The 55,839-nt window shown below is 69.1% G+C and carries 56 protein-coding genes (1 of these 56 cut by a window edge); 17 read left to right on the top strand and 39 right to left on the bottom strand.

All coding sequences use genetic code 11. The features are described 5' to 3' along the window. Positions 1-61: 61 nt before the first annotated feature. The 7 genes from AB0B82_RS07630 to AB0B82_RS07660 are packed head-to-tail and all read right to left on the bottom strand — an operon-like array spanning position 62 to position 8,359. On the bottom strand, positions 62-469 hold the full coding sequence (locus tag AB0B82_RS07630; protein ID WP_360163771.1) for a TIGR03668 family PPOX class F420-dependent oxidoreductase: 408 nt from the start codon (positions 467-469) through the stop codon (positions 62-64). A gap of 36 nt (positions 470-505) precedes the next feature. After that, on the bottom strand, positions 506-2,098 hold the full coding sequence (locus tag AB0B82_RS07635) for an NAD(P)/FAD-dependent oxidoreductase (protein WP_360163773.1): 1,593 nt from the start codon (positions 2,096-2,098) through the stop codon (positions 506-508). Between the two features lie 9 nt (positions 2,099-2,107). Next, entirely contained in the window at positions 2,108-2,935 is an 828-nt protein-coding gene (locus tag AB0B82_RS07640) for a CoA ester lyase (protein ID WP_360163775.1), read from the bottom strand. 1 nt (position 2,936) lies between these two features. Continuing rightward, entirely contained in the window at positions 2,937-4,124 is a 1,188-nt protein-coding gene (locus AB0B82_RS07645) for a CoA transferase (protein WP_360163776.1), read from the bottom strand. After that, positions 4,121-6,109 carry an SUMF1/EgtB/PvdO family nonheme iron enzyme gene (locus AB0B82_RS07650; RefSeq protein ID WP_360163778.1) on the bottom strand — a complete coding sequence of 663 codons (1,989 nt, stop codon included), beginning with the start codon at positions 6,107-6,109 and terminating at the stop codon, positions 4,121-4,123. Before AB0B82_RS07650 ends, AB0B82_RS07645 begins: the two co-directional genes overlap by 4 nt. Beyond that, on the bottom strand, positions 6,106-7,059 hold the full coding sequence (locus tag AB0B82_RS07655; RefSeq protein ID WP_360163780.1) for a ribokinase: 954 nt from the start codon (positions 7,057-7,059) through the stop codon (positions 6,106-6,108). The genes AB0B82_RS07650 and AB0B82_RS07655 overlap by 4 nt, the downstream gene beginning before the upstream one ends. Further along, a complete protein-coding gene (locus tag AB0B82_RS07660) occupies positions 7,049-8,359 on the bottom strand; it encodes an ADP-ribosylglycohydrolase family protein (protein WP_360163782.1) in 1,311 nt (436 codons plus the stop codon). Before AB0B82_RS07660 ends, AB0B82_RS07655 begins: the two co-directional genes overlap by 11 nt. Positions 8,360-8,439: 80 nt before the next feature. On the opposite strand from AB0B82_RS07660, the gene AB0B82_RS07665 reads away from it, so the two are divergent. Together AB0B82_RS07665 and AB0B82_RS07670 are read left to right on the top strand one after the other, a co-directional pair. After that, positions 8,440-10,008, top strand: coding sequence for an alkaline phosphatase D family protein (locus tag AB0B82_RS07665; protein WP_360163784.1), 1,569 nt, complete (start codon positions 8,440-8,442; stop codon positions 10,006-10,008). 21 nt (positions 10,009-10,029) lie between these two features. Next, complete coding sequence (locus AB0B82_RS07670) at positions 10,030-10,872, top strand: discoidin domain-containing protein (RefSeq protein ID WP_360163786.1); 843 nt, start codon at positions 10,030-10,032, stop codon at positions 10,870-10,872. Positions 10,873-10,887: 15 nt separating this feature from the next. Here the strand turns inward: AB0B82_RS07670 and AB0B82_RS07675 are convergent, their stop codons facing one another. The 9 genes from AB0B82_RS07675 to AB0B82_RS07715 all read right to left on the bottom strand — a co-directional run bounded on the left by AB0B82_RS07675 (position 10,888) and on the right by AB0B82_RS07715 (position 20,738). Further along, positions 10,888-12,036: an ADP-ribosylglycohydrolase family protein gene (locus AB0B82_RS07675; RefSeq protein ID WP_360163788.1), complete on the bottom strand. Its 1,149-nt coding sequence runs from the start codon at positions 12,034-12,036 to the stop codon at positions 10,888-10,890. Then, positions 12,036-13,316, bottom strand: coding sequence for a sugar ABC transporter substrate-binding protein (locus AB0B82_RS07680; RefSeq protein ID WP_360163790.1), 1,281 nt, complete (start codon positions 13,314-13,316; stop codon positions 12,036-12,038). Before AB0B82_RS07680 ends, AB0B82_RS07675 begins: the two co-directional genes overlap by 1 nt. A gap of 8 nt (positions 13,317-13,324) precedes the next feature. Further along, positions 13,325-14,158: a carbohydrate ABC transporter permease gene (locus tag AB0B82_RS07685; protein WP_360163792.1), complete on the bottom strand. Its 834-nt coding sequence runs from the start codon at positions 14,156-14,158 to the stop codon at positions 13,325-13,327. Continuing rightward, positions 14,155-15,081 (bottom strand): sugar ABC transporter permease, encoded by a 927-nt coding sequence (locus tag AB0B82_RS07690; protein ID WP_360163794.1) that lies wholly within the window; start codon positions 15,079-15,081, stop codon positions 14,155-14,157. The genes AB0B82_RS07685 and AB0B82_RS07690 overlap by 4 nt, the downstream gene beginning before the upstream one ends. Continuing rightward, a complete protein-coding gene (locus AB0B82_RS07695) occupies positions 15,078-16,067 on the bottom strand; it encodes a LacI family DNA-binding transcriptional regulator (protein WP_360163796.1) in 990 nt (329 codons plus the stop codon). Before AB0B82_RS07695 ends, AB0B82_RS07690 begins: the two co-directional genes overlap by 4 nt. 1,195 nt (positions 16,068-17,262) lie before the next feature. Next, positions 17,263-18,159: a zinc metalloprotease gene (locus AB0B82_RS07700; protein WP_360163798.1), complete on the bottom strand. Its 897-nt coding sequence runs from the start codon at positions 18,157-18,159 to the stop codon at positions 17,263-17,265. A gap of 71 nt (positions 18,160-18,230) precedes the next feature. Beyond that, positions 18,231-19,181 (bottom strand): potassium channel family protein, encoded by a 951-nt coding sequence (locus tag AB0B82_RS07705; RefSeq protein ID WP_360163890.1) that lies wholly within the window; start codon positions 19,179-19,181, stop codon positions 18,231-18,233. Next, entirely contained in the window at positions 19,153-20,262 is a 1,110-nt protein-coding gene (locus AB0B82_RS07710) for a GNAT family N-acetyltransferase (protein WP_360163800.1), read from the bottom strand. The genes AB0B82_RS07705 and AB0B82_RS07710 overlap by 29 nt, the downstream gene beginning before the upstream one ends. A gap of 83 nt (positions 20,263-20,345) precedes the next feature. Beyond that, positions 20,346-20,738 (bottom strand): hypothetical protein, encoded by a 393-nt coding sequence (locus AB0B82_RS07715; RefSeq protein ID WP_360163802.1) that lies wholly within the window; start codon positions 20,736-20,738, stop codon positions 20,346-20,348. A gap of 123 nt (positions 20,739-20,861) precedes the next feature. Between AB0B82_RS07715 and AB0B82_RS07720 the strand changes: the two genes are divergently transcribed. The 4 genes from AB0B82_RS07720 (at position 20,862) to AB0B82_RS07735 (ending at position 25,981) form a co-directional block, all read left to right on the top strand. Then, entirely contained in the window at positions 20,862-21,476 is a 615-nt protein-coding gene (locus AB0B82_RS07720) for a hypothetical protein (RefSeq protein WP_360163804.1), read from the top strand. Between the two features lie 378 nt (positions 21,477-21,854). Beyond that, positions 21,855-22,598: an ABC transporter ATP-binding protein gene (locus tag AB0B82_RS07725; protein WP_360163805.1), complete on the top strand. Its 744-nt coding sequence runs from the start codon at positions 21,855-21,857 to the stop codon at positions 22,596-22,598. After that, positions 22,595-25,255, top strand: a complete 2,661-nt coding sequence (locus AB0B82_RS07730; protein ID WP_360163807.1) for an FtsX-like permease family protein — start codon at positions 22,595-22,597, stop codon at positions 25,253-25,255. The genes AB0B82_RS07725 and AB0B82_RS07730 overlap by 4 nt, the downstream gene beginning before the upstream one ends. Positions 25,256-25,387: 132 nt before the next feature. Beyond that, positions 25,388-25,981, top strand: a complete 594-nt coding sequence (locus AB0B82_RS07735; protein ID WP_360163809.1) for a hypothetical protein — start codon at positions 25,388-25,390, stop codon at positions 25,979-25,981. Between the two features lie 1,406 nt (positions 25,982-27,387). On the opposite strand, the gene AB0B82_RS07740 is transcribed toward AB0B82_RS07735, so the two are convergent. Beyond that, positions 27,388-27,672: a hypothetical protein gene (locus AB0B82_RS07740; protein ID WP_360163811.1), complete on the bottom strand. Its 285-nt coding sequence runs from the start codon at positions 27,670-27,672 to the stop codon at positions 27,388-27,390. A 399-nt stretch (positions 27,673-28,071) separates the two neighbouring features. Then, entirely contained in the window at positions 28,072-28,503 is a 432-nt protein-coding gene (locus AB0B82_RS07745) for a hypothetical protein (protein ID WP_360163813.1), read from the bottom strand. A gap of 618 nt (positions 28,504-29,121) precedes the next feature. Here AB0B82_RS07745 and AB0B82_RS07750 point away from each other — a divergent pair. Next, positions 29,122-30,900: a glycerophosphodiester phosphodiesterase family protein gene (locus tag AB0B82_RS07750; protein WP_360163815.1), complete on the top strand. Its 1,779-nt coding sequence runs from the start codon at positions 29,122-29,124 to the stop codon at positions 30,898-30,900. Here AB0B82_RS07750 and AB0B82_RS07755 read toward each other — a convergent pair. After that, a complete protein-coding gene (locus AB0B82_RS07755) occupies positions 30,897-31,955 on the bottom strand; it encodes a glutamate--cysteine ligase (RefSeq protein ID WP_360163817.1) in 1,059 nt (352 codons plus the stop codon). The genes AB0B82_RS07750 and AB0B82_RS07755 overlap by 4 nt on opposite strands. 42 nt (positions 31,956-31,997) lie before the next feature. On the opposite strand from AB0B82_RS07755, the gene AB0B82_RS07760 reads away from it, so the two are divergent. Together AB0B82_RS07760 and AB0B82_RS07765 are read left to right on the top strand one after the other, a co-directional pair. Beyond that, entirely contained in the window at positions 31,998-32,735 is a 738-nt protein-coding gene (locus tag AB0B82_RS07760; RefSeq protein ID WP_360163819.1) for a HipA family kinase, read from the top strand. Then, positions 32,732-33,106 (top strand): DUF3037 domain-containing protein, encoded by a 375-nt coding sequence (locus AB0B82_RS07765; protein WP_360163821.1) that lies wholly within the window; start codon positions 32,732-32,734, stop codon positions 33,104-33,106. Before AB0B82_RS07760 ends, AB0B82_RS07765 begins: the two co-directional genes overlap by 4 nt. Here the strand turns inward: AB0B82_RS07765 and pgm are convergent. The 6 genes from pgm to AB0B82_RS07795 are packed head-to-tail and all read right to left on the bottom strand — an operon-like array spanning position 33,103 to position 39,005. Further along, a complete protein-coding gene (gene pgm / locus AB0B82_RS07770) occupies positions 33,103-34,725 on the bottom strand; it encodes a phosphoglucomutase (alpha-D-glucose-1,6-bisphosphate-dependent) (protein WP_360163823.1) in 1,623 nt (540 codons plus the stop codon). The genes AB0B82_RS07765 and pgm overlap by 4 nt on opposite strands. 23 nt (positions 34,726-34,748) lie before the next feature. Further along, positions 34,749-36,212: a fused MFS/spermidine synthase gene (locus tag AB0B82_RS07775; protein WP_360163892.1), complete on the bottom strand. Its 1,464-nt coding sequence runs from the start codon at positions 36,210-36,212 to the stop codon at positions 34,749-34,751. A 32-nt stretch (positions 36,213-36,244) separates the two neighbouring features. Then, entirely contained in the window at positions 36,245-36,616 is a 372-nt protein-coding gene (locus AB0B82_RS07780; RefSeq protein ID WP_360163825.1) for an MmcQ/YjbR family DNA-binding protein, read from the bottom strand. A gap of 4 nt (positions 36,617-36,620) precedes the next feature. After that, on the bottom strand, positions 36,621-37,283 hold the full coding sequence (locus AB0B82_RS07785) for a response regulator transcription factor (RefSeq protein ID WP_360163827.1): 663 nt from the start codon (positions 37,281-37,283) through the stop codon (positions 36,621-36,623). Further along, positions 37,280-38,443: a sensor histidine kinase gene (locus AB0B82_RS07790; RefSeq protein WP_360163829.1), complete on the bottom strand. Its 1,164-nt coding sequence runs from the start codon at positions 38,441-38,443 to the stop codon at positions 37,280-37,282. Before AB0B82_RS07790 ends, AB0B82_RS07785 begins: the two co-directional genes overlap by 4 nt. 13 nt (positions 38,444-38,456) lie before the next feature. Continuing rightward, positions 38,457-39,005 (bottom strand): hypothetical protein, encoded by a 549-nt coding sequence (locus tag AB0B82_RS07795; RefSeq protein WP_360163831.1) that lies wholly within the window; start codon positions 39,003-39,005, stop codon positions 38,457-38,459. 234 nt (positions 39,006-39,239) lie between these two features. Here AB0B82_RS07795 and AB0B82_RS07800 point away from each other — a divergent pair, with 234 nt between their 5' ends. After that, complete coding sequence (locus tag AB0B82_RS07800; RefSeq protein WP_360163833.1) at positions 39,240-39,773, top strand: hypothetical protein; 534 nt, start codon at positions 39,240-39,242, stop codon at positions 39,771-39,773. A gap of 110 nt (positions 39,774-39,883) precedes the next feature. Then, positions 39,884-40,366, top strand: coding sequence for a hypothetical protein (locus AB0B82_RS07805; RefSeq protein ID WP_360163835.1), 483 nt, complete (start codon positions 39,884-39,886; stop codon positions 40,364-40,366). An 87-nt stretch (positions 40,367-40,453) separates the two neighbouring features. On the opposite strand, the gene AB0B82_RS07810 is transcribed toward AB0B82_RS07805, so the two are convergent. Next, positions 40,454-41,005, bottom strand: a complete 552-nt coding sequence (locus tag AB0B82_RS07810; protein WP_360163837.1) for a YceI family protein — start codon at positions 41,003-41,005, stop codon at positions 40,454-40,456. A 754-nt stretch (positions 41,006-41,759) separates the two neighbouring features. On the opposite strand from AB0B82_RS07810, the gene AB0B82_RS07815 reads away from it, so the two are divergent. Together AB0B82_RS07815 and AB0B82_RS07820 are read left to right on the top strand one after the other, a co-directional pair. Then, positions 41,760-42,248 (top strand): FBP domain-containing protein, encoded by a 489-nt coding sequence (locus tag AB0B82_RS07815; protein ID WP_360163839.1) that lies wholly within the window; start codon positions 41,760-41,762, stop codon positions 42,246-42,248. A 49-nt stretch (positions 42,249-42,297) separates the two neighbouring features. Beyond that, positions 42,298-42,552 (top strand): hypothetical protein, encoded by a 255-nt coding sequence (locus AB0B82_RS07820; protein ID WP_360163841.1) that lies wholly within the window; start codon positions 42,298-42,300, stop codon positions 42,550-42,552. 18 nt (positions 42,553-42,570) lie between these two features. Here AB0B82_RS07820 and AB0B82_RS07825 read toward each other — a convergent pair whose 3' ends face one another. Both AB0B82_RS07825 and AB0B82_RS07830 read right to left on the bottom strand, forming a co-directional pair. After that, positions 42,571-43,347 carry an MBL fold metallo-hydrolase gene (locus AB0B82_RS07825; protein WP_360163843.1) on the bottom strand — a complete coding sequence of 259 codons (777 nt, stop codon included), beginning with the start codon at positions 43,345-43,347 and terminating at the stop codon, positions 42,571-42,573. Next, on the bottom strand, positions 43,344-44,030 hold the full coding sequence (locus AB0B82_RS07830; RefSeq protein WP_360163845.1) for an alpha/beta hydrolase: 687 nt from the start codon (positions 44,028-44,030) through the stop codon (positions 43,344-43,346). The genes AB0B82_RS07825 and AB0B82_RS07830 overlap by 4 nt, the downstream gene beginning before the upstream one ends. Here AB0B82_RS07830 and AB0B82_RS07835 point away from each other — a divergent pair. Together AB0B82_RS07835 and AB0B82_RS07840 are read left to right on the top strand one after the other, a co-directional pair. Then, the gene (locus tag AB0B82_RS07835) at positions 44,005-44,352 is read left to right on the top strand and encodes a helix-turn-helix transcriptional regulator (protein ID WP_360163847.1); all 348 of its coding nucleotides are present in this window, start codon (positions 44,005-44,007) and stop codon (positions 44,350-44,352) included. The two genes, AB0B82_RS07830 and AB0B82_RS07835, sit on opposite strands and share 26 nt — an antisense overlap. Positions 44,353-44,361: 9 nt before the next feature. Then, positions 44,362-44,880 carry a phosphoribosyltransferase family protein gene (locus AB0B82_RS07840; protein ID WP_360163849.1) on the top strand — a complete coding sequence of 173 codons (519 nt, stop codon included), beginning with the start codon at positions 44,362-44,364 and terminating at the stop codon, positions 44,878-44,880. 139 nt (positions 44,881-45,019) lie between these two features. On the opposite strand, the gene AB0B82_RS07845 is transcribed toward AB0B82_RS07840, so the two are convergent. Next, positions 45,020-46,249: an exonuclease domain-containing protein gene (locus tag AB0B82_RS07845; protein WP_360163851.1), complete on the bottom strand. Its 1,230-nt coding sequence runs from the start codon at positions 46,247-46,249 to the stop codon at positions 45,020-45,022. Between the two features lie 69 nt (positions 46,250-46,318). After that, on the bottom strand, positions 46,319-46,867 hold the full coding sequence (locus AB0B82_RS07850) for a hypothetical protein (protein ID WP_360163853.1): 549 nt from the start codon (positions 46,865-46,867) through the stop codon (positions 46,319-46,321). Positions 46,868-46,963: 96 nt separating this feature from the next. On the opposite strand from AB0B82_RS07850, the gene AB0B82_RS07855 reads away from it, so the two are divergent. Beyond that, complete coding sequence (locus AB0B82_RS07855; protein ID WP_165546543.1) at positions 46,964-47,119, top strand: hypothetical protein; 156 nt, start codon at positions 46,964-46,966, stop codon at positions 47,117-47,119. Positions 47,120-47,343: 224 nt separating this feature from the next. Here AB0B82_RS07855 and AB0B82_RS07860 read toward each other — a convergent pair whose 3' ends face one another. Both AB0B82_RS07860 and AB0B82_RS07865 read right to left on the bottom strand, forming a co-directional pair. Next, positions 47,344-47,835 (bottom strand): metallophosphoesterase, encoded by a 492-nt coding sequence (locus tag AB0B82_RS07860; RefSeq protein ID WP_360163855.1) that lies wholly within the window; start codon positions 47,833-47,835, stop codon positions 47,344-47,346. A 12-nt stretch (positions 47,836-47,847) separates the two neighbouring features. After that, positions 47,848-48,837 carry an oxidoreductase gene (locus AB0B82_RS07865; protein WP_360163857.1) on the bottom strand — a complete coding sequence of 330 codons (990 nt, stop codon included), beginning with the start codon at positions 48,835-48,837 and terminating at the stop codon, positions 47,848-47,850. 188 nt (positions 48,838-49,025) lie between these two features. Between AB0B82_RS07865 and AB0B82_RS07870 the strand changes: the two genes are divergently transcribed. Further along, entirely contained in the window at positions 49,026-49,337 is a 312-nt protein-coding gene (locus AB0B82_RS07870) for a hypothetical protein (RefSeq protein ID WP_360163859.1), read from the top strand. Between the two features lie 94 nt (positions 49,338-49,431). Here the strand turns inward: AB0B82_RS07870 and AB0B82_RS07875 are convergent, their stop codons facing one another. From AB0B82_RS07875 to AB0B82_RS07905, 7 genes are all read right to left on the bottom strand, one after another. Beyond that, on the bottom strand, positions 49,432-49,830 hold the full coding sequence (locus AB0B82_RS07875; protein ID WP_360163861.1) for a hypothetical protein: 399 nt from the start codon (positions 49,828-49,830) through the stop codon (positions 49,432-49,434). Continuing rightward, a complete protein-coding gene (locus AB0B82_RS07880) occupies positions 49,827-50,072 on the bottom strand; it encodes a hypothetical protein (protein ID WP_360163863.1) in 246 nt (81 codons plus the stop codon). Before AB0B82_RS07880 ends, AB0B82_RS07875 begins: the two co-directional genes overlap by 4 nt. A 559-nt stretch (positions 50,073-50,631) precedes the next feature. After that, positions 50,632-51,093 (bottom strand): hypothetical protein, encoded by a 462-nt coding sequence (locus AB0B82_RS07885; protein ID WP_360163865.1) that lies wholly within the window; start codon positions 51,091-51,093, stop codon positions 50,632-50,634. Next, the gene (locus AB0B82_RS07890; protein ID WP_360163867.1) at positions 51,093-52,439 is read right to left on the bottom strand and encodes a hypothetical protein; all 1,347 of its coding nucleotides are present in this window, start codon (positions 52,437-52,439) and stop codon (positions 51,093-51,095) included. Before AB0B82_RS07890 ends, AB0B82_RS07885 begins: the two co-directional genes overlap by 1 nt. Before the next feature lie 15 nt (positions 52,440-52,454). Next, on the bottom strand, positions 52,455-52,715 hold the full coding sequence (locus AB0B82_RS07895) for a hypothetical protein (protein ID WP_360163869.1): 261 nt from the start codon (positions 52,713-52,715) through the stop codon (positions 52,455-52,457). Between the two features lie 17 nt (positions 52,716-52,732). After that, complete coding sequence (locus AB0B82_RS07900) at positions 52,733-53,407, bottom strand: hypothetical protein (RefSeq protein WP_360163871.1); 675 nt, start codon at positions 53,405-53,407, stop codon at positions 52,733-52,735. Further along, positions 53,404-55,839, bottom strand: partial view of an FtsK/SpoIIIE domain-containing protein gene (locus tag AB0B82_RS07905; RefSeq protein WP_360163873.1) — the 3' portion only. 297 nt of this gene lie beyond the right edge of the window; 2,436 of the gene's 2,733 nt are visible here — the last part of the coding sequence; its start codon lies off the right edge, out of view; its stop codon occupies positions 53,404-53,406. The genes AB0B82_RS07900 and AB0B82_RS07905 overlap by 4 nt, the downstream gene beginning before the upstream one ends.

A 55,839-nucleotide genomic window follows, 5' to 3' on the forward strand; every position in this document is an offset into this window, starting at 1 on the left:
GGTCGCGCGGCAGTCTGAGCGTGCCATCGCGACGGTCAGCCGGACACGTCCTGACAAGCTGTCACGCAAACGCCCACCCGGACCACTTGCTGACCTGGATGACGATGACCGGGCCGCCCGGTGGAGCAGTCTCGTACTGCGGGTACTTGGCGGTCAGCAACTCGATCGCCGCCGGGTGCTCGGGTAGCACACTGGCTGTCCCGTCCACCCGGACCCACCACAGGTGGGTCCAGTCCTCGTCGTACTCGTCCACCAGCACAGCGACCTGCTCGTGCGCGGCGATGTTCCGCAGACGCTTCAGGGCGGTCGTGGTTTTCGGCTTCTGATCGACGGCGATGTAGAGCTCGTCCCCGTGTACGGCGTACGTCACCGGGACCAGATGCGGTCGCACGTCCTCCCCCACGGTCCCCAACCGCCCCACCCGAGCAGCCGCCACCCGCCCCCGGCACCCCGCCTCGTCCAACCGCACCTCCTGACCCTAACCTGCGAACCGCCGCCGGGTGGGTCAGCGTTGGAGGTGCTTGAGGGTCAGGGCGGGAAGCTTGCGGGTCAGCGGACCGATCAGTGAGGCGTCGCGGAGGGCGGTGCGGGCAGCCAGGTGGCCGCAGGCGCCGTGGACGCCGCCGCCGGGGTGGATCGCGGAGCTGCCGAGGTAGAGGCCGTCGACGAAGGTGCGGGGGCTGCCGAGACCGATCGTCGGGCGGAAGATCAGCTGCTGGTGGAGCTGCATCGTGCCGCCGCCGACCGCGCCGAGCCCGAGCGCGGCGTTACCGGCTTCGAGCGCGGACGGCCGCTGCAGGTCGCGGGAGATGATCAGGTCACCGAATCCGGGCGCGTACCGCTCGATCGCCCGCTCCATCCGGCCGGCCAGCTTCTCCGCGGAACCGTCGTCCGCGACCCCGCGCGGTAGGTGCGCGTACGCCCACACGGCCTCAGTACCTTCCGGTGAGCGCGACGGGTCGGACTTCGTGGTCTGACCGATCAGCAGGAACGGCTGCGCCGGCACCCGCCCGGTGTCCAGATCGGCCGACACATGCACCAGCTCGTCGGCCGTCCCGCCCAGGTGGACGACCCCGGCCGATCGCGCCTCGGCCGAGAGCCACGGGATCGGCCCGGTCAGCCGGAAGTTCAGCTTGACCGTCGGGTAGTCCCATTCGAACCGCTCTTCCAGGTCGCGCCGCAAGCCGCCCGGAAGCATTGCCTCAGGCAACAACTCCCGATAGAGCATCGGAGCCGACGTATCCGCCACCACGGCCCGCTCGACGGCGACCGTCTGCCCGGCAGCCGTCCGTACGGCGGTCACCCGGCCGCCGGACACGTCAAGGCCCGACACCGGCGTGTCCGCGACGAGCAACGCGCCCGCCCGCTCGGCCCGCTGAACCAGCGCACCGGAGAACGCCGACGAGCCACCGGCAGCGACCGGGAAACCGACGTCCTGGGCCAGCATCGCGAGCAGCCAGCCCATCGTCCCGCTCACGGCACCGGACAGCGACGCGTCGGCGTGCATGGCGTTCCCGGCGATCACTGCGGGACCGTGCCGCCCGTCGAACAGCTCCTGGCCCATCCGGTGCATCGGCATCGCCATGAACCGCGCGAACCGCAGCAACTCCCCCGCCGACCCGAGCTTCCGCGCCAGCTGAACACCCGGCACGACCGGCGGCCAGGTGGTGAGCAGCGCCTTCAGCAGCGGCTCGCGGATCGAGATGTACTGCTGGTACAGCCGCAACCACGCGTCACCGTCGCCGGGATGCTCCGCACCGAGCGACTTCGCGGTGTCCTCCGGGTCCGGATGGACGGCGGCCGCCGTACCGTCGGTGTCCAGGAGATGGACGAGCGGCAGCGGCGCATGCGCCCACTTGAGCCCGAACTTCTCCAGCTCCAGCGCCCGGATCACCGGAGACGCGACCCCGAGTGGGTAGTTCGAACTGAAACGATCACTGATCCAGCCGCCGTCCTCGGTCGACCGGACAGCGCCGCCGAACGTGTCGGCGGCCTCCAGCACCAGCACGTCCCAGCCGGCGTCGGCGAGCGTGATCGCGCTCACCAACCCGTTCGGTCCCGAACCGATCACGACGGCGTCAACACTGCGCGGGAGCATGGTTCGAGCCTAACGCGACCTGGATCGGATCTCCCGCAGGAGGGCGGTGACCTCGCGGGCGCGCCCGATCATCGCCGGATCGACCATCCGTCCGTCGGGCAGCACGACCACGCCGCCGTCCGCAACCTCGGCCTTCTCGGCGGCCGCGAGCAACGCCTCCGCCGCCTCCACCTGGGCCGAGGTGGGGGTGAACGCCGCGACGATCGGAGCGAGCTGTCGCGGATGGATGGCGGTCCGCCCCACGAAGCCGAGCGCCCGCCCCTCCTCCGACGTACGGCGCAGTCCGTCGAGATCGTGCACATGCGGATAGACCGACATCATCGGTGCGCCCAGACCGGCCGCCCGCGACGCCGACACCAGCCGGCCACGCGCCCACACCAAACCTTCCGGACCGTCGACGCCCAAAGCACTCGACAGATCGGCCTCGCCGAGCGCGACCGCAACCACCCGCGGATCGGCGGTCGCGATCTCGAACGCGCGCTCCAGCCCCAGCGGCGACTCGATCAGTGCGGTGATCCTTGCCGAGGGCACCTTTTCCAGGACCGCGTGGACATCGGCCGCGCTCTCCACCTTCGGTATCCGCAGCCGGACCTCGGGTACGGCGCGGATCGCGGCCAGGTCGTCCTCGATCCACGGCGAGGTCAGTGCGTTGACCCGAATCTCGACCCGGTCCCGAGCATTCGCCGCGACCCAGGCCACCGCCCAGCCACGCGCGTCCGCCTTGTCGGCGACCGGTACGGCGTCCTCGAGGTCGAACACCACGAGGTCGGGGCCCGCGGCAACAGCTTTCGCGAACCGGTCCGGGCGGTTGGCCGGCACATACAGCGCGGTCAGCACCTCACACCACTCCGGCCTCGCGCAACGCCGCCAGCTGCTCGGGCGTGACGCCGATCTCGGCCAGCACCTCGTCGGTGTTCGCGCCGTGCGGACGGCCCGCCCACTTGATCGACCCCGGCGTCTCGGACAGCCGGAACAGGACGTTCTGCATCTGCACCGGCCCACCGAGCTCATCGTCGTCCACGCTGGTGATCGTCCCGAGCGCGGCGTACTGCGGGTCGGTCATGATGCCGCGGATGTCATGCACCGGCCCGACTGCGGCCTCGGCCTTCTCGAACTCGGCCATCACCTCGTCGAGCGGCCGCTGCGCGATCCACGATCCGACCGCATCGTCGAGCTCGTCGGCGTGCTGCGCACGCTCCCGCCCGGTCGCGAACCACGGCTGCGCGACCAGATCCGGCCGCCCGACCAACGTCACGACCCGCTCGGCGATGCTCTGCGAGCTCGTCGACACCGCGACCCAGCGGCCGTCGAGCGTTCTGTAGACGTTCCGCGGGGCGTTGTTCGACGAGCGGTTCCCCAGCCGCGGCTGCACGTACCCGGTCTGCTGGTACGCCGTGATGCCGCCGCCGAGCATCATCAGGATCGGCTCGATGATCGCCATGTCGATCACCTGCCCGGATCCGGACCGCTCACGCTCGTGCAGCGCGACCAGCACCGCGTAGGCCGTGGCGAGCGCGGTGATCCCGTCCGCGAGGCCGAACGGCGGCAGCGTCGGTGGACCGTCCGGCTCACCGGTGACCGCGGCGAACCCGCTCATCGCCTCGGCCAGCGACCCGAACCCGGGCCGCCGGGACCACGGACCGACCTGGCCGAATGCCGTCACCCGCGCGATCACCAGCCGCGGGTTCGCCTCCAGCAGCACGTCCGGACCGAGACCCCAGCGCTCCAGCGTGCCGGGCCGGAAGTTCTCGACCAGGACGTCGTTCTCCCGGACCAGCGCGAGGAACACGTCGCGCCCCCGGGACAGGTCCAGCGTGGCGAGCCGCTTGTTCCGGCCGAGGGTCTTGAACCAGAGCCCGACGCCGTCCTTCGAGGCGCCGTGCGTGCGCGCCGCGTCCGGCCGGGCCGGGTGCTCGATCTTCGTGACGTCGGCGCCGAAGTCGCCCAGGAAGGTCGCTGCCAGCGGTCCCGCGAACAGCGTCGCCGCCTCCAGCACCTTCACCCCGTCGAGAGGAGCAGGTCTCATTCCGCGCACCTGAACCCGATGTTCGGCGAGCGGTCCAGGCCGCCGCCGGTCAGCACCAGCTTGAAGCTGACGTCCGGCTCCTGCGGCCCGCCGTCGGCGTACCAGTCGGAGCCCTCCGCCCGGTAGTGCGAGCCGCCCTTGAGGATGCAGAACCGGCTGCGGCCGTCGCGATGTTCGCTCTCGGTCAGGTTCCACACCAGGGGCTCCCGGCGCACGAACTCGTCGGCGAGCGCGGCGACCTGCCACTCGTCCTCACTCGGCAGCCGGCCGCCCCGCCACGCGGCGTAGGCCCGCGCGTCCGGGAGGTCGACGTACGTCACCGGCTCGTCCTCGGTGCCCGGAACCGGCGCGCCGTCGACCCAGTGCTTCAGGAAACGGTTCGCGACGAGTGGCCGGTAGCCGGTCGCCACCAGGAACTCGGCGTACTGCGCATTCGTCACCTCGCTGACCGCGACCTTGCCGCCGGGCAGCGACACCTCACGCTGCACCGTCTGCATGTCGTGCAGTCGTGGAGGCAGCGGCTTCCACTCCTCCACGTACGGCGCGGTGTCGTACAGCCCGGTCTCCCGGCGCCGGTGCCGCACGGTCAGCGTCCGCTCCCCCGCCGGTACGTCGACCGTCGGGCCGAGGTCCGCGGGACCCGGCGCCGGCGGCGGCACGACCCGCTCCGCCGGGCGCATCGGGAACGCGGACTCGTTGACGTGCGGCCGCGGCATCGTCCCGAGCCGGCGGGCGGTGGCGCGGCACGAGGCGCCGGCGGTCGCGCCGACGCGGACGATCCCGGTGACGCCACGCCCCGGCACGGTCAGGTGGACGCCCTCGTCGTCCGCGGTGATCGGCACGCCCGACGTCACGTCGTACCAGTCGCCGACCTGGTCCTCGGAGCGCAGCACGATGCCGTCGAAGTCCTCGTCGTGCCGGTTGATCAGCGTCCAGAACGTGATGTCGGCCAGGTCGAACCGGGATCCGTAGACACCGTGGTCGCGGGCCTTCTCCGGGATCTCCGGGGTCAGCTGGATCCAGTCGCCGTTGATCAGCACCGGCGCGAACGCGCGTTGCGCGGCGACCATCCGGCGCAGCGTGGCGCGATCGCGGGCGTTCCATCCGACCCACGCCGAGAACACCGACTCCCAGACCAGCATGCCGACGCCGTTCACCCACGCGGACTGCAACTCGTCGCTGTGGTCACGGTTCCACCGGCGGGTGTGGTGCATCATGTGCCGGCGCTCGAACAGGTGCGCGCGCAGCACACCGGGCGCCTCGGTGTCGGCGAACCACTGCGCCCAGGACAGCGCGTGGTCGCCGATCCTTGCCATCGGCAACCGTGACTCGCCTTCCAGCGCGATCGACGGATTCGCCTGCTGGAGCGCGCGGGTGAACTTCGGGTCGCCCTCCTTCAAGGTGTCCAGGAACGCGCCGTCGACCGCGTAGTCGCGGACCAGGGCCGCGAACTCCTCGGCGTCCGAACGCTCCGCGCGCCGGGTGCCGACGTCCCACGGGTTGTAGTCGAAGAACACCTTCAGTCCGAGCCGGTGCAGGTCGTCGACCAGCTCCCGCAGCCCGGGGACGTCGCGGTAGAAGTCGAACTGGTTGCGGTCGTCGATCCCGATCACCGGGTAGGCGTGCCAGAGCACGATCGCGTCGTACCCGCCGAACTCGGCGACGCCGTGTTCGACGAACTTCTCCGGTGTGAACCGGCCCGTGTCGACGTCGTACAGCAGGTCGTCCCAGAGCCAGACCAGCGCCACCGAGTACGCCGTCTGGGTCCACGCGCGACCGGGGTCGTCGTAGTGCGAGCCGTCGTACCGGGTCCGTTCGAAGGCGCCGAACCGCCACTCGGCGAGCTTCGCGCGCCAGCGCGGCAGGTCGGACGGGTCGTCCGGCGCGCCGATGATCTTGGCGTCGTCCAGGGACGACAGGTCGGCCCGGGGTCCGAGGTCGACCGTCGCCGGAAGGTCGATAGGCCTCGGTTCGAGCGGATTCACGAGTACACCTCCGCATAACGCGCGTCGATCGCAGCCCCGTGCGGCACCGAAGCGATTGCCCCCGCGACCTGAACACTCAAGGAAGCAGCAACGTTAGCGCGTCGGACCGCGTTCGTCAGGTCGCTTGCTGTGATCGAGTCGTCGACTGAACCGGAAACCAGCCGTTCCGCAAGCGACGCCGCCAGGACCCCGCAGAACGTGTCGCCCGCGGCGGTCGTGTCGACCACGTCGACCCGCACCCCTGGAACGGCGATCTCGCCCGCCTGATCCCGAGTAAGGATGACCGCGCCCGCGCCGCCGAGCGTGACGACCGCGGCCGGCACCTTCTTCAGCAGCGCGGATCGGTCCGCGCCGGCGATCGCCTCGGCCTCGGTCTCGTTCACCACGAGCAGATCCACCGCTGCCAGCAGCTCGTCCGGCAACTCGGCGGCCGGGGCCGCGTTCAGAACGAAGTACGGCGCCGCCTCGGCCGCCGCCTGCACTGTCTGGAACGGGATCTCCAATTGGGAAAGTACGATTTTCGCCTGGCCGATCGCCGCCCGCGCGGCCGCCGACAGCGTCAGCTCGCCGTTCGCGCCCGGAGCCACGACGATCGAGTTCTCCCCGGTCTCGTCGACCGTGATGAGCGCCGTCCCGGTCGGCGTCCGGCTCGTGGTCGCGAGCGACAGGTCGACGTCCGCGAGCGCGTCGCGGAGCAGTGCGCCGCCGTCGTCGTCGCCGAGCGCGACGACCATCGCCGTCCGCGCACCGGCCCGCGCCGACGCGACCGCCTGGTTCGCCCCCTTGCCCCCTGGGCCGCGCGTCAGGGCACCGGCGAGCACCGTCTCGCCGGGCCGCGGAAGCCGCTGGACCGGCAACACCAGATCCACATTCGCGCTCCCCACCACCACGACATCAGGCGCCGTGTCCGCAGGCACTCCGTCCTCAGGCACTCTGTCCTCAGGCCCCATGTCCACCCCCACCCGGTGCCACCTCCACAGTCCTCCGCGCCAGCTCGTCGATCGCGATCTGGTTCATCCCCGGCAGGCTCGTGGCCACCCGGTTGTCCAAAGGTGCCGACCACTCTGCCGGAACCCCGCGCGTGGCACCAAAAACCGCGCCGACGGTCGCCCCGGCCGAGTCGGTGTCCCAGCCGCCCATCACCGCGCGGCCGATCGCCGTGGTGAAATCCGGCGCGGTCAGCGCGTAGGCGGTCAGTGCGGTGTTGTTCACCGCGTGCACCCAGTGGAGGTCGCCGTACTCGGCGTGCAACGCGTCGAGCGCGTCGTCCAGCTCGGCGTCGGCGAGGCTGAGCCCGAAGCGGACCGCACGGGCGATCGCGCCCTGGCCGTCGACCGCCTCGAGGCCGGCGACGACGGCTTTCACCGGGTCGTCGAGGACCAGCGCGGCGGCGGACGTCGCCGCGACCCAGAGGGCGCCGTCGACACCGGCGCCGGTGTGGCTGAGACGGGCGTCGACGAGCGCGAGCCGGGCGGCCGCGGTGCGGTCGCCGGGATGCGCCCAGCCGTAGGCGTCGGTCCGGATCTGCGCGCCGATCCACTCGCGGAACGGATTCCCGACCAGGGCCGCGCGGGCCGGCTCGACACCTTCCAGAAGGTTGCGGTAGGCAACACGCTCGGCGGTGAAGACGCGACCGGCGGGCAGGTCGTTCAGCCAGCTCTGCGCGACGTCGTCGGTGGTCAGCCCGGGCCCGAACCGCTCCATCATCAGCAGCGCCAGGATCGCGAAGTTGATGTCGTCGTCCTCGGGCATGCCGTCGATGACCTCGCGCAGACTGTTCACCTTCGAGCGCCGGTTCCACGGCCAGCGCTGCTGCACCTCGTCCGGTACGCCGACCGCGGTGATGTACTGCGTCAACGGCCACTGACCCGAGCTGGTCAGGATCTCCCGGATACCCTCGCGCGGAATCTTCTCCACCGGCTTGCCGAGCAGGTTGCCGGCCATCCGCCCGAGCCAGGCGTTCAGCGTGCGGGTCTGCAGGTCGACCGGCTCACCCAACGACGGCAGCTCGGGGATCACCGGCTCACGCCACGGCACGGTCCGGCTGTCGAGGACGTCGAGCAACTCCCGTGCAAGTGCGCGTAACGACGGTGGCGCGGGCTCGTCGGAGGCGCCGGACACGGGCGCGTCCGTCGTACCGCCGGCGGCCAGCCAGCGGGCCTGCACGTCGGTGACGTCGACGCCCTCCGACCGCGCCTGGACCAGCTGGTGCGGGAGGAGATCCTCCGGCTGCACCCAGGTCAATCTCATCGAGCCTCTTCCTTCCCTTGTTGCGCCAGGCGAAACACACACCTGGATCGTCGCGTCGGCACGGTCCGATACTTCGGGCCATGGTCACCCGCCGCAGCTTTCTGACCGGAGCCGCCGCCGCGCTCGCCGTGAGCGGAAACCTCCCGGATCTCGTCGACATCGTTGGTACGACAGGGATATCGCACGGCACCGACAAACGACCGCTGTTCACTCTCGGCGTCGCGTCGGGCGACCCGTTGCCGGACGCCGTGGTGATCTGGACGCGCCTGGCACCGGGTCCGCTGGAGCCGTTCGGCGGCATGGACGACCGGGCGGTGAACGTCGACTGGGAGGTCGCCGAGGACGACGCGTTCCGCCGGGTCGTACGGCGTGGCACGGCGCATGCCCGCCCGGAGTACGCGCACACGGTGCACGTCGACGTCCGCGGCCTGCGTCCGTGGCGGCACTACTTCTACCGCTTCCGCGCCGCCGGTCAGATCAGCCCGGTCGGCCGCACGCGCACCGCGCCCGCGCCGAACGACGAACCGGCCGTGAAGCTGGCGGTCGCGTCCTGTCAGGCGTACTACGACGGCTTCTACACCGCGTACCAGGACGTGGTCAGCCGGGAGCACGACGTCGTCCTGTTCCTCGGCGACTACATCTACGAGGTCGGCGTCGGCCCGACCGCGGGCGTCCGCAACCAGCCTGTGCCGGTGGACTTCGCCGGCGAGATCTTCACGCTCGACGAGTACCGGGCGCGCTACGCGCTGCACCGGTCCGACCCCGATCTGCAGGCCGCGCACGCGGCGGCGCCCTGGATCGTCACGCTCGACGACCACGAGGTCGAAGGCAACTGGGCCGGCTACATCTCCGAGGACGGCATCCCGCACGACGACTTCGTGGTACGGCGCGCCAACGGATTCCGCGCGTACTGGGAACACATGCCACTGCGGCTCGATCAACACCCCGAGGGCCCGTCGGTCCGCCTGCACCGCCATCTCCGGTACGGCCGCACCGCCGATCTGAGCATTTTGGACACCCGGCAGTTCCGCGACGACCAGACGAGTACGGGCGGGTGGCTGCCACCGGACGAGGTGTCGACGGACCCGGCCCGGACGATCACCGGCGAGGCGCAGGAACGCTGGCTGCTCAACACGCTCGGCAAGTCCACCAGCCGCTGGAACGTCGTCGCTCAGCAGGTCGCCATGGCGCAGCTCGACCGTAAGACCGGCCCCGAGTTCGAGCTCCCGATGGACACCTGGAACGGGTACGCCGCCTCCCGCGACCGCGTACTGTCCGGCGTGCGCGACCAGGACGTCCGCAACTTCGTCGTACTCACCGGGGACCTGCACCGCAGCGTCGCGTCCGATCTGCGAGTGGACTTTGCGGACCCGTCGACGCCGGCGGTCGGCACCGAGTTCGTCACCACGTCGATCTCGTCCGGAAAGGACGGCGTCGACACCGACGCCACCGGTCGCGCGCTGCTCGCCGAGAACCTGCACATCAAGTACCAGAACGTCCAGCGCGGGTACCTCAGCTGCCGGCTCGACCGCAACCAGTGGACGTCGGAGTTCCGGATCGTCGACCGCGTCGTCACGCCCGGCGGTACGGCGTCCACCCGCGCCACCCTGGTCGTCGAGGACGGCCGCCCCGGAACCCACCTCGCCTGAAGAGACTGAACGGATCCAGCCATGCTCCGACGCCTGACCCGCACCCGGGCCGCCGTTCTGGTCGCCCTGCCACTCACCCTCGCCGCCCCGCTCGTTGCCGTTGCTGCCAGCAACGACCAGGTCGAGATCAGCGCGACACCGCAGCCCGTCCAGGTGGTGCCGCTGCCGTGCTTCCCGGCCGGCAAGGTCAGCGTTGGCATGACCAACACCGGCCGCAAACCCAGGTTCGCGGACATGCGCATCTCCGGCGACGACGCGCTGACGCTGTCGCGCCACCAGTTCTCCAGCTACCTGCCCGTCGGCCAGCTGGTGAAGGCTCCGCTCGAGCTCACCGTCCCGCGGGGCAGCGCACCCGCGACCCATCACGTCGAGCTGACCGTCGGCAAGGACAGTCTGCGGGTGCCGGTCGAGATCAAGCCGATCCCCGCCCGCGAGAACGTCCTGCTCGGTGAGCAGGCGGTCGCCTCCTCCACGCACGGCAACATGCGGTTGTGCGGTGGCGTCGACGGCAACGCCGACACCGAGCAGTGGGGTGCCAGCGGCTGGCACGACGCGGACAAGGGCGTGTTCCCCGACGCGTACGGCGTCGACTTCGTGCAGCCGACCACGATCGGCCGGATCGTCCTGCAGACCCTCGACTCGCAGCGCTACCCCGCAGCGGTGATGGGCATCCGGGACTTCGACGTCCAGGTCCGCACCGGCGCCTCCGAGTGGACGACGCTGCACGAGATCCGCGCCAACACGACCGGACGGGTGACCGTCACGTTCGGGCCGCGCGCGGTCGACGCCGTCCGGGTGGTCGTCCACGACTCCAACGACCACGGATACTCCCGGATCGTCGAACTCGAGGCCTACGCCAGCTGACATCTCAGATCCAGCTCAGGCCAGCGCGTCCAGCGCGGCTGTCCGGCGCGCCCAGCGCTCGGCGTCCGCGGCCTGGATGTCCCGCACGACCGACGCCATCACCCGGCCGGGCTCGACCAGATCGGTCTTGCTCGCCGCCGCGATGTCGGCCGCCCAGTCGGCCGGCACACCGGCCTGTCCCTGCAGCGCCCCGGTGATCGCGCCGGCCATCGAGGCGATCGAGTCCGCGTCGCGACCGTAGTTCGTGCCGCCCAGGACGGCACGCCGTACGTCGCCCTCAGCCACCAGCACGAAGCCGAGCGCGACCGGGAGTTCCTCGATCGCCTTGGTGCGGCTCGGGCGCCGGGCGTCCATCGACAGCTCACGGTAGTTCGGGCCGACGGTGTCGTACGGCTCGATCGCGCGCCGCAGTACCGGAATCGCCGCTTCCCAATCGGTGATCCCGGTCGCGGCCTCGGCGACGGCCTCGACGGCCCTCCGAGTGCCGTCCTTGGCCAGCGCCGCGGCCGCCTCGACCGCCGAGGCGGCCGTCGCCCCGGGGGTCATCGCGGCGGCGACGGCGGCCGCGAACACGCCGGCCGCCTCCCGCCCGTAACTCGACTGATGCGCACCGGCGACGTCGAGCGCCTCGGCGTACGCGCCCTCGGGATCGCCCGAGTTGGCGATCCCGACGGGCGCCATGTACATCGCGGCACCGCAGTTGACGATGTTGCCGACGCCGGCCTCGCGCGGGTCGACGTGCCCGTAGTGCAGGCGGGCGACCAGCCACTTCTCGGCCAGGAACACCCGCTGCAGCAGCAACGCCTCCGTCTCGAGCTCGGGGACCCAGCGGGTCCCGTTGAGCATCTTCGGCACCAGCGACTCGGCCACCGCGTACGCGTCCAGGTGCGACCGGCGCTCGTCGTACACCTCGACCAGCGCGTGCGTCATCAAGGTGTCGTCGGTGATGTGCCCGTCACCCTTGTGGTACGGCGCGATCGGGCGCGCGGTGCGCCAGTCGTCGTACCACGGGCCGACGATGCCGGTCACCCAGCCGCCGTGCCGCTCCCGGATCGCCTCCGGGGTCCAGCCCTCGACGGCGCCGCCGATCGCGTCACCGACCGCGGAGCCGACGAGCGCGCCGACCGCCTTGTCCTCGAGCGCAGTCCTGGTTGTGTCCGGCATCAGTTGTTGACCTGGCCCCATCCGTCACTCAGCTTCTTGCCCAGTTCCGCGGCGTCCAGCTTGTTCGCCAGGTACTGCTGGAACGCGGGCGTCGCGATCTGGTCCTTCCACTGCGGGTAGTTCTCGACGCTCTGGAACGGCGCCTTGGTCAGCTCGGCGCCACCGGCGAGGATCTGTTCCCAGCCGTTCTTGCCGCCGGTCGCCTGCTGCACCGCGTCCCGGGCCGCCTGCGTGGTCGGAATCAGCCAGTCACCCTGACCGACCGCGGCCAAGTTGTCGGCCTTCATGAAGTAGTCGATGAACTTCGCCGCCTGCTCGATGTGCTTACCCTCGGCCGGTACCGACAGGGTCTGCGGGTTCGCGGCCTGCTTGGTGCTGGTGCCCTTCAGCGGCGGCAGCACCTGCCACTGGAAGGTCTTCGGCGCCTCGGCGAGGATCTGCTGCGCAACGTAGTTGCCGGCCACAACCATCGCGTACTTGCCGGCGTAGAAGCCGGGCAGCACGTCGGTGCCGCTCTGGGTCAGCGAGGTCGGGTCGATCGACTTGTCGTCGTACGCCATCGCGTGGATCCGCTTCGGCACCTCGAGCTCGGCGTCGCCGATGGTCGCCTTGGCATCCCGGCCGGACCCGTCGAAGTACTTCGCGTCGAAGTTCAGCCCGAGATTCAGCATCGTCGCGGTCGGGCTCTTCAGGCCCCAGCCCAGACCGAACTTGCCGCCGGCGGTCAGCTTCTTCGCGTTCGCGGCCAGGTCGTCCCAGCTCAGCGAATCACCGGACACCGTGATCCCGGCCTGTTTCAGCGCCGCCGAGTTCGCGAACACGGCGTACGACTGCAGCAGGGTTGGGGCGGCGAAGATCTTGCCGTCCTGCGAGACCGTGTCCCAGACGCCCTGCGAGACGGCGTCCTTGGTCTCCTGGCTCAGGTACGGCGACAGGTCCGCGAGGTACCCCTGGTTCGCGAAACCGGTGATGTCGGCGGACTCGTCGTGGATGATGTCCGGCGCGGTCCCGCCCTGGAACTGGGTGACCAACTGGTCGTGCACCGAGTCCCAGCTGCCCTGCACGTACTCGACCTGGATGTTCGGGTTCGCCGCGTTCCAGTCCGCGACGATCTTCTTCGTCGCCGCCACCGTGGACTTCTGGAAGGCGAGGCTCTGGAACTTGAGCGTCACCTTCTCGTTCGGGTCACCCGACCCCGAACTGTCGTCGCTGTTGCCCCCGCACGCGGCGAGCGTCACCAGCGCACCCGCCGCGAGCAACGCGGTCAACACCTTCTTCATGACCTCTCCTAACCTTTGACTGCGCCGCTCAGCAGGCCGGATGTCAACCGGCGCTGGAGGAAGGCGAAAAAGACCAAACTGGGGACGGTGGCCAGCACGGAGGCGGCTGCGAGCGGGCCGAACTGCACCTGACCCTCGGCGCCGACGAAGCGGGCCAGCACCAGGGGCAGCGTCTTGAGTTGCGGGTCCTGCAACAGAACCAGCGCGAAGAAGAACTCGTTCCACGCCGAGATGAACGTGAACATCGCGGTCGCGATCAGCCCCGGCCGGAGCAACGGCATCACGATCGACACAATGGTCCGGATCCGGCCGGCGCCGTCGACGGACGCCGCTTCTTCCAGTTCGCGCGGCACCGCGGCGACGTACCCCTGCAGCATCCAGAGCGCGAACGGCAGCGACCAGACCATGTACACGATCACCACGCCGGGGATCGTGTTGGTCAGGTGCAGCGGGCGCAGGATCATGAACAGCGGGATCACGATCAGGATCACCGGGAACACCTGGCTGACCAGGATCCACCCGTTCGTCAATGGCCGCAGCCGGGTCCGGAACCGGGCCAGCGCGTACGACACCGGCAGCGCGACGATCAGCACCAGGATCGTGGTGTAGATCGAGATCTGCAGACTGTTGCCGAGACCGCGGATCAGGCCCTGCTCGCTCAGCGCGTCGGTGTAGTTGGACAGGTCGAAATGCTTCGGCAGCAGGCTCGGGGTGATCGACGCGAACTCCTGCGGTGACTTCAGCGAGCTCGAGATCAGCCAGAGCAGCGGGAAGCCGAGGAAAATCAGGTACACCACCACGGCGGCGTACTGCAGGGTGCGGGCGAGCGGATGGGTTCTCATGCTTCACTCCGCAGCCGGTTGCGCAGGTAGAAGAACAGGAACGCGATGATGATCACGACCATCACGTCACCCATCGCCGCGGCCATCCCGAAGTTGCCGTAGCGGAACGCCTCGTTGTACGCGAACAGCATCGGCAGCATCGTCCGGCCGCCCGGACCGCCCGCGGTCAGCACGTACACCAGACCGAACGAGTTGAAGTTCCAGATCATGTCCAGGCTGGTGATCGCGATGATCACGGTCTTGAGCTGCGGGAGCGTGATGTTCCAGAACTGGCTCCACGTCCCGGCGCCGTCGACCGCCGCGGCCTCGTACAGCGTCCGGTCGATGCCTTGCAGGCCGGCCAGCAGCGTGATCGTGGTCATCGGCATCCCGACCCAGATCCCGACCACGATCACCGCCGGGAGCGCGGTGTTGAAGTCGCCGAGGAAGTTGATCGGGTGGTCGGTGAGATGCAGCGTCTGCAGGATCTCGTTGACCGGACCGTTCGTCGGGTGCAGCAGCAGCCGCCACATGATCGCGACGACCACCGGCGGCATCGCCCACGGGATCAGCGCGAGCGTCCGCGCCACGCCGCGGAACTTCAGGTCGGCGTTCAGCAGCAGCGCCAAGCCGAGCGCGGCGACGAACTGCAGGATCGTGACCGACAGCGTCCAGATCACACCGATCCGGAACGAGTCCCAGAACAGGTCGTTCTGCAACAACTTCGCGAAGTTGTCGAAGCCGACGAAGTTCGTCTCGACGCGGAGGCCGGCGCGCGCGTTCGTGAAGCCCAGCGCGATGCCGCGGATCAGCGGGTAAACACTCAGGATCAAGACCGGCAGCAGCGCCGGCAGGAACAGCAGAATCGCCTCCCGATTCTGCTTCGGCTTCCCGCTCTTCTTCTTTCCTACCGGCGCAGGGGGCGCGGCCAGCGTAGCCGTCACGGCGTGGACCTCCGGATGCTCAAGGAGGGCTGTACGACGATGCGCCGGGGGGTGCGGTCGTTGTCGTCGATTCTTGCCAGCAGCAACTCGGCGGCGCGGCGGCCGCGCTCGGCCGAGCCGAGGTTGACGCTGGTCAGCGGCGGGAAGCTCTGCTCGGCCAGCTCGCTGTCGTCCATGCCGACCACCGCAACGTCACCCGGTACGTCGAGACCTGCCGCGGCCAACTCGTGCATCAGCCCGACCGCCAGCAGATCGTTCGCGCAGATCACGGCGTCGAAGCCCGCCTGCTTGACCAACTCGGGCGCGGCGGCGCGACCGGCCGCGAACGTGAAGTCCGCGGCCTCGGTGACAGCTACCGCCTCGAGACCATGGGTCTTCAGCGCATCGCCGAAACCCTTAGCGCGGGCAGCACCCGGAACCGTGTCGGCCGGGCCGTTCACGAAGGCGATCCGGGTGCGACCGCAGTACGCCAAGTGGTCGACGGCGAGCAGCATGCCCTTCGGGGAATTCGCCCGTACGGTATCGACGCCCGCCTTCGCCGGGACGTTACCGGCGACGACCACAGGCACCTCGCACTCGCGGATCGACTTGACCAGGTCCTCGTCCACACGCAGCGGGCTGATCAGCAGACCGTCGGCGTACCCGCGCGCCATCCCCCGCACCAGCGCAACCTCGTCCACCACGTCCGGCCCGGTCGCCGTCACCACCAGGCGGTACCCGGCCGCGGACACGACCTCCTCGACCGCGCGCATCATCGTCACGTACACCGGGTTACCGACATCGGCGACCGCGAGTGTCAGCTGGAACGTCCGCCCCACCTTGAGCGACCGCGCCCGCGCGTCCGGCACATACCCGAGCTGCTCGACCGCGCGCTGCACCCGCTCGACCATCTCCTCGGTGGCCGGCAACCCGTTCAGCACCCGCGACACCGACGCCACCGAGACCCCGGCCGCACGGGCCACCCCCGCGATCGTCGGACGACTCACGCCGGCCTCCTGTAATCGTTCTTGTAATCGTTTACAGGCGAGACATTAAGGCCACTCCCCCACCGAGGTCAACACCCCACCACACCGGCAACCCCAGCGCCCCCGCGCGGCGCCTCCACCCGGCCCGACCAAACACCCCACAAACCACCCCCAAAGGCGCACTGTGTGCACCAGATCCGCACGTTCGCACCCGAAAAGCACGCATCTCGTGCACAAAGTCGCCTCCCTGAGTCGTCGAGCGAAGCCCCGACGACAAAGCAGCAGCTCTCGCCCGCGGAGAACGGTCAGCCCTATACGACAGCCGGTGCGGGCCCGCCGGCTACCGCAGACACGGTCACGCGGCGCAGCGGCGACGGCGCGCGCCGCGGGCGCAGCGCGGGCGCGAGCACGCGGGGCGAGCACGCGGCGCGGGCACGAGCGCGGGGGGAACGGACGAGGCACGGGCACGAGCACACGGCGCGGGCACGAGCGCGCAGGGGAAACGACGAGGCGCGGAGACGACGACAACTCGCGCCCGGGCGCGCGGCACCACCGGCTCGACGCCGCCCGCGGACCACCCACGATCGGCCCACTTTGTGCACCAGATCCGTACCTTCACCGCCGAAAAATACGGATCTGGTGCACAAAGTCAGCCCGAAGCGGGCGCCGATCAACGAGACGGGTCCGAGCGACGCGGTACGCCGACTGCGCGGTGCGCGAGGGCCCGCTCGGTACGCGGCGCGAGTACGGCGCAACGCGGGGACAGGGCGCAGCGCGGGGACAGGGCGCATGGGCAAGGCGACCGGGCGCACGGGCGGGCGCGACCCGCGCCGTACGACGGCCCGCCCGGCAGACGCCGCCCGCGAACGAGCCACGATCGGCCGACTTTGTGCACCAGATCCGTACATCCACCCCCGAAAAACACGGATCCCATGCACAAAGTCGACCCCGAGACCGCCGCCGATCACCGAGACGAGTCCGAGCGACGCCGTACGCCGACTGCGAAGCGCACGGGCACCGCCCAGCACGACGCCGCTGCACGACACCGCCCGCAAACCACCCACGATCGGGCCACTCTGTGCACCAGATCCGTACATTCGCCGCCGAAAAATACGGATCCCATGCACAAAGTCGACCCTGGGCGCGCCCCGCGCCAGCCGCCCGCGCCACCCGGCCCGGAGCGCGGAGGCCCCGGGGCGGGTTGTGGTGGGTGAGGTCAGTCGGTGGTGGCTCGGTAGTGGAGCCAGGCGTCGGCCATGCGTTGGGCCTGCCCCGGCGTGAACTCGGTGTAGCAGGAGTCGAAGGAGTAGTCCATGTAGTTGTGGATCGGGTCGAGGCCCGGCGCCGGGCAGGTGTCCTTGCCTGCCGGGCAGCCGGACGTCGGGGTCTTCTCGGCCGGGGTGTCGTCGACGAAGTCGCCCTTGGGGCCGCAGCCGCCGAAGAAGGTGTGTTCGAGGTTGAGCCAGTGGCCGACTTCGTGCGTCGTGGTTTCGCCCTGGTCGAAGGCGCCTTCGTACGTGGTCGACGCACCGAGGAACGACTCCCAGTCGATGACGACACCGTCGAGGTATGCCTGTCCGGGCTTGGTCACGATGTCCGGGAGATATGCCCAGCCGAGCAGTCCCTCGCCGGCCGTGGTCGAGTACAGGTTGAGGTCGCCGGGGCCACCGGTGTGCAGTGCCCGTTTCATGTCGTGTTCGGGCTTGCCGCCCGCGCCCGCGTAGAACCAGGTCGGGTTGTCGGTCCGCGTCACCCCGGCCAGCGTGAACCGGAATCCGGTCCGGGCGCCGCCCTCACCACCTGCGAAGGTGTTGTTCAGGACGCCGATCTGCGCCCTGATCTGGGACCTGGTCAGCGCACCGATCGAACCGTCCGTCACCACGTGGAAATAGACCGGGACCGTGACCCGGAAGTCCGCGCTCGCCCGGCCTTTCGCGGTCGCCGGGAGGTCCTTGGCGACCTGACCGAGCTCGGGTTCGCGACCGCCACGGGCCTGGACGACGCTCTCTTCGGTGACGCAGTCCTCAGCCACGGCCTGCGTCTGCGCCGCATTCAAACCGGTGATCAACAAAGCCGCCACCGCAGCCGTTCGTGCTGCTTTGGTGAAGTTCATGTCCGCCCCCTGCCGGATCTGAGTCCCCCAGGCAGTTCGACTGAATCACAGCGGGCGGTACGGCGGAAGGGCTACTCGTCGTCCTCTTGGGTACCGGGGCGCTCGGCCCACGGGGTCTCCTTGGCGGGACGTACGACGATCAGCTTGTCGCCGGCGGCGAGGACCGAGACGTTCGAGTCGTAGTACCGGTGGACCTTGCCGTCGCGGACCACCGACACGACCCGGTCCGGAACGGCGGACGGCGGTTTGCCGACCTCGCGGCCGAGCACCGGCCGCTCGGCGACCTCGAGTCCTTCACCGTAGGTGAGCAGGTCCTCCATCACCTCGCCGAGGTTCGGGCTGACGGCGGACAGCCCGAGCAGCCGGCCGACCGCCTCCGAGGAGGTGACGACAGCGTCCGCGCCGCTTTGCCGGAGGAGCGGGACGTTGTCCTCTTCGCGGACCGCGACGACGATGTGCGCGTCCGGGTTCAGCTGGCGGACCGCGAGCGTGACCAGGACGGCCGAGTCGTCACGGTCGGTCGTCACGATCACTTCGCGCGCGGACATCACCTCGGCGCGCCGCAGTACGGTCCGGTTCGTCGCGTCGCCGTGGAAGGCGGCCATCTGGTCGTTGCCCGCGTCCCCGATCGCCTGCGCGCGCGGATCGATCACGACGATCTCTTCGCGCTTCACGCCGTTGCTGATCAGGGTCTGCACCGCGGACCGGCCCTTGGTGCCGTAGCCGATGACGATGGTGTGGTCCTTCATCCGTTTCCTCCAGCGGGTGTCGCGCATGATCCGGCGACCTTCGTTGGCCAGTACCTCCAGTGTCGTACCGACCAGGACGACCAGGAACGCGATCCGCAGCGGCGTCACGAGGAAGGCGTTCACCAGCCGGGCGGCCGGCGTCACCGGCGTGATGTCGCCGTACCCGGTGGTGGTGAGCGTGACGGTGGCGTAGTAGATGCTGTCGATCAGGTCGACGGAGCCGTCGTAGCTGTCCTTGTACCCGTCACGGTCGATCACCACGATCAGCACCATCACGGTCAGCAGTCCCAGCGCGACCAGCAACCGGGTGAAGAGCTGAAAGAGCGGCGAGCGCGTGCTCGCGGGAAGGTTGACCAGCAGCCCGTAGGGGTTGCGACCGGTGGGTAGGGGTGGCACTCTCCTGACGATATGGCACCGGCGGCCGATCCACCGCATGCGACAGGCTCCGGTCCGACAGTGCGACACTCACCATCAAGTTGTCGCCGTCCCGGATCACCCGCGACCGCATCCGCAGCCGCTCGAGGGTGCGGAGCATCGCGTGGTTCTCCGGCTGCACCATGCACACGACCCGGTCGGCGCCGAGCGCGCGGGCCTCCGCCACCACCTGGCGCAGCAGGCGCAGACCGAGTCCCTGGCCTTGCCAGCCGTCCTCGACCAGTACGGCGACCTCCATCGTCGTACTGCCCAACTCCTCCCACGGCGCGGCCGTCGCCATCCCGATCACGGCGTCGTCGACGCACGCGACGATCGACACGCCGCCGGCCGGCGCGGACAGGTGCCGCGCGGTCCGGGCGGTCAGCTTCGGCATCGGTACGTGGTACCGGCGGGTGCGGCTCTCGTACGAGCACCGGTCGTGCATCGCGACCACGGCGTCCGCGTCCTCGACGGTCGCGATCCGCAACTCGGGTACGCCGCTGCCGGGCCGCGGACCCGCGGGCGTCTCGAACCGTCCGGCCAGTCGGCCCGCGATCTCGACCAGGACGTCGGCGCGCGCCCATTCGGCGGGCGTGTACTCGTCGAAACCCTGCAGGTTGCCCAGTTCCTCGTCGACGGACAGCGGGTCGTCGATCAGCCGCAGGACGGCCCGCAGGTACCGGGTCGGGCCGTCGCTGAGTACGTCGGCCTGGCACGGGCGGACCGTCGTACGGACGCAGCCCGCCTCGGCCGCCAGCGCGCTCAGGTCGTCGGCCGTCCAGCCGACTCCGGTGGAGACCACCAGCTCGTCGACGGCACCGGTCTCGGCGGTGAACACCTCGAGGCTGAGGATGTTGATGTCGTCCGCACCACACCGTGCAGCGAGTTCGGCCAGGGCACCGGGCCGGTCGGCGAGTTCGGTCCTGATCTTCCAGAGCATGCGGACGCCCTCCCTCGTGGAAACGTGCTTTCCACGATGCGCGCCGCCTGTTGCCCAGCCGGGTCCGGAATGTTACGCGCGCGTCAACGTTTCCGCCGGGTCTTCGGCAGGAACGCCGGCTTGCGCGGCACCAGCGCGGCGGCCGGCACCCGGTTGTCGAGATCCGCGTGCCGCAGCAGCTCGGGATAGCTGTTCTGCGGTACGGCGGGGTACGTCGTGACGATCGCGTCGCCGGAGAACACGAAGAAGATCGCCTGACCGTCCTTGATCACCTTCAGCAAAGAGCCGTCGCGAACCGTCAGCACATGCTCGACCGCCTTGCGCCGGGCGACCCGCTTCGCCCACGCGGCCTGGACCGCCTGCTGCGCGGGCTCGCGCCCGTGCCGGACCGCCTCGACGACGAGCGGTCCGTAGCGCACGCCGTACTTGACCAGGTTCTTGGCCAGCTTCCCGTTGGTCTTCCCCGTACCCGCCATGAGTCGAGCGTACTGACCCCGCGGGGGCCTCAGCCGTGGATCGCCGGGCCTAGCTGGCTAGCTGGGGGGCCCGCAGTAGGCGTGCGCCGCGTCGGCGTGCGGCGGGTCGCGGTGTCAGGCACCATGGAAGCCGTGACCACCCCCAATCCGCGTCGGCCGATCATGCCCGGCAACCAGCTGTTCGAGTCGCTGCCCGGTGCCGCCGACCCGGCCAGCGTGACCGAGGCCGCGCACCGCACCGCCGAGCTCCTGGTCCGCGGCGTGCGGGAGTCCGAGGACGCCGAGGTGCACGCGCGGGTGGTCAAACTGGCCGACGAGTACGGCCTCGACGAGCTGGCTGAGCTGTGGTCCGACTCCCCCGCCGACTCGCTCCCCGGGGCGCTGTGGCGGCTGTACGTACTGCGCTCCTGGGTGTACTCGAGCGCCGAGGAAGTGTCCCGCGAGTTCCTCATCGGCCGTGAGTACGCCGAGGTGCACGCGGTGGTCGCCGGTGTCGCCGAGCCACCCGGTCCGGCCGAGGTCCGCGACATGGTCGACGCCGTACTGCGAGGTGTCGCAACCGGTGACTTCGCGACCACGCTGGATCGCGCCGCCGCGTTCGCGCGCATCGTCGCCACCGGACGGGCCCATCTCGCCGACGACGGGCACGACCAGGTGCTGTCCGCGTCGAAACTGGTCGAGACCGCAGATCAGTTGCAGACCGCGGCCCGCGCGGAGCGTGCCGGAAGTCTCTGGTAGCCACGGCCTGTCGTAGTTGCGCGGCGGGCCGGCCGGTGTTATAGCGTCTCGCAGCCTGGAAACCCAACAGGACAAGGGGTTTGCGCAGCCGCTACACTGTTCGAGGTGTCGGGCCGGTGCAAGCCCCGGGTCCCAAAATAAGCCGCTACGAGCGGCCACGCGCCGTGAGGCGCTTCCCGGTCCGGCATCCTCAATCTTTCCCGCGTCGTTGCCTGCAGCAACAACGAGCACGCGCGAGGTCGGCCGCCCGGCGTGCCCGGAGTCAGGGCCGGGTCCGGGGAAACCCCCTGTCATGACGCGCCGTTTGGGTTCAGACTCGAATGAGAGCTAACCGAATCGGCTGGGGGCCACGGATCGCCGGGAGGGGCGATGGCCGGCATGGTGGGGACCGTAATCAGGGAGGTCGTGCAGGCGGAGGACGTCGTCCGTGTGTACGGCGAGGGGGACACGGCGGTGCAGGCGCTGCGGGGAGTGAGCGTCCACATCGAACCGGGACAGCTCACTGCGGTGATGGGGCCGTCCGGATCGGGCAAGTCGACACTGATGCACATCCTGGCCGGGCTGGATCGTCCGACCTCCGGATCGGTGCGTATCGACGGTACGGAGATCACGACACTCGGTGACGACGCACTGACCAGACTGCGGCGTCAGCACATCGGGTTCATCTTCCAGTTCTTCAACCTGCTGCCGATGCTGACGGCTCGCGACAACATCCTGCTGCCGCTCACGATCGCCGGCGCGAAACCGGACCATCGGTTCTTCGAGGACCTGGTCGAGCGGATCGGCCTCACCGACCGCCTCGGGCACCGGCCGGCCGAGCTGTCCGGCGGCCAGCAGCAGCGGGTCGCAATCGCGCGGGCCCTGGTCTCGCGGCCGACCGTGGTCTTCGCGGACGAGCCGACCGGGAACCTGGACTCCAAGACGAGCCAGGAGATCCTGTCGCTGATGCGGTCCTCGGTCGAGGACTACGGGCAGACGTTGGTGATGGTGACGCACGACCCGCGGGCGGCCTCGCTCGCGGACCGCGTGCTCTATCTGGCCGACGGTCAGATCGTGAAGGAGACCGGCCGGGCCAGCCAACACGAGATCCTGCAGTACATCGAGACGTTGGACCTGAAGTGACCAGGTTCGCGCTCCAGGGGTTACTGGCCAGGAAACTCCGGACCGCGTTGACCGCGATCGGTGTCATCCTGGGCGTCGCGCTGATCTCGGGGACGTACGTGCTGACCGATTCGATCACGTCGGCGTTCGACTCGATCTTCACCGAGAACTACAAGAACACCGATGTCACGATCACCGGGAAGACCGCGTTCGACGTGTCTGAGGAGGACGGCGTCGTCGCGGCACCGCCGTTCGCCGCCGGCCTGTTGCCGAAGGTGCGTGAACTGCCCGGGGTCGAGGCCGCGGGCGGCGTGGTCAACGGCGAGGCCCAGCTGATCGGCAAGGACGGCAAGGTGATCGCCTTCGGCGGCGCACCGAACATCGGTTTCAGCGTGGATCCCGCGCAGCCGCAGTTCAACGCGCTGACCCTGGTGTCGGGTGCCTGGCCGGCCGCGGGTGACGTGGTGGTCGACACGCAAACAGCCGAGAAGAAGGGGCTCGCGGTCGGCGACACCATCGGCGTACAGGCCAGGGACGTGGCGCAACAGCTGCGGATCACCGGGCTGGTCGAGTTCGGCGCGGTGTCGTCGATCGGCGGCGCCACCCTGGCCGGGTTCGACCTCGCGACGGCGCAGCAGCTGTTCGGCAAGGCCGGGAAGCTCGACCAGATCCTGATCGCGGGCAAGGACGGCGTGACGCCGCAGCAGCTGGTCGACGCCGTACGGCCGATCCTGCCGGAGGCGACCCAGGTCCGGACCGCGGACGAGCAGGCGGCGGAGGATGCAGCGGGAACGACGGAGTTCCTCGACTTCCTGCGGACGTTCCTGCTGGTGTTCGCCGCGATCGCGTTGTTCGTCGGGTCATTCGTGATCGCGAACTCGCTGGCCATCACGATCGCGCAGCGCACCCGCGAGTTCGCGACGCTGCGGACGCTCGGGGCATCGCGGCGGCAGATCCTGGGCACGGTGGTGCTGGAAGCCTTCGTGACCGGACTCGTGTCGGCCGTGGTCGGCCTGTTCCTCGGGTTCGCCATTGCAACCGGGTTGTTCGCGCTGTTCGACGCGATCGGGTTCACGCTCCCCAACGACGGCCTGGTGTTCCAGGCCCGGACTGTGGTGGTCGCGCTGGTCGTCGGCGTGGTCGTGACGACGCTGGCGAGTCTACGGCCGGCGTGGCGGGCGACGCGCGTACCGCCGATCGCCGCGGTCCGCGAGGGGGCCGTGGTGGCTCCGGGGCGGTGGCACCGCTTCCGGCCGCTGGGTGCCGCCGTACTGGCCGCCGCCGGGGTTGCGATGGTCATCGTGGGATTGTTCGCCGACGGTCTGTCGACAGCGACCTTGCTCTCGCTGCTCGGCGTCGGGGTTCTGTTGTTGTTCCTCGGCATCGCGGCGTTCTCGGCGCGGCTGGTGCGCCCGTTGGCGGCCTTGTCGGATCCGGCGGCGCGATGGTCTGTCGTCGTACTGACGGCTCTCATTTGGCCGATCGTGCTGGTGCCGGTGTGGGCCGTGAAACGGATCTTCGGGCGGCACGCGGAGTTTCCACGCGTACTGCCGGACCGGCCGGCGGTGGCGATCGGCGGGCAGAACAGCCGACGTAATCCGCAGCGCACCGCATCTACCGCGGCGGCGTTGATGATCGGGCTTGCGCTGGTGACGCTGGTCGCGACGCTCGGGGCGGGGTTGATCAAACCGTTCGAGGACGCGGTCGACCGGATCTCGAGCTCCGACTACGCGATCACCGCGCAGAACAACTTCAGCCCGTTGCCGCCGGCCGTCGCCGCCAAGGCCGCGGAGATCCCGACGGTCGAGGAAGTCACCAGCGTCCGCGGTGGGCAGGCTCAGGCGTTCGGCAAGACGGTCCCGATCACGGCGATCGATCGGACCGCTCCGCAACTGCTCAACTTCGACTGGGAGGCCGGTTCGCAGCAATCCTTGGCTCAGCTGGATCCTGACGGCGCGATCGTCGACGACGACTACGCGACCGAGCACGGGCTGGCACTCGGATCGAAGATCACCTTGACGATGGTGACCGGGAAGCAATTGCCCTTCGAGATCCGCGGCATCTTCAAGCCGCCCGCCGGCGGATCGCCGTTCGGCAACGTGACGATCGCGACGGCCGCCTTCGACTCGGCGGTCCCGCAGCCGCAGAACATCTTCACGTTCCTCACCATGCAGGGCGGGGTAACGCCGGCGAACACGGCCACGCTGAACGCCGCGATGGGTGCGTTCCCGAACGCCAAGGCGGTGACGATCGAGGAGTTCAAGGACGCGCAGACCGACAGCGTCAAGAGCCTGCTGAACGTGCTCTACGTGCTGCTCGCGCTGTCCGTGCTGGTCAGCTTGTTCGGCATCGTCAACACGTTGGTGCTGACCGTCTTCGAACGCACCCGGGAACTCGGGATGCTGCGCGCGATCGGTCTGACCCGCGGGCAAGTGAAGAAGATGATCCGCCAGGAGAGCGTGATCACCGCCTTGATCGGCGCGGTGATCGGGATAGCTCTCGGACTGTTGCTCGCGTTCCTGCTGGCCTCTCGGTTGGACGAGATCTCGTTCACGGTCCCGGTCTCGCAGTTGGTGATCTTCGCCGTGGTATCAGTTGTCGTCGGCATCATCGCCGCCATCTGGCCCGCCCGCCGAGCCGCCCGCCTCAACCCCCTGGAGGCCCTCCAGTACGAGTGACGTTCACCGCGGTCCCGGCGGGCTGACCCGGTTCCCCAACCCGCCGGTGCAACGCCGTACGGCCGTGGGCCGCTTCGTACGAGTGATGCCCGCTGCGCCCCTAGCTGCCTCCACGACGGGTAGGGTCTCGGCATGGCGCCGGACAGCCGGGAGATCACGATCAACGAATGGTTCCGCCCCGCCGATTTGCTGTGGCTGGCGGTGGGCGTGCTGGCGATCGCCACTGGTGTGTGGGTATTGGCGTCCGTTCCGGAAGGCGACTTCGTGGAGGTCGGCAACAACAGCGCCTACCCCCAAGGCGTCGACACCCACCGCGCACCCCTGCTCGTGCCACTCATCGCGGTCCTGGGCTTCATCGGCCTGAAGTTCGGTCTCCAACTCCGCTACCCACTGGCCGCTCGCATCGATCGGTACAGCGTCAAGCTGTACGCCCGCACCGGCCGCCTAGGCCTCCGTTTCCGCCCCGGCCCACCCCTGGCCGAAGCTCCGTGGGACGCGATCAGCCGGATCGTCCTCCGCTACCGCCGAACCAAGGTCCTCAACCTCATCCCGACCCGCACCACCGTCCTGACCTTCGAACGCCCCAACGGCAAACCCTACGGCCACACGGCCACCCTCTCCCCCTGGTCCCTCCCCGCAGTAGCCGCCGCAACTGCCCGGTTCGCTCCCCAAATCCAGGTAACCGACGAACGCAACCCGAACAACCCCCGCATCCACACCCCGTAACAACCCGGCCAGCTCCGCCTGCTTGGCGCGTGCGTCCCCACAGGCCCCCATTTGCGGTCGCTGTCACGCCCGGTCTGCCACCGCGCGATCGCCCCCAACTGAAGGGGATAACCCCGCGAACTGGAGGTTCTTCGTCGGTACACCAACGAAGAACCTCCAACCCGCGGGGTTATCCGGCTCGATTGACGTGTCCGTGGGTCACTTCGTGGTGGCTGTGAACAGGTTCCGCAGCAGCTCCCACGTCTCGGCGGACCACCCGGCTGGACGCTGCGCCCCATCGCCCGACCGCCCCCGAAAACCCCTAGATGATTGATGCGCGGCCCGAAGGTGTGCACGCTCGACAGTTAGTGTGGTGCGGGGCGGGTGTGTTCGGTGTCTGATTCACGCTCAGCTGTGGCCCCTGGCACGGGACACGTCCTGTCGACCTGACACACACAACACACGCCACACGCCACCCACGCCACATGCCCGAGCGTCCCCGGCTCCATCACCACGACCACCGAATCCAGACCAGGCCGTGCATCAATCATCTAGGAGAGTTTCCGGGCGTCGATGGAGGGTTCTTCGTCGTCAGACGCCCGAAACCCTCCCACCATCCACGGCTCCGACAACCCCGCCTGCCCCACCCGGCCACACCGCAACCACCCAGACCCCAGCCAGCCCCCAACCAGCCCCGTCGGCCCCCGTCGGCACCGTCGGCATCCGTCAGGCCCCGCCCGTCAGGCATCCGGCAGCCACCCGTCAGCCACCGGCCATCCAGCCGGCGTCCACACGCCCGGATAACCCCTCGCCGCCGACAGCGAAGCCAGCCATATCGCCCGCCCAAGCGCAGCCCGGACCCGGGCATTCCTCGCCACCGTCGCCCGCTGCCACCACACCCGGCCTCGTCAGCCATAGCCGACCAGCCGCGATCGCCGACATACCCCCGGACCGGCCGCGATCGCCGTACCTCTGCTCGGCCGCGGTCGCCACGCCTGGCGACCGGCCGCGGTCGCCGCCGTACCCCGCGACTTTGTGCACCAGGTCCGTACCTGTCTTCCACTTTGTGCACCAGATCCGTACTTCCGCGGTCGAAAAGTACGGATCTGGTGCACAAAGTGCACGTCCGGAGGCCGGCGACTGGTCCGCCGCCGGCGCCGGGCCCCCGTCCCCGGGCACCGCAGGCGGCGACCGTCCGCGCTTGCCGGTCTCCGGTCACCGGCGCGCTCGCCCCACCCACACATCAGTCACAACGGCCGGTTGTCCCCTCGTGTTGGAGTGGCAGCGTGCGGGTTGGGCGGCGTGGTCCCACGACTATCCGTCCGGGAGGTCGATCCAGCCATCCACGCTGCACACCGGCTCCGGAGCTTCCCCGTCCTCGAGCAGCAACCGCCGGCGAAACTCTCGTTCCTCGATCGTGGACACGTTCACCCCTCCGCGTCCGCGTCGAACGCCCTCAATCGATCGAAGAGCGTCCGACAAACCGCACCATCCTCAGCCACCGAGAGCGGGGCCAGATACCGCCACTTCTCGGGATCATCCGGAAAAGCAATCCGAAGAATCAAAGCCTCCCAGCCAAGATTCGCCCCGGTGCCAAGGCTCCCCACCAGCCACGAGTGGAACTCGTCCAACCAGGTCGGATGGTCGAAGGCGTACTGATAGCCCCGCAAGAACGCTGTGTACGTGCGGAACGAACCATCAATCCCGAACATCCTCGGCTGCTCCGCAAGATGTTCGATCAACCACGCGCGCGATCTCAAGGAACTGACCTCCCGAGCCCGGGGATACTCCTGATTCGTGATAGGTTCCCGCACCCCCGTCGGCGACGGTACCAGCGCTCATCAGTCTGACCGGACAGGGTCAGCAACCTCGGCCGGATACGCATCGCATCTGAGGTCGTGATGTACCGGGGGTACCGCAGGCGTTTGGGCCAAGAGGTTCCGAGGCGAGACCGTCGTGATCCTCTCCTGGCATGTAGGCGCCTCCGAGGTTCACGGTGCGATTGGTTCGGTACGCGACGACTTGATCGAGGTCGAGGTCCCTCACCCGTGAGTCGTCCCCCATCTTCCCGTCCGCGACGCGACTGCTGGACATCCACCCGAAAGGGTGCCCTACGCGATGTCCGCGGTCCATTCATTGGTGGTTGGCTCGTACCCTGAGTTGTTCAGCGCCTTGCTCCGGACCTGGTCCCAGTGATGGCCGGTCAGTCTTGTCAGGGCATCATCGGGCGTTCCGGGGTTTCCAGCGACCGATGCAGCGACGGCGTCGTGCGGATCAGCAGACAGAGCCGCCAGGACATCCCCAGGAGCGTCTTTTCTGCTTGCGATCCGTGCCCTCACCCGCCAATCGCTGTCTTGGCTCAACAGGCGCACGACCTCCGCAGGAAGTGTGCGGTTGAAGGCGACCCAGAACCGCATGTCCGGGTGCTCCCTGACGATCTCGAGCCACACCTCGAGCGGCGCCTCATCCCGCTTGATCCGCTGCCAATCAGTACCGTCCCAGCTCCGACGCAGCCCGACGAACTCGTCCGCACTCCCGATCACGTCAACATCCTCGTTTCGACCGACAGCCCTTCACATCGACCTCGGCGTTGCCATGCCTCTCTCCCCCGCCCTGTCCCGCACGTGTGAGCCGACCAGGGTATGAGCTCCGGCCCGGAGCCTACTCGGGGCGATCTCCCCGGGCCGGCGTTGCGTCACCGCGGACCAGCTTGGCCTTGGGATGCGCGGACCGAGGGGTCACGCAGTACGTCGCCAGATGCCAGGCTGATCACCTCGACCGGTCGTTGGTGACGTCCCTCGCCCTCGCGCCCTTCGTTCAGGGGTTGACCCCTGAGGTGGTGGGTTGACCCCTGGAAATCTTGGGGCCGAACCCACCATCTCAAGGGTCAACCCCTGCCTGATCTGGTCGGCTGCGGCCGAACGGATGCACTGCGTTGAGCGGGCGGCAGCCCTCATCGGGAGGCGGCCAGGAGGAGCGACTGCGTAGCGCGCCGGGGGCGCGCCAAGCAAGCCCACGAGCCTTTGCCGATCACCGGAGCGTGTTGCCGGATTGTCATCGGTGGGACCTCGGATGGCTACCTTCGGGTGGAGTTGGGTATGGCTGGGGCAGACAGCCTTGGGCTGTTGACCGCCCGTGACCCCTCCGGAAGGGAACCCTTCATGCGCCGCCTTCCCCGCGCACTTGTTCCGTGCGCGCTGATCGCCGGACTGCTGCTTCCGGCCGCTCCAGCTGCCGCCAACCGTGCGGATTTCGACATCCAGGCCCATCGCGGCGGGCTCGGACTGACCGTGGAGAGCACGATCGCCTCGTTCTCCCACGGGCTCCAACTCGGTGTCAGTACGCTCGAGCTCGACGTACAGATCACCGAGGACGGCCACGCCGTCGTCACCCATGACCGCAAGGTCGACGCGAAGAAGTGCCGCGACACCGCCCCCTACACCGCCGGCGATCTCGAATTCCCGTACGTCGGCAAGTACATCAACACGCTGAGCCTCCAGCAGGTAGAACAACTCGACTGCGGCTCGCAGACCCTGCCGAACTTTCCAGGGCAACAGCCCGACCCCGGCGCCCGCATGCCTGAGCTGCGAGACGTGTTCGCCCTGGTGCACCGCTACCACGCGTACGGCGTGAAGCTCAACATCGAAACCAAGGTCGAGGCAGGCGCGCCGAGCGAGACGGCGCCGCGGGAGCAGTTCGTGCAGGTGGTCGCCAGCGAGATCCGCAAGGCGAACATCGCCCGGCAGGTGACGATCCAGAGCTTCGACTGGGGCTCCCTGATGCGGATGCGCCAGGTGATGCCCAAGCTGCCGTTGGTCGCGCTGACGAACTACGACTTCCTCCAGGTCGGCCAACCCGGCAAGTCGCCGTGGCTCGGTGGGATCGACATCGACGACTTCGGCGGCGACCTGGTGAAGGCGACGAAGTCGTTCGGTGCGTCGGCGATCTCGCCGGTGCACGGATTCCCGCAGAACGGCAAGGTCACGGACCCGGACTACCGCCCGTACGTGACCGGGGAGATGGTGAAGTCCGCGCACAAGGCCGGCCTGAAGGTGATCCCGTGGACCGTCGACGACCAGGCGACCATGCAGTCACTGATCGACAACGGGGTCGACGGCATCATCACTGACTACCCCGATCGGCTGCGTGAGGTGGCCCGGAGCAACAACTTCAAGCTCCCCAAGTCGTACGACGCACCCGCCGTCCGTGCGCTGCCGGCAGCGCACGCCCACAACGACTACGAGCACCGGCGACCACTGCAGGACGCGCTCGACCGCGGGTTCAACAGCGTCGAGGCCGACGTGTGGCTCATTGACGGTGAACTGCGCGTCGCCCACGACCTCGAGGACGCACAACCCGGCCGTACCCTCGAAAGCCTGTACCTCAGGCCGCTCGCCGACCGCGTCACAGCGAACCACGGCCAGGTGTACAAGAACGGTGGCGGATTCCAGCTGCTGATCGACATCAAGAGCGACGGACCCTCGACGTACGCCGCCATCCACCAGGCGCTGGCGAAGTACCGCGGAATCAGCACGATCTTCGCCGGCGGACGCACGTACCAGGGCGCGGTCACTGCGGTCATCAGCGGCAACCGTCCGCTCGAGGCGATGCGGGCGCAGAGGATCCGGTACGCCGGGTACGACGGACGCCTGGCCGATCTGCCGTCCGGGATGCCGGCGTCGCTGATGCCGCTCGTCAGCGACAACTGGACGAACCACTTCACCTGGCAGGGCGTCGGCGCGATGCCCGAGGCGGAGAAGACCAAGCTGCACGACATCGTCACCCAAGCTCACCACGCCGGCTACAAGCTCCGGTTCTGGGCCACCCCGGACGCCCCCGGCGCCGCCCGCGAGGCGCTCTGGCGCGAACTGACGGACGCCGGTGTCGACTACCTCAACACCGACGACTTGCACGGCCTGGAGGACTTCCTCCGCGGTTAGCCGGGTTTGATCTCCGTGAGGGCGAGGATGTCCTTGCCCTCACGGAGCGCCCGGCGCTGTTTCACCGCACCGTTGCCGTCGGTCAGCGCACGATGGATGCCTTCGGCCACCAAGTCGATCGCGTCGAGCTCCTGCAGGGCGGGCTCAACGTGGCGTTGCAGCCGTTCCAAGACCTTTGCCATCGGCATCGGTTCGGCGGACAGTACGTCGAGGCCGGCGTCGCTGACACCGTTTCGGGCGGCCAGCCAGTACGCGGCACGCAGTACTTCGAGGTCCGGTGTCGGGCCGCGGCCGCCGTCCTCCAGTGCGATCATCACGATGGCACGGACCAGCGTCGCCAGCAGGACGGACTCGTCCACGGTGAGCGGGATGTCGCTGACCCGGACCTCGACGGTCGGCAGGTGCGTCGACGGGCGGACGTCCCAGTACACCATCTGCTCGTCCATCAGCGTCCCCGCCGCCAGATGCATCGCGACGAGGGCCTCGTAGTGCTCCAACGACTCGAAGTACGGTGGCGGGCCGGCGCACGGCCAGCGCGCGATCATCAGCCAGCGCCAGCTCGCGAAGCCGGTGTCCTTGCCCAGGTAGTACGGCGAGTTCGCGGTCAGCGCGAGCAGCGCCGGCAGCCACGGGCGGAGGTGATTGCTGACGCGGACGGCTGTCTCTTTGTCGGATACGTCGACATGGACATGTAAGCCGCAGACCCCGTGCTCGCGCGCGAGCGACCCCCAGCGATGGGCCAGCTCCTGGTAGCGCGGCTGCTTCGTGATCGACTGCGCTGCACGGCCCTGCGGAGCCACCCCGATCGCCAGCAACCGGGCGCCCTCGTCCGCGGCCGCCGTGGCCAGCCGCGCGCGCAGCTCCGACAGCGCCGCGTGCAATTCGGCCGGCGTGCGGCAGACCGGGGAGTTGATCTCGACCATGGCTCGGGTGAGCTCGAGCGCGACGTCCCCGTCCTGTACCTCCTTGACGACGGCCTTGCTCCGGGGCAGCGGGTCACCGGTGGCGGACACGAGGAGTAACTCCTCCTCGACACCGAAGGATGGTTGTCTCACCCCGTCCGAGTACCCGATCGGGCACGAGTTAGGCTCTCCGGCGTGAGTCTGCCAGTTGTCACCGCGACCCGGTACGTGCTGCCGCTCCGGGAGGGCGGATCGCTGCCCGGTGTTGTCGAGGGCAACGATCTCGGCACGTACGTGATCAAGTTCCACGGCGCCGGCCAGGGACCGAAGGCACTGATCGCCGAGGTGATCGTCGGCGAACTGTTCCGCCGGCTCGGGCTGCGCGTCCCGGAGCTGAAACTGATCGAGCTCGACCCGGCGATCGGCCGCTCCGAACCGGACTTCGAGATCCAGGAGCTGCTGATCCGCAGCGCCGGCCTGAACCTCGCGGTCGACTTCCTGCCGGGCTCCTTCGGGTACGACGGATCCGCCGGCAACCCTGGTGACGACGCGATGGCCCGCATCCTCTGGCTGGACGCGTACGTCGCCAACGTGGACCGCTCGTGGCGCAACACCAACATGCTCGTCTGGCACAAGAACCTCTGGCTGATCGACCACGGCGCCGCGCTGTACTTCCACCACTCGTGGATGTCCGCCGAGAAGTTCGCCGCTCAGCCGTACGACGCGAACGATCACGTGTTCTCCGTCGCAACGCCCGGCGTGGCGAAGGTGGACGCCGAGCTGGCGGCGGCGATCACGCCGGAGCTGCTGACCGAGGTCGTCGCCCTCGTCCCCGACGTCTGGCTGGGCGAAGGCGACCGGGAGCGGTACGTCGGCCACTTGCTGGCGCGCCTGGAAAACCGCACCGCCTGGGTGCCGGGAGGTGCGCGATGAAGCCTTTCGACTACGTCATCCTGCGGGCGGCGCCGCGTATCCAACGCGGTGAGTTCATCAACGTCGGCGCCGTCTTGTACTGCCAGGCACTGGACTTCCTCGGCGCCGCCTGGGACGTCAACCCGGACCGCCTGCGCGCCCTGGATCCGAACGTCGACGTGGATGTCGTCTGCGCGTCGCTGGATCAGGTGCGCGCGATCTGCGCGGGCGATCCGGCCGGTGGTCCGGCGGCGGCCACGAGCATCGGCGAGCGGTTCCGGTGGCTCGCGGCGCCCCGCAGTACCGTCGTCCATCCCGGCCCGATCCACAGCGGGCTCACCGACGACCCCGCCGCGGACCTGGAACGATTGCTGGACTCCTTCGTCCGTTAGCTGTTGAGGGCCCTCGACACCACGTCGCGGGCCTGCGTGAACACCTCGTCCAGGTGCTCGGCGCCCTTGAACGACTCGCCGTAGATCTTGTAAAGGTCCTCGGTCCCGGACGGGCGGGCGGCGAACCACGCCGACTCGGTGGTGACCTTCAGCCCACCGATCGCCGCGTCGTTCCCCGGAGCGTGCGTCAGCCGGTCCACGATCGGCTCGCCGGCCAGCTCGGTCGCCGTGACCGCATCGGCCGACAGCTTGGCCAGCTTCGCCTTCTGCTCACGGGTCGCCGGAGCGTCCACCCGCGAGTACGCCGATGCGCCGAACTTCTCCACCAACTTGGCGTGCGCGACCGACGGCGTCTCACCGGTGACCGCGGTGATCTCACTCGCCAGCAGCGCGAGCAGGATGCCGTCCTTGTCCGTCGTCCACACCGTGCCGTCGAAGCGCAGGAAGCTCGCACCGGCGGACTCCTCGCCGCCGAAACCGACCGAGCCGTCCACCAGCCCCGGCACGAACCACTTGAAGCCGACCGGTACCTCCCACAGCCGACGCCCCAGGTCCGTCACCACGCGGTCGATCAGCGAGGACGAGACGAGTGTCTTGCCGACGGCGACGTCCGGACCCCACTCGCGGTGGCTGAACAGGTACGAGATCGCGACGGCCAGGTAGTGGTTCGGGTTCATCAGCCCGGCGTCCGGCGTGACGATGCCGTGCCGGTCGGCGTCCGCGTCGTTCCCGGTCGCCACGTCGTACTTGTCCCGCTGCGCGACCAGCGAGGCCATCGCGTACGGCGACGAGCAGTCCATCCGGATCTTGCCGTCGTGGTCGAGCGTCATGAACGACCAGGCCGGGTCGATCCGCGGGTTCACCACGGTCAGGTCGAGCTGATGCCGCTCGGCGATCGCGGCCCAGTAGTCGACGCTCGCTCCGCCGAGCGGGTCGGCGCCGATCTTCACGCCGGCGTCGCGGATCGCGGCCAGGTTCAGCACCGCGGGCAGGTCGTCGACGTAGTGCGCGACGAAGTCGTAGTCCCCCGCGTGCCGGCGCGCCTGCTCGAACGGCTTCCGCCGTACCGCACGGTTGCCGCCGGCGATCAGCTCGTTGGCCCGGTTTGCGATCCAGCTGGTCGCGTCCGAGTCAGCCGGCCCGCCGTGCGGCGGGTTGTACTTGATGCCGCCGTCCCGGGGCGGGTTGTGCGACGGCGTGATGACGATGCCGTCCGCGTCGGCGTTGTCGCGGTTCAGCCGCAGGATCGCGTGCGACACCGCCGGGGTCGGCGTGAGCCGGTCCGCGCTGTCCACCAGGGTCTGTACGTCGTTGCCCGCCAGCACCTCGAGGACCGTGCGCCAGGCCGGCTCCGAGAGTCCGTGACTGTCGCGGCCGACGAGCAGCGGGCCCGTCGTACCTTGTCCGGCCCGGTACTCGCAGATCGCCTGCGTGATCGCGAGGATGTGCGCCTCGTTGAACGCGGAGTCGAGACTCGAACCGCGGTGCCCGGACGTCCCGAAGACGACCTTCTGGGCCGGGTCGTCCACATCCGGGGTCAGCTCGCCGTACGCCGCGAGCATGGCGTCGACGTCCACGAGGTCCTCTGGCTGGGCGGGTTGTCCTGCGCGTGGATGCATGACCACATGCAACCACAACCGGCTCAGCCCGTGTACGGGGTGAGCAGCTGGTCGACCGGAGCGTAGTCGTCGGTCAGCACGGGCGCGTCGCCGACGAAGCCGTTCGGCCGGTCGAGGACCTGCATCGGCGTCTCGAGGTGGTTCCGGATCGCGGCAGCGTCGATCGGCTGGTCGGAGGCCGCCACCACGAAGTTCCCGCCGCCCTCGCCGGCCAGCTCGTCCGTCCGCGCGATCACGGCGACGTGCGGGAACACCGCCTGCGCGGTGGCGATCTCGGCCTTCGCGAACTTCGCCGCGCCGTAGTCGATGACGTTGATCAGGTACAGCCCCTCCGGCCGCAGCGCGCGCCGTACGTCGGACATGACCTCGCGCGTCGTCAGGTGCCACGGCACGGACACCCCGCTGAACGCGTCCATGATGACCAGGTCGCGGCTGTCGGTCGCCTCGTCGCGGACGCCGAGCCGGCCGTCCTTGACCGTCACCGCGAGCTCCGGGCCCGTCCGGACACCCAACTCGCGTTTGTCGATGTCCACCACGGCCTGGTCGATTTCGTACACCTGGTGCTTGCTGCCCGGGCGGGTCGCCGTGAGGAACCGCGCCATGGTCAGACCGCCGCCGCCGACGTGCAGGACGTCGAGCGGCTGCTTTTCCGCCCAGGTGCCGTCGATCGCGGCCGCGAAGCTCCGGATGTACTCGAACTCCAGGTACGTCGGGTCGTCCAGGTCGACGTACGAATGCCGCAACTGGTCGAGGTACAGCGTGCGACCGCTCGCCCGGTTCGGGTCGGCGTCGACGCGGGCGCAGTGGTACGCCGTCTCCACCTCGCAGGGACGCGGCGCGATGACGGTCAGGGTGGCGCCGATGACCGCCACAGCGACCGGCTTGGCCGCTGCCTTGACGCCACGCAGCATCAGGGTCAGCACGATGCCGACCAGGACCAGTACGCCGCCGAGTGCGAGGACGATCGTGCTGATCGGGACAGTCGACACGAACAGGAAGCCGGTCAGCACTGTGCCGACGATGCCGCCCACCGTGGCGTACGCCGACAGTCGGCCGACCACCGTGCCGGTCTGGGCCAGTGTGTCCAGCCGTAGCTTCGTCACCATCGGCGTGACCGCGGACAGCAGGGACGCAGGCGCGAACAGGCTGATGGCGAGCACCAGGAACACCAGGTCGCTGGCGCCGCCGCGGAACGCCTCACCGGTCCAGCGGACGACCGGAAGCACCAGCATCACCAGAGCGCCGCCGAACAGGATCAGTGGGCCGAGTGTCCGCTGCGGCGGCACGGCGTCCGCCATCCGGCCGCCCAGCGCCGCGCCGGTCGCGATCGCGGCCAGTGCGACGCCGATGACCGCAGTGTTCGTCTCCAGGGTCAACCCGATGTACGGCGCGACCAGCCGCAGCGAAATGAGCTCCAGCACCATGACAGCCGCCGAACTACCGAACGCCAGCGAGATCGCCAGTTTCTGGCCCATCGGCCCGCGCATCTTCACCACGTCACCCTATAGAACGCCCAGACTCATCCAGACTGGTCCAGCCGGGCGATCAGGGTCTTCGGCGCGATCTGGCGGTACGCCGTCTCGACCAGGTCCTCGAAGTGCTCCCAGTCGACCTCCACATCGAGGTATACACCCAGCCAGCCACGGTGACCGACGTACGGCGGCCGGAAGAAGTGCTCCGGATCGTCCGCGACCAGTGCCTCCTGGACGCCCGGCGGCGCCGCCATCCACACGGCCAGGCGGTCGTCGTGGTGGTGGTCGGCGTACATCACGAACGTCTTCTTGTCCCGGACGAACCACGTCGGCTCGCCGTGGCTCGGCCGCTCCGTGACCTCAGGCAGCGCGAGACACAGGCCGCGCACCCGCTCGAGAGCATCCATCTCGCCAGTCATCTGCTCAGTGTCGCGGTTTCGGGGTCACGACGCCGTGTTCGTAGGCGTAGACCACCGCCTGGGCGCGGTCGCGGAGGTCCAGCTTGGTGAGGATGTTGCTGACGTGCGTCTTGACGGTCTGCTCGGCCAGGACCAGTTCGTCGGCGATCTGGCGGTTGGACAGTCCCCTGGCGACTTGTCGCAGTACGTCGGTCTCGCGCGGGGTCAAGCGGGCCGGCGTGGCCGGTACGACGGGTTGTGCACGGGTGAAGTCCTCCACGAGACGCCTGGTGACGGACGGGGCGAGTAGGGCGTCACCGGCAGCGACGACGCGGACCGCGGCGGCCAGGTCGTCCGGCGTGGAGTGCTTGAGGAGGAAGCCGCTCGCCCCGGCGCGGAGGGCGGCGTACACGTAGTCGTCGAGGTCGAACGTCGTCAGCATCACGACACGTGGCGGTTCGCCTGGTGTGGAACCGTTGAGGATCTGTTGCGTGGCCTGCAGGCCGTCGAGTTCGGGCATCCGGATGTCCATCAGGATCACGTCCGGCTTCAGCTGTTCGGCCAGCTCGATTGCCCGCACGCCGTCGGCTGCCTGTCCTACGACTTCGATGTCTTCCTGGGCGGCCAGCAGGGCGCTGAACCCGGCGCGGACCATCTGCTGATCGTCGACCACCAGGACAGTGATCACGTCGCCTCCTCCATCGGCAGCAGGGCGTGGACCAGGTAGCCGCCTTCTGGGGTCGGGCCCGTGCTGACGGTGCCGTCCAGGAGGGCTACCCGCTCACGCATACCGGTCAGGCCGTGGCCGGTACCAGGTGCTGTTGTCACGGGCAGTGGCGGCTTGTCGTTCTGCACGATGACCTCCAGCTCTTGCGCGCAGCGCCGTACGGTCACGTGGACCGTAGCGTGCGGAGCGTGCCGTACTGCGTTGCTGAGGCCTTCCTGCACGACGCGGTATGCCGTGAGCTCAACGGCCGGGTCGAGTCCTTGCGGTACTTCGTTTGTCAGGCGCACGTCCGCGCCGGCACGGCGGGTGCTTTCGACGAGCTCGGTCAGTTGCTCCAGACCTGGCTGCGGGTCCAGCTCTTGGCGCTGGTCGGTGGGTTCGCGGAGCAACCGCAGTACCCGCCTCATCTCGGTCAGCGAGGACCGTGCTTCCTCGGCGATGCCGGCGAACTCCGCACGTACGTCGTCGTTCACGTGCTGGAGGCGGTGTGGGGCGCTGTCGGCGCGGACCACCACGACGGACAGGTGGTGTGCTACGACGTCGTGGAGTTCACGGGCGATTCTGGCGCGCTCCTGGAGCCGCTCCCGTTCGGCGCGCTCTGTCTGGGTGATGGTCTCCTGCTCGCGCAGGCGGCGGGTCGCATCTCTGCGGCTCCGGATGAGGTCCCCGATCAGTGCAGCTGCCGCGGACAGGGCGGCCATGGTGATCAGGTTGGTCCAGCTGGCACGGTCCGGGGACAGTGCGGTCGCTGCGAGGCCCAGAACCTGCGTCGCCACCCACCAGCCGGCCAGCTCACGTCGGCCGAGGCCACGTGCACCTGCGATCGCCAGCACGAACGAGTGGCCGAATGCGGAGGTAGTACTCCAGGGCCACGGTTCGCTGGGACCGGCTGGTGTGGTGAGGGTCGCTGTGAGTGCAGCTGTGCCGAGCGAGGCGGCGAGTGCCCACTGCGGGCGCCACCACGCGCCGCCCAGTGCCAGTGCGCGGGCGATCGCCAAGGCGGGGACTGCTGCCGTTGGTAGGTCGTAGTGCTGGAGCAGGTCCATCGCCGTCAAAACCAGCAGCGCCGCTGCAGCGATCCACGCCCAGCGTCCGCGCGTCCACCCGTTCGCACTCTGCACAGTCGGACCCTACTCACACCTGACCGAGCCAGGACCAGAACAAGGCGACCCACCCCGCCGCGACGGCAACCGTTGCCGGCAGCACCCACTTGCCTTCGCCACGCACCAGCCGCTGATGCAGCGCGGCGATCCCCCGCAGCACTGCCGCCAGCACGACGAGACACGGCACCGCCAGGAGCGCATGCACAGCCCAAGCTCCACCCCACGAGGGCCCACCCCAAGTCCCCGGCTCCACCACCCTGTCCTCAACCAGCCCCCACCCCAGCCCTCGCACCACAGCCAGAGCCCCGAGCCCCATCAGAAACCAGCAGCCCACCCCTAACACCACACTCAGCACGCCGACCCCGAACCGCCTCCACCTCGACTCGGGCTGCTGGGCGCCTTGGGCTGCCAGGTGGCGCCGGCGGTGGGGTGCGATGTGCGGGGCACGGCTGAGCGCGTCGACCATCGTCATCACGCCGACGGGTGCGAGCAGCACGTCGTACCTGATCGCCTGCACCAGCACCCGGATCCACCCGCGCCGCCGTACGCCCGGAACAGGCCTGCTCATAACGTCCGTCATCGTCTTCTCCTCGGTCTCAACTCCTGAGATCGAGGCTAGGAATCCGGGCCCGCGGGCGCGTCCGGCCAGAGAGCCAACGTGCGATCAGTACCCCGGTAGGGGGTGCACAGTGATCCAGGTCACAGTGACCACGAAGCGTGGTGTGACGTTACACGATCAGTGCCGGACGGCACGCACGGCTCGCTGTACTGCGGTGGGCGCGAGCGGCGAGTCCAACAGGAGGTACTCGGACACATGCGGATGCGGACCCTGGCGGCGACCGCCACGCTGCTCCCGGTAGTACTGCTCCACGGTTGCGGAACCGACACCGGCGTCGCGGCGGCGCTGCCGTCGGCGCAGAGGGCGGCCCGGACCACGACCACCGACGAGGCCGCGCAGTCCGACGATCCGGTGGTGAACGCCTACTACACGTATCGCGCCGCGCTCGACGTGATGATGCGCAGCGGCGGCGGCAAGGTCAAGCAGCTCGAGTCCGCGATGACGCCGAAGATGTACCAGGCGATCAGCGTCCAAGCACGGTACTTCCGCGCCAACAAACTGCGCAACATCGGCAACACCAAGGTGATCTGGGCCAAGCGCACCCTGTCGTCCACCGGCGTCATCGTCAGCGCCTGCTACGACACCTCCGCCGCGCGCACCGTCAACGTCCGCGGCCGCGGCGTCCTCCCGAACACCACCCCGACCCGCTGGCTGGACCAGATGCGCGTCGTCGACACCGACGCCGGCTGGATCGTCGACGGCGGCACCACCACCCCGAACGCCTGCTGAAGCTCACGGCTTGATGCCAACGCGATCACGATTGCGTGGCCGTCCGATTCCGCTCCGTACGCCCCGGGAAGACTCGTCGGCAAGTGCCGGCTAGGTCGAGGGGTCCACCGATGATCGACACGAGCATCACCCGATGGCTGCCGTTCCTGGGACGCCGGACGGCGCACGCGACGCGACGCCCCACCGGTTCGCGCGTCACCCGGCTCGCGGCGCAGTACGACGCCGAGGTCGACGCCGCGCTGCAACGCCTGTGGCCGAAGGCGCGGATCTACCACGACCGCGAATTCACCCACGACCGCGCCGACTTCCTGCTCGTCGTCCGCGGCCGCGGCGTGATGATCGAAACCAAGGTCAAGAGCGACCCCGGCGTGTTCCGCGGTTCCACACTCCCACCGCTCCTCGACCGCCTCCAACGCGACGGCCGCCGCCTCGTCGTCCTCCTCAACCAGGGCGACCCCACCCCCGCCCGGGACCTGATCAGCACCAAACTCGGCGACAAAGGCCAAATCATCGTGTGGTCCGGCCCGCACCACGACACCGACCTGAAGGACGCCGTCGAAACCCTCCTCCAGCAAACCACCCGCCACGCCTGACGCCGCACTCGGGCGCGCTGCACCCCTCCGGTGGCGCGGTGTCGTGCGGGTGCGGGGACCCGGCCAGATCCCCGCCGACCACAGTTGTCAGGCGTTCTTGATGGCCGAAACCTCGAGCTCGAGGGTGACCTTCTCGCTCACCAGGACGCCGCCACCTTCGAGGGCAGCATTCCAGGTGACGCCGAAGTCCTTGCGGTTGATCACGACCGAACCCTCGAGGCCGACACGCTGGTTGCCGAACGGGTCGGTCGCCGAACCGGTGTAGTCGAACGGGATGTCGACCGACTTCGTCACGCCGCGGATCGTCAGGTCACCGCTGACCACGAACTCGTCGTCGCCGGCCGCCTTCACCGCGGTCGACACGAACGTGATCTCCGGGTACTCGTCCATCGCGAGGAAGTCGTTGCCGCGCAGGTGCTCGTCACGCTGGTTGTTGCGGGTGTTGATGCTCTTCGCCTGGATCACCACGCGCCCGGAGGAGTTCGCCGGGTTCTCGCCGTCGACGTGGAAGGTGCCCTCGAACTCGTCGAACGCGCCGCGCACCTTGGTCACCATCGCGTGCCGCGCACTGAACCCGATCCGGCTGTGCGATCCGTCGATGGTGTAGTCACCGCTGAGTGCGGCGTAGTCACTGGACATACCCGAGTGTCCTCCAGAAGTAGTTGAACATTAGACAGTACAGATTTCACCCTTCTCGCCTCGAAGTCCACTCGACACCCCCCGTGTCCACTTCGTGGACACCAACCCATCCGCCGAACGCCCAGCCACTCGCCCACTCGCCCACTCGCCCGCCGAGTCGTGAAAAACGGCGCTCCCGCCGAACCGATTTCCACGACTCGGCGCACCCCGTCCGAGCCAATCGCCACGACTCGGCGGCGCCGGGCCCGGTGTCCGGCGCACCCGGGCCGGCCGATCAACTGTTGCCAGGGGCAAAAGTTTGGCCGGCTCGGGTGACTGATGTGTCGACAGGTTCAGCGCGCCGTGCGCGGCCTGCTGTTGTTTGTCGAGGTGGCGTGCGGTGCGGTGCGGCGCCCGGCGGGCGCGGCGCGGTGCGGTGCGGCGCCCGGCGGGCGCGGTGCGGCGCGGTGCGGTGCGGCGCCCGGCGGGCGCGGTGCGGCGCGGTGTGGCGCGGTGCGGTGCGGTGTGGTCGTAGGAGTGTCTGGACTTCCGCCGCACGGTGGGTTCACCCACGCTGTTGTGGGTTCCACACCCTTCACACGGGTCAGGAACCCACAACACGGTGGGTAAACCCACCGTGCGGGGACGCGCGGCGTTCGGTGCGCGCCGACTCGGTCAGCCGGCCCCACCCACGGATCGGTCACAAGAGCCGGATATCCGGTTGCAGGTGGGCCGGTGACCTTGTTTCATAGGGGCCGGAGATCGGAGGAATGTCGTGGAAGCGCTTAGCGCCGACGAGATCAGGCGCTCGTTCGTCAACCTGTCGAAGAGTCAGGTGAAGGCGATCACTCTGCCGCCCAAGTTCACCGAGCTGCCCTGGGAGTCGCTGGACTACCTCGGCTGGCGAGACGGGAAGGCGCCGAACCGGGGCTATCTCGTCGTACGCCGCGACGACGGTGTGACCGGGATCGGTGTCACGACGCAGGCGTCGGGTGCCGCGCGCCGGTTCGCCGGGTTGTGCGACCTGTGCAACACAGCGCATCACGTGAGCGACGTCGCGCTGTTCGCCGCACGACGGGCGGGTACGGCGGGCCGCGAGGGCAACACGGTCGGCATGTACATGTGCGCGGATCTGGCCTGTTCGCTGTACATCCGCGGCCTGAAGGAACTCGACGTACCGCAAGGTGAAACCGCCACCCCTGAGGTCCGCGCGGAACGCCTCGCGACCCGCCTGGAGACGTTCGTCCACCGGGTCTGCGGGTGACACTACGCTGGTAGTGCACTGTCGGCCGCGGAGCACCAGGGAGAACGCGATGACCGAGTTCCGGATCACGCACGAGATCCACAAGTCGCACCCGGACATCCGCGAGCGGCTGACCGCCACCACGATCGAGGCGATCAACGAGTCCAGTGCCCGCTCCGCCGAGGACGCGGCCCGGGTACTGCGGCACAAGCTCGCCGAGATCGGCGTACACATGAGCGACGAGGCCTGCCTGTCCGCGATCGAACGCATCCGCTCCGGCAAGCAACTCCGCTTCGAGGTCGAACCGGTCCCGACCGAGGAGTGACCGACCTGGACAGGGCCGTCAGACCGGTACCGTGCCCGGCTTACCGAGGTCCAGCCAGCTGAGCTCAGGTCTGTCGCTGAAGGCTGCTTCGATCCCGGCGCGCCCCTGCCGGAAATGGCTCCAGCCTTCGTAGTGCACCGGTACGACGGTGCGCGGCCGCACCAGCGAGCACAACGCGACACCGTCCGCGCCGGTCATCGTGTACCGGAGCGGTCCGGTGACGCCGAACCGTACGTCGCCGAGGTGCAGCAGGACCGTACCGACGTCGAACCGGGCGCCCACCTGACGGAGTCCGTCGTACAGCACCGAGTCGCCGGTGATCCACAAACAGCCGTGTTCCTGCCCCGGCCAGCGCAACGCGAATCCGACGACGTCGCCCGTGATCCGGCTGCTGAGTGGCGGTCCGTGGCGGCACGGCGTGGCGACGATCTCCAGCGGCGGGCGGCCGTTCGTGCGCAACGTGTGCACGGACCACGGCCGCAGGCCGACCGCCCCGCCACCGAGGCGCGCGGCGCCGGGGACGGTGGTGATCACCGTTCGGGCGGTCGGCAGGAACGCGCGGCCGGTGTCGTCGAGGTTGTCCGCGTGCTGGTCGTGGGTCAACAGCGCCGCATCGATCGGCGGCAGCTCGTCGATTCCGACGGCCGGACCGGTGAGTTTGCGCGACGCCGTACCCCAGCCGAACGCGTATCGCCGCCCCGGCGGGTCGAACGTCGGGTCGGTGAGCAGCCGCCAGCCCTCGACCTCGATCAGCGTCGTGGGGCCGCCGATGTGCGTGAGACGTGCTTGGCTCACGACGCGTGCGCCAGCGCCCAGTCGAGTACGTCGTCAGCGATCTGCTGCCACCCCTGCTGCGCAGGCAGCAGATGCGCGTACCCGTCGTACTCGCGGATCTCGGTGACCGTGTTCGACTTGTAGTGCTTGGCGTTGGAGCGCTGGACCTCGGGCGGCATGATGTGGTCCTCCGAACCGGACACGAACAGCAGCGGAGCGCGGGCATCGTTGCGGTAGTCGACCCACGTGTCCTGATGCCCCGGCTGGAAGTTCGCCAGCACGCTCCCCCACAAGATCCCGCCGTTCGCCGGGATCGCGTACCGCTCGTGCAGCGCCCGTGCCTCGGCGTCGTCGAAGGTGTTCGTGAACGCGTACTTCCACTCGTCGAAGCTCAGCGGGATCGCCTTGTGCCGGTTCGCCGGGCTCTTCAGCACCGGGAACGTCGACTTCACCTGCGAGAACGGCACCACCCGAACGCCCTCGGTCGGCGCCGAGTTCATCGCCACCGCGGCCGCACCGAAGCCGTGATCGAGCAGGATCTGGGTGAATGCGCCGCCGGCCGAGTGACCGATGATGATCGGCGGCTCCGGCCCGGCCGCGATGCTGGGCGCGGCCACGACGCAACTCGTGCGGGCCCTTCTGACGTCTGCCGCAGACGGCGACACCGCAGCACCCGCGATGGCTGACGTTCTGTTCTCCCGCATCACCTGGTACGCACGCCGGCACCTGACTGACCGCACGCTCGGACCGGCGCAGCTCGCGGCGGTGCACAACGTCTCGGTGCGCTACCTGTACAAGCTCTTCGCCGAGCACCACCGCAGCCTCGAGCAGTGGCTGATCACCGAACGTCTGCGCGGCGCCGCTCGGGAACTCAAGGATCCGGCCGGTGACCATCTGCCGATCTCCGCGATCGCGGCGCGCTGGGGGTTCGACGACGCCGCTCACTTCGCGCGCCGGTTCCGTGCTGCGTACGGCGTGACGCCGCGCGAGTGGCGCCGTGGATCGTCGTCCACCGGCGGCGGGTAGGGTGCGGGCGTGGATCTTGGCGAACTGGGGCGGCGGGTCTATTCGGCCGCGCGTCTGACCGGAGAGTTCGAGTTGCGGTCGGGGCAGACGACGACGGAGTACTTCGACAAGTACCGGTTCGAGGCGGATCCGGTGCTGCTGGACGAGGTGACGGCGGCGATGGTGCCGCTGATCCCCGAAGGCACCGAGGTGCTGGCCGGGTTGGAGATGGGCGGGATCCCGGTCGTCACCGCGCTCGGGCGGCACACCGGGCTGCCGTGCGCGTTCGTCCGCAAGCACGCGAAGCCGTACGGCACGCAGCGCCTGGCCGAAGGCGCCGAGACCAGCGGGCGACGCGTCACGATCGTCGAGGACGTGGTCACCACCGGCGGCCAGATCGTCCTCTCCACCCACGAACTGCGCGCGCTCGGCGCCACCATCACCGACGCCGTTTGCATCATCAACCGCAACCCCACCACCCCCGCCCCGCTCACCGACGCCGGCCTGATCCTCCATCCCCTCCTGACCCCCGAACACCTGCACCTCTGATCCGGTGACGCTGTAAGGCCCCGCAGTTCATCGGACCCGCTTGCACGTGTGCGTCCTGTCACCGGATCCGCGCCTGCTCGTGCCGTACGTCTGGCTCCACCCGAGTGAGGTGCGCCGTGCAGAGGGATGGAACAGGCGCCTAACCGGCTTTGCGGTGGTCCGGGAGGATGAGGCGGCGGAAGTCGTCGGCGGAGATGATGGGGACGCCGAACTCGCGGGCCATCCGGGCCTTGACCGACAGGCTGTCCACGTCGGCGGCGACCAGGAAGGTCGTGTCCGGGCGGACGGCCTCCTGTGGCACGAACCCGGCTGCCACCGCGCGGTCCCACCACACCTCCCGCGGCTCCACCATGTCGCCGGTGAACACCAGCGTGCTCCCCGGCGGGAACCCGCGGGCACCAGGACGATCCGGCACGACGTACCGCCCGTCGCTCGCGCCCACCAGCGCCTCGTCGACGTCGGTGACCCGCTGCCCGAGCATCAGCGCCACCTGGTCGAGATCGCTGCGCTGATCGGGGGTTACCGAACCCGCCGCCCACGACGCCGCGGCCAACTCGGACACGTAGCACCGATGCAGGTGGTCCACCTGCGGACGGGTGAGGCCCAGCTCCGTTGCCACCTGCACCAACTGGTCCGCATCCGCGGCGGTGATTTCACGATTCGCCAGCAATGTGTCCAGCAGCACCAGATACGAGTCGGCCTGCGGCGGCTCCGGCACCCGCGGCAACTGGTCCACCAAGCGACTCATCCACCCGTGGCGACCGCCGGCGTGCACGGGTCGCACAGTCGGCGCGACATCCGTGCCCGGCAGCTCGGGCCACGGCAACCGTCGCACCTCCTCATAGGCCCATTGCCACGGCGGCGGCGACGCGAAAGCCCCTAGATAGTGAGCGAACAGCTGCGCCGTCGCCCGCGTGTCAGCCAACGCCGAATGCCAGCCCTCCAAGGGAATCCCGGCCGCCGCGCAACACGCACCGAGTGTCCGTTTGGACCCCGGGTGCAGGTACTCCGCCAAGGCCATCGTGCACATCGACCGCTCGGTGATCAGCGGGACAGCGACCCCGAGCCGCGCGAACTCCGCCCGCAGGAACCCGAGATCGAACTCGACGTTGTGCCCGACAACCATCCGCCCCGCGAGCAGCTGCCCCAGCTGCCGCGCAATGTCGGAGAACTCCGGCGCGGCCAGCACGTCGGCGGTGAGAATCCCGTGGATGTGCTGCGGCCCCAGGTCGCGCTGCGGATTCAGCAAGGTCACCCACTCGTGCTCGACCTGCCCGCGCGCGTCCAGCAGCACGACCGCGATCTCGATGACCCGATGCCGATGGGACGGCAGCAGGCCGGTCGTCTCGGTATCGATGACCGCATACATCCGGGCCTCCTCCGGCTCGCTGACCGACTGGAACAACCCAATCACAGCCCGCCGACAGTTTTCGTCAGCTCAGGGTTCCGGCAGCTCGACAGCGATCTCCGCACCCAGTTTCGCGCCGTGCGCCAGCTGCAGTTCGTCGCCGCTCCAGAACCGGCCGGGGTCGTACCAGTTCGGCTGGCGCCCGCGCAGCAGCCCCATCGCCTCGTACGTCACCGCGACCACCTCCGCGCAGTACGCCGTCTCGAGCTCGGCCGTCGACTTCCGCCACGCCGGCATCCGCCCACGGACCCAGCGCGAGGCCAGCCGTGCCGTCGACGGGAACGGCGTACCGTCCAGCCGCGCGACGGTCTTCAGTACGGCGTCCTCCATCGCGCGCGTCACGGGGAAATCGAGCTGCCGCAGCCACGCGCGCTGACCGTACTTGCGACCCCACACCAGTACGGCGTCGCGCAGGTCGTGCAACTGGACACCGCGGTGGTGCGTACCGGTCCACACGTCAGGCAGTGAACGCCCGAGTTCGGCATGCCACATCAGCGGCGGCAGGTCCTCGATCACGATCGCCATCCCGACGTGGTTCACCGGGCTGTTGGTGGTCAGCTGGATCGCGCGATCGGCCACACTCTCGCCGCGGAACAGCCAAATGTCACCTGTTCGTGTCAGTTCCGTAGCGTCATCCAGTGAAATCCGGCTGGTCACATCGCTAGGTTAGTCGGCATGAAGGTATGGAAGGTGGTAGGTCTTGCGGGACTCGTCGGCGTGGCCGCGACGGGTGTCGTCATCGCCCGCGGTGAGCGCAAGCGCCGCGCATACACGCCGGAAGAGGTTCGCGATCGCCTCAAGACCCGGGTCAAGGAAGCGGCCAACGCGTAAGGCATAGGATCGCGACCTGCCCTGGGTCTGCACACGGCCGGGCAGTCGCGGGCGCGCCGTAACTCGGTGGTACGGCGCCGCCCGCGCCCGCCCGGCCGTATCTCGTTGCACACCGCAACCATCGGTCGGCTGCGTACGGCGAGGTGCGAGCGACGACGCGCGGCTGCGGGCTTACCCGGGCGGAAGTCGCGCGGCTCGCGGTTGTCCCGCTGGAGAACGTCCCGCTAGAGGTTGTGCAGGGCAACGTCTGTCAGGCGGCCGTCGGTGATCGTCGCAGTCTGGTACGTGCAGTACGGCTGCCGCCTCCGGTCGGTCGGCGACCCGGGATTCAGCAGCCGCAGCCCGCCAGGCGTGGTGGTGTCCCACGGGATATGACTGTGCCCGAACACGAGCAAATCAAGACCTGGGTACGCCGCTTCGCACCGGGTCTCCCGCCCTTGCGCCGGACCGGTCTCGTGCACCACGGCCAGCTCCAGCCCCTCGAGCGTCACGCGCGCGACCTCAGGCAGCCGCGCCCGCAGCTCGGGACCGTCGTTGTTGCCCCAGCACCCGATCAGGCGCGCGGCACGCGATTCCAGCTCGTCGAGCAGGTCGACGCTCACCCAGTCACCCGCATGGATGACCACATCGGCGTCGTCGACCGCCTCCCACACCGGCGCCGGCAGCTTCTTCGCCCGCACCGGCAGGTGAGTGTCCGAGATCAGTACGAGGCGCATGCGCCCCACTCTCTACGCCTTCAGTGCCTCGATCAACTCCTTCTCCTTGGCCGCGCTCAGTCCGGCCTTCCGCTCACGATCCAGACCGAGCTCACGCTCCCAGGCCAGCACATCCGCCATGAACTCTCGCCGCGGCCGATGCGTCAGACCGGCCGCCTCGGCCGCTGCCCCACTCCGCGACGACCATCCCTCGTACCCCGGCTCGACGATCCACATCGCCAGCGAATCGGGCCCCATGTACTGCTCGACCTGCTGCTCCACCAACCACTCCCGCGGCGCCGGCACCACCGGCCCCGTGTGCCCACCGACCTCTCGCGCCAGCTCGACCCACTCACCGAACGGCACCAACGGCCCGCGGGTGTCGAACGTGCCCGTCCGGCCTTCGGTCGCATTGTCGAGCAACCAGCCGGCGAGATCGCGGACGTCGATCACTGACGTCGCCAGCTCCGGCGTGTCCGGCACCAGCAACGGCTCCTCGGGCGCTCGCGCCGCCCGCGCCACCCAGGCGCCGGCGCGATCGCTGCCGTCCCCCGGTCCGCCGATCAGCCCGGCGCGCGCGATCACCAGCCGGTCGCCGACCACCTCGCGTGCGGCGAGCTCACATGCCACCTTCGCCTCGCCGTACAGCTCCTGCTCGACCACATCCGTCTCAGCCGGCTTCCGCAGTACGGCGGTCTCGTCTGCGCCGGGCGTGTCGTACTTCTCGTAGGCATTCCCCGACGACACATAGGTCCAGTGCTTCGCGCGCGACCCGAACGCAGCCAGCGCGCCCTTCACGAATCCCGGTTGCCACGACACCTCGAACACCGCGTCCCAGTCGCGCGCGGGCACCGCGTCGTACGCATCCAGGCGCCTGCGATCGGCCGCGACCAGCGTCGCCCCGTCCGCGATGGCGCCGCTCTCACCGCGCGCCACACACGTCACCGCATGGCCGCGAGCAACCGCCTGCGCCGCGATCTCCCGACCGAGCCACGCCGTACCACCGAGGATCAGAATCTCCATGCCGGCAAGCCAATCAGGCGCCACCGACAGTTTCCAGAGACCTCTGCCAGCGGCAGAAAACGCCCCTGCGTGACCTTCCGCGGGCGTCAGGTCACCGTAACCGCCACCCCCTTGCCAGGCCGACGATCCGGGCGCAATGTCGAACCAACAGGACACCCAGGGGGATGTCTGTGACCGCAGGGGGAATCATGGCTGGTTTCGTGCAGATCATCGAGTACCGGACGTCGAAGCCGGACGAAGTCGCCGCGCTGATGGCCGACTACCGCGCGAAGCGGGAAGCCGCGGGCGACGGGCCGGCGCCGACGCACGCCACGACCTGCGCCGACCGGGACGAGCCCGGACGCTACTTCTCCATCGTCGAGTTCGCGTCGTACGACGAAGCGATGGAGAACTCGCAGCGCGCCGACACCGGTGAGTTCGCCGCGAAGATGATGGAACTGTGCGACGGGCCGACCACGTTCTACAACCTCGACAAGGTTGACGAGCTCGAGTACCACTGACCGCTGGTACGGCGTACGCCGGCTCGCCCAGGCGTACGCCGTACCGCGGGCGACCGGTGCCGAAAGGGGTGAACCGGCACCGGCGGATCGTGGGTCAACCGAACACGCGGTACGACGACCACGTGGACGGCGGCGCCGCGCCACGCGACCCCAGGTCCGGATGCAGCGGATCGGGGTCCTGGTGCTCGACGTGCTCGGACGTGGCGTGCAGATCCGGCCACGGCCGCGGCGGCAGCGCCTCGCGCGGCGGCACCTTCAGATCAGGGTCGGGCCCACTCTCGGGATCGATCCACTCGACCACCGTCGCGCCGCCGTGACCGTGGATCGCGACCACCGAATCGATACTGTCCCAGACGGTCGTGGTCGGATAGTCGCCGTACCACCGCACCGCGACCGCACCGTCGGTGAACTCCACGCCCTCGGCGACCGGTCCGGTACCGCTGACCCCGGACACGTCCCGATGACGGACCAACCGAAAACGACGAGAACTCATTTCGGAGCAACCTCCCACAACCGCTCCCCCGGCAGCCTCCGCTCCGGCCCTGGATCCTGATCCGGCAGCGGGTCGCTGGTCACCCGCAACCCGGCAAACCTGCGCGACATGGCCGCGGCGTACCGCTCGGCCAACTCCGCCTCGGCCCGGTAATCGGCGACCACATGCTCCCCGAACCAGACCCTGACCCGACGACGCTCCACCCGGCCCCCGACCGGACACGGAAAACCATCGTCGGACATCTCACAACACCCGGCCCCGACGCGGCCCGGTTCCCATCAGCGACCTCGCACAACCCTTCACGGCAATCACTTCCACTTCCCTGTGGGGATGGGTTCACAGAAGTGACGCAGCCGCGGACGCTTCATGACGCAACTTCCGAAGTTTTCCGCACACCCCGTAATCCCGCCGCCCGCCGCGCCCGCGGGAGGCCAACTCCGGCGGGCTTGAACAGGCTCTGGCGGGCTTGGACACGCTATTTCCTGTTCAAGCCCCCGCGTTCCCGTGCACACCCAGCCGGACAACCCACTCGACACGAGGCCGCGAGACGTCCTCGTACGCCGGCCGCACGACGTCCCGCAGTACGACGAAACTCAGCGCCGCCTCCCCGCGGTACGACGAAACTCAGCGCCACCTCCCCGCAGTACGACGAAACTCAGCGCCGCCTCCCCCGCGCCGCGTCCGAGACCGCGGGCCGGTCCCCCACTTTGTGCACCACATCCGTACCCGCGCGCCGGAAAAGTACGGATCCCATGCACAAAGTGACCCCAAGCCGGGCCGACCGAGGCCTGGCGGGTCGAATCAGCTCGGGACCCAGGGGCTCCAGATGTCGACGTCCGGGTCGTCCAAGCTGACTCCGGGGTCGAAGGTGTGGGTTTCGCGCCCCGGTAGATAGGCGGCGACGAGCCACTCGAGGTTGTGGGACAGCAGTGCCGGGACGTCGTCGAGTTCGGCAACGAGCCGGTCGAAGATCCGCCGAGCCTCCTCGGCCTGCAGAGCCTTGTGAGTGCGGTACTGAACATCGACCACCACGCCGTATCCGTCCATCGCCTGCACCTCGTCGGGATCGGGCTGGAAGGTGTTCGGGCCGATGTACACGCCGATGGTTCCATCACAAGTACGAGCGCGCGCCTTGTACTGCAACGCACCCGTGTCCGCGCGCAGGTCTCCGTTGAACTCCAACCCGACGACAGCCGCGATCCGCTCCGCCGCGACCTCCAGCGGCTCGTTCAGCGCCAAGAAGATCTCATCGCTGTCGGCCACTACGACTCCCTCGAATATGTCACCATGCGCCCGTCTCCGAGAATCACATGCACCATCTTGGCCACTGCCGTCCCCGGCTGTCCGCAGGCCCGCCGAAAGGCGCGGAACGCGTCCTGCTCCGTGAGGCGGATCAGCCGGCCGTCGACAACCAGTTCGCCGTCTCGGCCGGCCTGGGTGCTGCCGGAGTTCATGTTCCGCTTGAGGGCGCTGTTGCTGTTACTCGTCGGCGTCTTGAACTCCACGATCACGCCAACTGCCGCACCGGACTTCCGAACCGTGACATCCGGGTTCTTCGTGTTCTGGTTGCCATGATCGGCACGCCGGGCGTCGAGGCGCCAACCCTCCTCGGCGAGCCGCTGCGCGATCACCAGTTCCTGCGGGTCGAAGCTGCTCCCCGGATCGAACACACCTGGGCCGAAGTACTTGTCGCCGAGCGGCCGCAGATCCAGCGCCGGGTCGAAGTCGAGGTCGCCAAGCGTTGGGAGGTCCGGGAGGTTGAAGTCGACGACGATGGGGGCGGGGCGGGGAGGCTCCGCGGAGGTAAGTGTTGCCTCCAGTTGGTCGGCGGTGATGGTGATGGTGGCGAGGTTCCACTGCTGGTCGTCGGGCTCGGTCATGGAGTCGAGCAGGGCTTTGACGGCCTCGGTCAGTTCCGCGTCGAATGCGAAGTCGCGGGTCAGGCGCTCGGCGCGCTCCTTGTCTTCGTTCTCGTCGCGTTCCTCGTACTCCGGAACCTCACCAGCCTCCGGCACAAGCTCGAAGTCGCGGGTCAGGCGCTCGGCCCGCTTCTCCTCCTCTTTCTTGTCGGGTTCCTCGAAGACCAGCTCACCGGTTTCGGAAACGGTGATCTCGATCTCGAGGGCCTCCGGGGCGCCCTCGTCGTCGTCCTTCGCATGAGCCTTCCGATAGGCCTCGAAGACCTTGCGGGCGACCGAGACCACCGGTGGCTCGCCCTCCTCCGCGGTCTCCAGCTCCTCAGAGCTGAAGGTGAGCCGCCGCCTGGAGGGGCTGTCGATGTCGCGGACACCGCCGGTGGCCCGGTTGCGGTCGGCGGATCCGGAGGACGGGCGGTCGACAGACGGCCGACCGTCTCCGATCAGACCCTCGGCCCACGCACGGGCCTTCGGCGGAGCCATGGAGAGAAAGTGCGCCGCAGCCTCACAAGCACGGGCGGCAGCATCCAGTTGTTGCGCCGCCACCGTCGCCTGTCCACGCGACGCAAGCAGGGCGAGTTGTGCATTCTCCCGGCAGCGGGCCGCCGTACGGATCAGGTGCTCGACGACCCGGGGCACTTCGTCGAAACAGTCGACCAGCCCGCGGGCGACGCGCTGCAGCTCGGACGGCACGGTGACGCCCGAGGCTCAGATCTGGTCGGCGTAGCTCTTGCAGCCGGCCGAGGCGATTTCCAGCGCCTCGGCGGCCTGCTCGACGGCTTTGCTCGCGGCTTCGAGGATCTCGGCGATGTCGCGGTCGATGCCGGTCGCCGTACCGGCGATCAGGCTCTCCACCAGTTGGCTGTGCTGGGTGAATCTGAGTTTGAAGCCGGCCAGGCCGCCCGCTGCTTGCTTGGCCTCCATGGAGACCTGGTGCAGCTGTTCCTTGAGCCGCAGTACGTCGGACACCTCAACCCACTCCCAAACTAGTTGCGCTTCTTCGGCAGCACGATCGCCGTACCCGCCACCACGACCGGAACCAGGATCGCGATCCACCACGGCAGTCCGCTCGCCATCAGGACGAACACCGCGGCCGCGCCGCCCCAGCCCCACCAGCGCGCGCCGGGCAGGCGCGGCAGGCCGAGGACGCGGGATGCGGCCAGCATCGTGGCGGCCGCGATCGCAGCGGCCTCCACCCCGGCCAGGAACGACGCAAGGATCCACACCAGGACGAACCCGACCAGCACCAAGACCGCGCTGATCGTACGCCGCCGGCGCCGCTCCTGAAGCGCCCGGGCCTGCCGTCGAAGGTCCTCGAGCTGATCGACGGTCTCGGCCAATTGCCCGGTGATCCGCTCGGCGATCTTCTCGATGTCGTTCAGCGCGCGGATCTCGGGCAGTGTGTGGTTCGCGCGCTTGCCCTCCGCGGGCAGTCCGGCGCGTTCCAGGCTTTGGGCGGCCTTCTCGGCCAGCTCGTTGAGCCGCGTCTGCAGCGTCCGTCCGCGCTCGGCCATCGCGTCGGCCTCGGCTGCCGCGGTCGCCTCGGCCTTGGACTTGTGCGCCGTCAAGCGGTCTTGCGCCTGTTGGGCGTCGGCGCGCGCCATCGCGACGGTCCGCAGTACGCGCGTGTACTCGGCCCACTCCTGCTCTTCGGTCTTCATCGCCGCACCAACTCCACCGCACGGTCCACCTCGTCCGACCGCAAGGCCGCGTACGGTACGACGACTTGCGCCTCGGGATGCAACCCGTCCCAGAGCAACGCCCGATGCGGCTCGGACGCCCAGCGCACGAGCGGACCGGCCACCGCACGTACGCCGTCCTGCGGATGCCGCAGGAACAGATGAGTCGCCACGTTGCCACGCCCGTACCCGAGCTGCTCGGTGCACACATGCAGCCGGTTCCACCAGCCGAAGGTGACCAGGCCCTGCGCCGGACCGTCTCGCACGATGTCCTGCAACACGTTCGCCGGACTCTCGAACAACCCGTCCGCGTGCACCTGCATCCGCGGTACGCCGTGGAACCCGAAACCGAGCAGATACATCCCCGAGGCCTGCCCGTTGCGCATGTCGTCCCGCAGCCGGAACAGCCGTGGCGCGATGTCGTCGTGCTTGTCGACGGTCTCGACCGCGCACCCGAGCTGCCGCAGCACCTGCACCAGCGCAACCTTGCCCTCGGCAACGGCCGGCGCCGAGTTCGTCCCGTCCACGAACAAGAACCGCGGTGGGTCGACAGCGGCAGCGGCCGTCGACACAGCCAGCCCGGTCAGTACGCCGAGCGCGTCCGCGGGACCGTCGCCGAGGACGAGAACACCGGCACCGGGCTCGGGCTGCACCTCGACGACGACCGGCTCCTCGGTCACCGCGATCGGCAACCCTGTCCACGGCCGGCCGAGTTCCGGCTGCACCGCGGACGCCGTGTCGACGAGTCGCGCCGGCTCGGCCAGGTGGAACACCCGCGGCGGGCGCGCCGTCGTACCGGCCCGCGTCCACAGCTCCTGCCGCAGCGAGTCCAGCACTGGCTTGTCCGCGAAGCTCACCAGTACATGCTGGTTGTCGTCCGGTGATCCGAAGTTCGCGTTCAGCACCGCCTCGCCGCGGAACTGCAGCTCGGCGGCTGCGGTGTTCCCGCTGCGCAGAATCGCTTGCGAGTCGGCCGGCGTCGTCTTCAACGCGATCCGGTACGGCACCTGGCCGAAGATCGAGTCGCGCCGCGTCGACAGCCGTTTCACCCCCTCGATCGTCTGCGTCGCCAGCACCACGTGGACGCCGTACGCGCGCCCCAGCCGCACCAGCCGCTCGAGCAGCTTCGCGGCCTCGTCGGCCAGCTCGTCGTCGTCCTCGAGCAGTACCTGAAACTCGTCCAGTACGACGAGGATCCGCGGCGGCCGATCCGCGCCGGGCGGGAGCTCCGCGATGTCGGCGACGTTCCCGTGCGCCTTGAAGATCTCGCTGCGCCGGGCGAGCTCGTCCGACAGGTGCCGCAGGACGGCGAGACCGAACGCGCGATCGCTGTGCACGCCGAGCACGCGGATGTGCGGCAGCCAATGCGGCCGATCCGGACCGGGACCGAGTGCCGAGAACTCGACGCCGTGCTTGAAGTCGAGCAAGTACATCTCGAGGTCGTCCGGCGAGTACCGCGCCGCGAGACCGTGGATCAGCACCAGCAGGAGATTCGACTTGCCTTGACCGACCGCTCCACCGACCAGCACATGCGGCAGCGCCGGGTTCCCGCTCCGCAACCGCACCAGCGCCGGCGTCCGGTCGTCGTACCCGATCACCGTGCCGAGCTCGTCCTTGACCGGCTGCCACCAGGTCAGGCGATCGGGCAGCGTGCGATCGAACTCGATCGTCGGCAGTACGGCGATCTCGGCCTGCTCGGCGATCACGTCACAGATGCCTGCGGCAACGTTCGCGTCGAACGGCGGGTCCAGCTGGGCCGGGGGCAGCTGCGGCACCTCGACCCGATCGTTGATGATGGCAACCGGATTGAGGAGATCGAGCAACTGTTTGGAGTCGACGTCGAGCTCGCCCGCGGTCGCGGCGTCGTAGTGGACGAGGAAACAGATGCCGCGTTTTCCTGCCGTCGCTGCCAGGCGCAGCAGGTCACGCTGGGCCAGTGTGTCGATGCCGAACGGGTAGTCGAACAGGATGACGATCCGATACGGATCGGTGACCTGGCCGGTTTCCTTCAGCAGGTCCTCGAAGCGCTCGTGCCCCAGCTGCGCCTGCCGGCTCGCGCGCAACGACGACACGTCGACGAGCCCCGACAGCACCGTGTGCAACTGCTCCGCCGTATGCGTTGCCCGAGGCACCAATTGCGGGTATTTCGTGGTCAGGTGACCGAGCAGCCCCATCATCCCGGTCAGCTTCGGGTCGAACGCGTCGATGCGCAGCCGGAACGGCTCGGACGCCGCCACGAGGCGCAGCGCGATGCTCTGCAGCAGGCGGCGCGCGGACTCGTTGCGGTCGCCGGTCACCTTCCAGCCGTTCGTCCGCAGCAGCGGCGCGACCACCGGCGTACCGGTGTCGAGCTCGCCGATCCGCACGTACGCCGGGACGCCCGCGCCGATCAGCTGCCGCGAACGCCACCGCGC

Origin of the sequence: Kribbella sp. NPDC048915 (assembly GCF_040649595.1) — a bacterium.
In the GTDB taxonomy this organism is placed as follows: Bacteria; Actinomycetota; Actinomycetes; order Propionibacteriales; family Kribbellaceae; genus Kribbella.

What these genes read in the sequence shown, in the direction of transcription:
- AB0B82_RS07710 (WP_360163800.1), bottom strand. Translation starts at nt 20,262, where the DNA reads ATGCTCTGGAAGATCAGGACCGAACTCGCCGACCGGCCCGGTGCCCTG.
- AB0B82_RS07715 (WP_360163802.1), bottom strand. Translation starts at nt 20,738, where the DNA reads ATGGCGGGTACGGGGAAGACCAACGGGAAGCTGGCCAAGAACCTGGTC.
- AB0B82_RS07865 (WP_360163857.1), bottom strand. Translation starts at nt 48,837, where the DNA reads ATGGAGATTCTGATCCTCGGTGGTACGGCGTGGCTCGGTCGGGAGATC.
- AB0B82_RS07720 (WP_360163804.1), top strand. Translation starts at nt 20,862, where the DNA reads ATGGAAGCCGTGACCACCCCCAATCCGCGTCGGCCGATCATGCCCGGC.
- AB0B82_RS07635 (WP_360163773.1), bottom strand. Translation starts at nt 2,098, where the DNA reads ATGCTCCCGCGCAGTGTTGACGCCGTCGTGATCGGTTCGGGACCGAAC.
- AB0B82_RS07805 (WP_360163835.1), top strand. Translation starts at nt 39,884, where the DNA reads ATGATCGACACGAGCATCACCCGATGGCTGCCGTTCCTGGGACGCCGG.
- AB0B82_RS07860 (WP_360163855.1), bottom strand. Translation starts at nt 47,835, where the DNA reads ATGCGCCTCGTACTGATCTCGGACACTCACCTGCCGGTGCGGGCGAAG.
- AB0B82_RS07660 (WP_360163782.1), bottom strand. Translation starts at nt 8,359, where the DNA reads ATGAGATTGACCTGGGTGCAGCCGGAGGATCTCCTCCCGCACCAGCTG.
- AB0B82_RS07750 (WP_360163815.1), top strand. Translation starts at nt 29,122, where the DNA reads ATGCGCCGCCTTCCCCGCGCACTTGTTCCGTGCGCGCTGATCGCCGGA.
- AB0B82_RS07735 (WP_360163809.1), top strand. Translation starts at nt 25,388, where the DNA reads ATGGCGCCGGACAGCCGGGAGATCACGATCAACGAATGGTTCCGCCCC.
- AB0B82_RS07725 (WP_360163805.1), top strand. Translation starts at nt 21,855, where the DNA reads ATGGTGGGGACCGTAATCAGGGAGGTCGTGCAGGCGGAGGACGTCGTC.
- AB0B82_RS07870 (WP_360163859.1), top strand. Translation starts at nt 49,026, where the DNA reads ATGGCTGGTTTCGTGCAGATCATCGAGTACCGGACGTCGAAGCCGGAC.
- pgm (WP_360163823.1), bottom strand. Translation starts at nt 34,725, where the DNA reads ATGCATCCACGCGCAGGACAACCCGCCCAGCCAGAGGACCTCGTGGAC.
- AB0B82_RS07680 (WP_360163790.1), bottom strand. Translation starts at nt 13,316, where the DNA reads ATGAAGAAGGTGTTGACCGCGTTGCTCGCGGCGGGTGCGCTGGTGACG.
- AB0B82_RS07800 (WP_360163833.1), top strand. Translation starts at nt 39,240, where the DNA reads ATGCGGATGCGGACCCTGGCGGCGACCGCCACGCTGCTCCCGGTAGTA.
- AB0B82_RS07820 (WP_360163841.1), top strand. Translation starts at nt 42,298, where the DNA reads ATGACCGAGTTCCGGATCACGCACGAGATCCACAAGTCGCACCCGGAC.
- AB0B82_RS07855 (WP_165546543.1), top strand. Translation starts at nt 46,964, where the DNA reads ATGAAGGTATGGAAGGTGGTAGGTCTTGCGGGACTCGTCGGCGTGGCC.
- AB0B82_RS07675 (WP_360163788.1), bottom strand. Translation starts at nt 12,036, where the DNA reads ATGCCGGACACAACCAGGACTGCGCTCGAGGACAAGGCGGTCGGCGCG.
- AB0B82_RS07880 (WP_360163863.1), bottom strand. Translation starts at nt 50,072, where the DNA reads ATGTCCGACGATGGTTTTCCGTGTCCGGTCGGGGGCCGGGTGGAGCGT.
- AB0B82_RS07780 (WP_360163825.1), bottom strand. Translation starts at nt 36,616, where the DNA reads ATGACTGGCGAGATGGATGCTCTCGAGCGGGTGCGCGGCCTGTGTCTC.
- AB0B82_RS07775 (WP_360163892.1), bottom strand. Translation starts at nt 36,212, where the DNA reads ATGCGCGGGCCGATGGGCCAGAAACTGGCGATCTCGCTGGCGTTCGGT.
- AB0B82_RS07875 (WP_360163861.1), bottom strand. Translation starts at nt 49,830, where the DNA reads ATGAGTTCTCGTCGTTTTCGGTTGGTCCGTCATCGGGACGTGTCCGGG.
- AB0B82_RS07665 (WP_360163784.1), top strand. Translation starts at nt 8,440, where the DNA reads ATGGTCACCCGCCGCAGCTTTCTGACCGGAGCCGCCGCCGCGCTCGCC.
- AB0B82_RS07810 (WP_360163837.1), bottom strand. Translation starts at nt 41,005, where the DNA reads ATGTCCAGTGACTACGCCGCACTCAGCGGTGACTACACCATCGACGGA.
- AB0B82_RS07645 (WP_360163776.1), bottom strand. Translation starts at nt 4,124, where the DNA reads ATGAGACCTGCTCCTCTCGACGGGGTGAAGGTGCTGGAGGCGGCGACG.
- AB0B82_RS07685 (WP_360163792.1), bottom strand. Translation starts at nt 14,158, where the DNA reads ATGAGAACCCATCCGCTCGCCCGCACCCTGCAGTACGCCGCCGTGGTG.
- AB0B82_RS07830 (WP_360163845.1), bottom strand. Translation starts at nt 44,030, where the DNA reads ATGCGGGAGAACAGAACGTCAGCCATCGCGGGTGCTGCGGTGTCGCCG.
- AB0B82_RS07900 (WP_360163871.1), bottom strand. Translation starts at nt 53,407, where the DNA reads ATGAAGACCGAAGAGCAGGAGTGGGCCGAGTACACGCGCGTACTGCGG.
- AB0B82_RS07700 (WP_360163798.1), bottom strand. Translation starts at nt 18,159, where the DNA reads ATGAACTTCACCAAAGCAGCACGAACGGCTGCGGTGGCGGCTTTGTTG.
- AB0B82_RS07795 (WP_360163831.1), bottom strand. Translation starts at nt 39,005, where the DNA reads ATGACGGACGTTATGAGCAGGCCTGTTCCGGGCGTACGGCGGCGCGGG.
- AB0B82_RS07740 (WP_360163811.1), bottom strand. Translation starts at nt 27,672, where the DNA reads ATGTTCGGGATTGATGGTTCGTTCCGCACGTACACAGCGTTCTTGCGG.
- AB0B82_RS07670 (WP_360163786.1), top strand. Translation starts at nt 10,030, where the DNA reads ATGCTCCGACGCCTGACCCGCACCCGGGCCGCCGTTCTGGTCGCCCTG.
- AB0B82_RS07845 (WP_360163851.1), bottom strand. Translation starts at nt 46,249, where the DNA reads ATGTATGCGGTCATCGATACCGAGACGACCGGCCTGCTGCCGTCCCAT.
- AB0B82_RS07705 (WP_360163890.1), bottom strand. Translation starts at nt 19,181, where the DNA reads ATGGTGCTGATCGTGGTGATCGACCGTGACGGGTACAAGGACAGCTAC.
- AB0B82_RS07765 (WP_360163821.1), top strand. Translation starts at nt 32,732, where the DNA reads ATGAAGCCTTTCGACTACGTCATCCTGCGGGCGGCGCCGCGTATCCAA.
- AB0B82_RS07835 (WP_360163847.1), top strand. Translation starts at nt 44,005, where the DNA reads ATGGCTGACGTTCTGTTCTCCCGCATCACCTGGTACGCACGCCGGCAC.
- AB0B82_RS07655 (WP_360163780.1), bottom strand. Translation starts at nt 7,059, where the DNA reads ATGGGGCCTGAGGACAGAGTGCCTGAGGACGGAGTGCCTGCGGACACG.